General features: G+C 63.9%; 49 protein-coding genes (1 of these 49 running past the window's edge). 25 read left to right on the forward strand and 24 right to left on the reverse strand.

What is annotated here, in order from left to right; genetic code table 11:
* Window positions 1-185: 185 nt before the first annotated feature.
* Window positions 186-428, reverse strand: a complete 243-nt coding sequence (locus tag NKJ91_RS21975; RefSeq protein ID WP_352457251.1) for a hypothetical protein — start codon at window positions 426-428, stop codon at window positions 186-188.
* Window positions 429-661: 233 nt separating this feature from the next.
* Between NKJ91_RS21975 and NKJ91_RS21980 the strand changes: the two genes are divergently transcribed.
* Window positions 662-1,216, forward strand: coding sequence for a DUF4142 domain-containing protein (locus tag NKJ91_RS21980; RefSeq protein WP_352457252.1), 555 nt, complete (start codon window positions 662-664; stop codon window positions 1,214-1,216).
* Between the two features lie 246 nt (window positions 1,217-1,462).
* Window positions 1,463-1,705, forward strand: coding sequence for a polymerase (locus NKJ91_RS21985; RefSeq protein WP_352457253.1), 243 nt, complete (start codon window positions 1,463-1,465; stop codon window positions 1,703-1,705).
* A 105-nt stretch (window positions 1,706-1,810) separates the two neighbouring features.
* Here the strand turns inward: NKJ91_RS21985 and NKJ91_RS21990 are convergent, their stop codons facing one another.
* Entirely contained in the window at window positions 1,811-2,527 is a 717-nt protein-coding gene (locus NKJ91_RS21990) for a DUF1236 domain-containing protein (protein ID WP_352457289.1), read from the reverse strand.
* Window positions 2,528-2,731: 204 nt separating this feature from the next.
* Here NKJ91_RS21990 and NKJ91_RS21995 point away from each other — a divergent pair, with 204 nt between their 5' ends.
* The 4 genes from NKJ91_RS21995 (at window position 2,732) to NKJ91_RS22010 (ending at window position 6,059) form a co-directional block, all read left to right on the forward strand.
* On the forward strand, window positions 2,732-3,031 hold the full coding sequence (locus NKJ91_RS21995) for a DUF1236 domain-containing protein (protein ID WP_023677114.1): 300 nt from the start codon (window positions 2,732-2,734) through the stop codon (window positions 3,029-3,031).
* Between the two features lie 343 nt (window positions 3,032-3,374).
* Window positions 3,375-4,223, forward strand: coding sequence for a MetQ/NlpA family lipoprotein (locus tag NKJ91_RS22000; RefSeq protein ID WP_352457254.1), 849 nt, complete (start codon window positions 3,375-3,377; stop codon window positions 4,221-4,223).
* 101 nt (window positions 4,224-4,324) lie between these two features.
* Window positions 4,325-5,422, forward strand: coding sequence for a methionine ABC transporter ATP-binding protein (locus NKJ91_RS22005; protein WP_502903625.1), 1,098 nt, complete (start codon window positions 4,325-4,327; stop codon window positions 5,420-5,422).
* Window positions 5,403-6,059, forward strand: a complete 657-nt coding sequence (locus tag NKJ91_RS22010) for a methionine ABC transporter permease (RefSeq protein WP_352457255.1) — start codon at window positions 5,403-5,405, stop codon at window positions 6,057-6,059. The genes NKJ91_RS22005 and NKJ91_RS22010 overlap by 20 nt, the downstream gene beginning before the upstream one ends.
* Before the next feature lie 27 nt (window positions 6,060-6,086).
* Here the strand turns inward: NKJ91_RS22010 and NKJ91_RS22015 are convergent, their stop codons facing one another.
* Genes NKJ91_RS22015 through NKJ91_RS22025 form a run of 3 tightly spaced genes read right to left on the reverse strand, consistent with a single transcriptional unit; the run spans window position 6,087 to window position 10,606 of the window.
* Window positions 6,087-6,833 (reverse strand): hypothetical protein, encoded by a 747-nt coding sequence (locus NKJ91_RS22015; RefSeq protein ID WP_352457256.1) that lies wholly within the window; start codon window positions 6,831-6,833, stop codon window positions 6,087-6,089.
* Window positions 6,805-8,520 (reverse strand): hydantoinase B/oxoprolinase family protein, encoded by a 1,716-nt coding sequence (locus NKJ91_RS22020; protein ID WP_352457257.1) that lies wholly within the window; start codon window positions 8,518-8,520, stop codon window positions 6,805-6,807. Before NKJ91_RS22020 ends, NKJ91_RS22015 begins: the two co-directional genes overlap by 29 nt.
* A gap of 1 nt (window position 8,521) precedes the next feature.
* Window positions 8,522-10,606 (reverse strand): hydantoinase/oxoprolinase family protein, encoded by a 2,085-nt coding sequence (locus tag NKJ91_RS22025; RefSeq protein WP_352457258.1) that lies wholly within the window; start codon window positions 10,604-10,606, stop codon window positions 8,522-8,524.
* A 218-nt stretch (window positions 10,607-10,824) separates the two neighbouring features.
* Here NKJ91_RS22025 and NKJ91_RS22030 point away from each other — a divergent pair, with 218 nt between their 5' ends.
* From NKJ91_RS22030 to NKJ91_RS22050, 5 genes are all read left to right on the forward strand, one after another.
* Complete coding sequence (locus NKJ91_RS22030; protein ID WP_352457259.1) at window positions 10,825-11,652, forward strand: ferredoxin--NADP reductase; 828 nt, start codon at window positions 10,825-10,827, stop codon at window positions 11,650-11,652.
* 162 nt (window positions 11,653-11,814) lie between these two features.
* Entirely contained in the window at window positions 11,815-12,864 is a 1,050-nt protein-coding gene (gene deoC, locus NKJ91_RS22035; protein WP_352457260.1) for a deoxyribose-phosphate aldolase, read from the forward strand.
* A 13-nt stretch (window positions 12,865-12,877) separates the two neighbouring features.
* Entirely contained in the window at window positions 12,878-15,250 is a 2,373-nt protein-coding gene (locus tag NKJ91_RS22040) for an aldehyde dehydrogenase family protein (protein ID WP_352457261.1), read from the forward strand.
* 178 nt (window positions 15,251-15,428) lie between these two features.
* Entirely contained in the window at window positions 15,429-16,160 is a 732-nt protein-coding gene (locus tag NKJ91_RS22045) for an SDR family oxidoreductase (RefSeq protein ID WP_254815741.1), read from the forward strand.
* Between the two features lie 166 nt (window positions 16,161-16,326).
* The gene (locus NKJ91_RS22050; RefSeq protein WP_352449600.1) at window positions 16,327-17,172 is read left to right on the forward strand and encodes a fumarylacetoacetate hydrolase family protein; all 846 of its coding nucleotides are present in this window, start codon (window positions 16,327-16,329) and stop codon (window positions 17,170-17,172) included.
* Window positions 17,173-17,381: 209 nt separating this feature from the next.
* Here NKJ91_RS22050 and NKJ91_RS22055 read toward each other — a convergent pair whose 3' ends face one another.
* From NKJ91_RS22055 to NKJ91_RS22085, 7 genes are all read right to left on the reverse strand, one after another.
* Window positions 17,382-18,380 carry an ABC transporter ATP-binding protein gene (locus tag NKJ91_RS22055; RefSeq protein WP_352449601.1) on the reverse strand — a complete coding sequence of 333 codons (999 nt, stop codon included), beginning with the start codon at window positions 18,378-18,380 and terminating at the stop codon, window positions 17,382-17,384.
* Window positions 18,381-18,395: 15 nt separating this feature from the next.
* A complete protein-coding gene (locus NKJ91_RS22060; RefSeq protein ID WP_352449602.1) occupies window positions 18,396-19,451 on the reverse strand; it encodes a Gfo/Idh/MocA family protein in 1,056 nt (351 codons plus the stop codon).
* Between the two features lies 1 nt (window position 19,452).
* Complete coding sequence (locus NKJ91_RS22065; RefSeq protein ID WP_352449603.1) at window positions 19,453-19,920, reverse strand: DUF4304 domain-containing protein; 468 nt, start codon at window positions 19,918-19,920, stop codon at window positions 19,453-19,455.
* On the reverse strand, window positions 19,917-20,756 hold the full coding sequence (locus tag NKJ91_RS22070; RefSeq protein ID WP_352449604.1) for a carbohydrate ABC transporter permease: 840 nt from the start codon (window positions 20,754-20,756) through the stop codon (window positions 19,917-19,919). The genes NKJ91_RS22065 and NKJ91_RS22070 overlap by 4 nt, the downstream gene beginning before the upstream one ends.
* 8 nt (window positions 20,757-20,764) lie before the next feature.
* A complete protein-coding gene (locus NKJ91_RS22075) occupies window positions 20,765-21,688 on the reverse strand; it encodes a carbohydrate ABC transporter permease (protein WP_352457262.1) in 924 nt (307 codons plus the stop codon).
* A 240-nt stretch (window positions 21,689-21,928) separates the two neighbouring features.
* A complete protein-coding gene (locus tag NKJ91_RS22080; protein ID WP_352449606.1) occupies window positions 21,929-23,188 on the reverse strand; it encodes an ABC transporter substrate-binding protein in 1,260 nt (419 codons plus the stop codon).
* Between the two features lie 2 nt (window positions 23,189-23,190).
* Window positions 23,191-24,150 carry an N-acetylmuramic acid 6-phosphate etherase gene (locus NKJ91_RS22085; protein WP_352449607.1) on the reverse strand — a complete coding sequence of 320 codons (960 nt, stop codon included), beginning with the start codon at window positions 24,148-24,150 and terminating at the stop codon, window positions 23,191-23,193.
* Window positions 24,151-24,349: 199 nt separating this feature from the next.
* Between NKJ91_RS22085 and NKJ91_RS22090 the strand changes: the two genes are divergently transcribed.
* The 4 genes from NKJ91_RS22090 to nagA are packed head-to-tail and all read left to right on the forward strand — an operon-like array spanning window position 24,350 to window position 28,207.
* Complete coding sequence (locus NKJ91_RS22090; RefSeq protein WP_352457263.1) at window positions 24,350-25,231, forward strand: glucosamine kinase nucleotide-binding domain-containing protein; 882 nt, start codon at window positions 24,350-24,352, stop codon at window positions 25,229-25,231.
* Window positions 25,228-26,010, forward strand: coding sequence for a GntR family transcriptional regulator (locus NKJ91_RS22095; protein WP_023679844.1), 783 nt, complete (start codon window positions 25,228-25,230; stop codon window positions 26,008-26,010). Before NKJ91_RS22090 ends, NKJ91_RS22095 begins: the two co-directional genes overlap by 4 nt.
* The gene (locus tag NKJ91_RS22100) at window positions 26,007-27,038 is read left to right on the forward strand and encodes an SIS domain-containing protein (protein ID WP_352457264.1); all 1,032 of its coding nucleotides are present in this window, start codon (window positions 26,007-26,009) and stop codon (window positions 27,036-27,038) included. The genes NKJ91_RS22095 and NKJ91_RS22100 overlap by 4 nt, the downstream gene beginning before the upstream one ends.
* Window positions 27,035-28,207, forward strand: coding sequence for an N-acetylglucosamine-6-phosphate deacetylase (nagA, locus tag NKJ91_RS22105; protein WP_352457265.1), 1,173 nt, complete (start codon window positions 27,035-27,037; stop codon window positions 28,205-28,207). The genes NKJ91_RS22100 and nagA overlap by 4 nt, the downstream gene beginning before the upstream one ends.
* 2 nt (window positions 28,208-28,209) lie before the next feature.
* Here the strand turns inward: nagA and NKJ91_RS22110 are convergent, their stop codons facing one another.
* The 4 genes from NKJ91_RS22110 to NKJ91_RS22125 all read right to left on the reverse strand — a co-directional run bounded on the left by NKJ91_RS22110 (window position 28,210) and on the right by NKJ91_RS22125 (window position 36,313).
* A complete protein-coding gene (locus NKJ91_RS22110; RefSeq protein ID WP_352449612.1) occupies window positions 28,210-29,733 on the reverse strand; it encodes a malonate--CoA ligase in 1,524 nt (507 codons plus the stop codon).
* Between the two features lie 40 nt (window positions 29,734-29,773).
* Entirely contained in the window at window positions 29,774-30,451 is a 678-nt protein-coding gene (gene rpe, locus NKJ91_RS22115) for a ribulose-phosphate 3-epimerase (RefSeq protein ID WP_352449613.1), read from the reverse strand.
* Window positions 30,452-30,672: 221 nt separating this feature from the next.
* Window positions 30,673-34,341, reverse strand: a complete 3,669-nt coding sequence (locus NKJ91_RS22120; protein ID WP_352457266.1) for a DUF7929 domain-containing protein — start codon at window positions 34,339-34,341, stop codon at window positions 30,673-30,675.
* A gap of 10 nt (window positions 34,342-34,351) precedes the next feature.
* Window positions 34,352-36,313, reverse strand: coding sequence for a hypothetical protein (locus NKJ91_RS22125; RefSeq protein WP_352457267.1), 1,962 nt, complete (start codon window positions 36,311-36,313; stop codon window positions 34,352-34,354).
* A 570-nt stretch (window positions 36,314-36,883) separates the two neighbouring features.
* On the opposite strand from NKJ91_RS22125, the gene dnaK reads away from it, so the two are divergent.
* From dnaK to NKJ91_RS22155, 6 genes are all read left to right on the forward strand, one after another.
* Window positions 36,884-38,800, forward strand: a complete 1,917-nt coding sequence (gene dnaK / locus NKJ91_RS22130; protein WP_023679851.1) for a molecular chaperone DnaK — start codon at window positions 36,884-36,886, stop codon at window positions 38,798-38,800.
* Between the two features lie 213 nt (window positions 38,801-39,013).
* Complete coding sequence (dnaJ, locus tag NKJ91_RS22135) at window positions 39,014-40,144, forward strand: molecular chaperone DnaJ (protein WP_023679852.1); 1,131 nt, start codon at window positions 39,014-39,016, stop codon at window positions 40,142-40,144.
* A gap of 117 nt (window positions 40,145-40,261) precedes the next feature.
* Window positions 40,262-40,867 carry a phospholipid N-methyltransferase PmtA gene (gene pmtA, locus NKJ91_RS22140; RefSeq protein ID WP_023679853.1) on the forward strand — a complete coding sequence of 202 codons (606 nt, stop codon included), beginning with the start codon at window positions 40,262-40,264 and terminating at the stop codon, window positions 40,865-40,867.
* A gap of 60 nt (window positions 40,868-40,927) precedes the next feature.
* Window positions 40,928-41,524, forward strand: coding sequence for an NADPH-dependent FMN reductase (locus NKJ91_RS22145; protein WP_352457268.1), 597 nt, complete (start codon window positions 40,928-40,930; stop codon window positions 41,522-41,524).
* Entirely contained in the window at window positions 41,521-42,234 is a 714-nt protein-coding gene (gene pyrF, locus NKJ91_RS22150; RefSeq protein ID WP_352457269.1) for an orotidine-5'-phosphate decarboxylase, read from the forward strand. Before NKJ91_RS22145 ends, pyrF begins: the two co-directional genes overlap by 4 nt.
* Window positions 42,235-42,403: 169 nt before the next feature.
* A complete protein-coding gene (locus NKJ91_RS22155) occupies window positions 42,404-42,691 on the forward strand; it encodes a DUF1330 domain-containing protein (RefSeq protein ID WP_023679856.1) in 288 nt (95 codons plus the stop codon).
* On the opposite strand, the gene NKJ91_RS22160 is transcribed toward NKJ91_RS22155, so the two are convergent.
* The 6 genes from NKJ91_RS22160 to NKJ91_RS22185 all read right to left on the reverse strand — a co-directional run bounded on the left by NKJ91_RS22160 (window position 42,688) and on the right by NKJ91_RS22185 (window position 49,125).
* Entirely contained in the window at window positions 42,688-43,746 is a 1,059-nt protein-coding gene (locus NKJ91_RS22160) for a D-alanine--D-alanine ligase family protein (RefSeq protein WP_352457270.1), read from the reverse strand. The genes NKJ91_RS22155 and NKJ91_RS22160 overlap by 4 nt on opposite strands.
* Window positions 43,747-43,957: 211 nt before the next feature.
* Window positions 43,958-44,839 carry an SMP-30/gluconolactonase/LRE family protein gene (locus tag NKJ91_RS22165; protein ID WP_352457271.1) on the reverse strand — a complete coding sequence of 294 codons (882 nt, stop codon included), beginning with the start codon at window positions 44,837-44,839 and terminating at the stop codon, window positions 43,958-43,960.
* Window positions 44,839-45,477: a 2-dehydro-3-deoxy-6-phosphogalactonate aldolase gene (locus tag NKJ91_RS22170; protein ID WP_352457273.1), complete on the reverse strand. Its 639-nt coding sequence runs from the start codon at window positions 45,475-45,477 to the stop codon at window positions 44,839-44,841. The genes NKJ91_RS22165 and NKJ91_RS22170 overlap by 1 nt, the downstream gene beginning before the upstream one ends.
* Complete coding sequence (locus NKJ91_RS22175; protein WP_352457274.1) at window positions 45,474-46,427, reverse strand: 2-dehydro-3-deoxygalactonokinase; 954 nt, start codon at window positions 46,425-46,427, stop codon at window positions 45,474-45,476. Before NKJ91_RS22175 ends, NKJ91_RS22170 begins: the two co-directional genes overlap by 4 nt.
* A complete protein-coding gene (locus NKJ91_RS22180; RefSeq protein WP_352457275.1) occupies window positions 46,424-47,191 on the reverse strand; it encodes an SDR family NAD(P)-dependent oxidoreductase in 768 nt (255 codons plus the stop codon). Before NKJ91_RS22180 ends, NKJ91_RS22175 begins: the two co-directional genes overlap by 4 nt.
* 131 nt (window positions 47,192-47,322) lie before the next feature.
* The gene (locus NKJ91_RS22185) at window positions 47,323-49,125 is read right to left on the reverse strand and encodes a GtrA family protein (RefSeq protein WP_352457276.1); all 1,803 of its coding nucleotides are present in this window, start codon (window positions 49,123-49,125) and stop codon (window positions 47,323-47,325) included.
* A 129-nt stretch (window positions 49,126-49,254) separates the two neighbouring features.
* On the opposite strand from NKJ91_RS22185, the gene NKJ91_RS22190 reads away from it, so the two are divergent.
* The 4 genes from NKJ91_RS22190 to NKJ91_RS22205 all read left to right on the forward strand — a co-directional run bounded on the left by NKJ91_RS22190 (window position 49,255) and on the right by NKJ91_RS22205 (window position 53,498).
* Window positions 49,255-50,262 carry a glycosyltransferase gene (locus NKJ91_RS22190; RefSeq protein ID WP_352457277.1) on the forward strand — a complete coding sequence of 336 codons (1,008 nt, stop codon included), beginning with the start codon at window positions 49,255-49,257 and terminating at the stop codon, window positions 50,260-50,262.
* Between the two features lie 8 nt (window positions 50,263-50,270).
* Window positions 50,271-50,645 (forward strand): GtrA family protein, encoded by a 375-nt coding sequence (locus tag NKJ91_RS22195; protein ID WP_352449625.1) that lies wholly within the window; start codon window positions 50,271-50,273, stop codon window positions 50,643-50,645.
* Window positions 50,646-50,861: 216 nt separating this feature from the next.
* The gene (gshB, locus tag NKJ91_RS22200; RefSeq protein WP_352457278.1) at window positions 50,862-51,803 is read left to right on the forward strand and encodes a glutathione synthase; all 942 of its coding nucleotides are present in this window, start codon (window positions 50,862-50,864) and stop codon (window positions 51,801-51,803) included.
* A gap of 162 nt (window positions 51,804-51,965) precedes the next feature.
* Window positions 51,966-53,498: a YifB family Mg chelatase-like AAA ATPase gene (locus NKJ91_RS22205; RefSeq protein ID WP_352457291.1), complete on the forward strand. Its 1,533-nt coding sequence runs from the start codon at window positions 51,966-51,968 to the stop codon at window positions 53,496-53,498.
* Window positions 53,499-53,872: 374 nt separating this feature from the next.
* Here NKJ91_RS22205 and NKJ91_RS22210 read toward each other — a convergent pair whose 3' ends face one another.
* Window positions 53,873-56,044 (reverse strand): malate synthase G, encoded by a 2,172-nt coding sequence (locus tag NKJ91_RS22210; RefSeq protein ID WP_352457279.1) that lies wholly within the window; start codon window positions 56,042-56,044, stop codon window positions 53,873-53,875.
* A 267-nt stretch (window positions 56,045-56,311) separates the two neighbouring features.
* Window positions 56,312-57,671, reverse strand: partial view of a hydantoinase/oxoprolinase N-terminal domain-containing protein gene (locus NKJ91_RS22215; RefSeq protein WP_352457280.1) — the 3' portion only. The gene runs 668 nt beyond the window's last position; the window shows 1,360 of its 2,028 coding nt (coding positions 669-2,028); its start codon lies off the right edge, out of view; the stop codon is at window positions 56,312-56,314.

A 57,671-nucleotide genomic window follows, 5' to 3' on the forward strand; every position in this document is an offset into this window, starting at 1 on the left:
ACCGATCCGACCCTCGCCGCTGAGGGGGGGCGGCTACCCTCTCTCAGCGTTCCTTTCTGACCCATTCGGCAGCGAAAGTCATAAGACAAGCAATTCCGGGAAAGTGTGAAACGGTTTTCCGTCCGGAATTGCGTCAAAAGGAAGAGATAGAGCGTTTCAGCGTTTCCGTGAAACGATGAACCGCTCTAACCGCCGCGGTGGTCGAAGCTGACCGCGATATCCCGACCGTCCAGCGCCCGAACGATGAAGCCAACCAGCTCCTCGTCGGTTTGCCGGAACCGGGGAAAGCGTTTGCGCAAATCGGCTATGACGACGGTGGTCGAGAGAATGTCGCCGGAATGATAGTCGGCCATGATGGTATGAACGGCAGCGTCGGTGTCAATACCGATTCCTAGCGGCGACTTGATCTGCCCCACGGAAGCCTCCACCCATCTCTCCCAGCCAACGATAGCAAGACTGCCGCAAAGCGAAAGGGCTTGTACGATTCCGTACGATCTCGTGGCTTGCGTTGCACTTTGCAGGACCCAGCCGGCGTCTTTTGTTTTGCGTTTCCAAACCGTTGTTTGGCGTGGCGGCGGCTGTGGCCCCCACGACCAGGCAACCTCGCCGCAGCTTGCGCGTTGAGCCACCGGAGGGATGATATCAGCCTCGGAGAACCCCCATGAAAACCCTTCTATCCATCACTGCGGCAGCGATGATGGCTGGCGCACCTTTGGCTGCTTTTGCCCAATCGGCGACGCTGACGCCTCTAACGACCGACACCATGAGCAAGGTTGACACCGCGACGTTCATCAAGACCGTACCCATCGCCAATACATTCGAAATCGAATCGAGCCGACTTGCGCAGACGCAGGCGACTGCCGACGACGTGAAGGCATTCGCGGCGCAAATGGTCACGGACCACACCAAGGCCGGCGAGGACTTCAAGGCGGCGCTCAGCAAGGGCCAGACGACTTCGGCCACCGCGCCAGCCGGCCCGTCGCTGGACACCAAGTACCAGGCGCTGCTCGACCAACTCAAGGAGGCCAGCGGGGACAGCTTCCAATCGAAATATATCGACATGCAGACCCAGGCGCATAAGGAAGCGGTGGCGCTGTTTTCCGCTTACGCGAATTCCGGCGACGATCCGGCGATGAAGGAGTTTGCCAAGAAGACGCTGCCGGTGCTGCAAATGCACGAACGTCATGTCAAGGACCTCGCTGCCGCGCATCAATGAGAGCGAAGAGTGCCTTTTGCGAGCGAAAGGCCGCCCTACACACGGCCTGTGTGACGCGGCTGTCGTCCGGCCACACGGCCGGGAACAAAGCACCGAGAGTGCCGTTATTTATCCGGCTTGTTCGGGGAGGATCCAATGGAAGGCGGCATTCGTGGGCCTCAAGGATAGTAGCGCCGGCTTTCGGCGCCGTCCTGGTCGCCGCTGTCACAGGCTGAAATCGCTTTCCGAACGGGACAGGCTGCCTTCATGCGCTACGGCGAGATATTTGCAAATGTTACGGCACTCATGTTGCTGGCCTTGATGATTGGCGGCGTCTTTGTCCTGTTTGGAGAGCCGCTGTGGCCGCGGCACTACGCGAGAATGGTGCTGGTTAGGGATATCGATGCCATGACCACCGCGTCAGTCCGAACAAGCTGCGTGCCCAGTCCCTGCCTGCCCGACACCATCGATCACACCGTGCTCACTCCTCGCCCCGAGGACGGACCTTGATTTGCGATTTGCAGACGCTGGAGCCGGGTACGGAAAAGCCCGCCGCCCGAGCTGCGCGGCGGGCCTTTTTGGTGCATCAACCCACGGTAGACCGTCTGGCCCCGACTAGGTCAGGATAATCACAATCTTGTAGGTATTCGGGTCGACGATGACGATCCGGCCGTCGGCGAGCACGAAATACTCATAGCCTTCGTAAGCCGGAACGATCTTGACGATGCGCGCCGGCAGGCGATGCAGCCGGACCTTCTTTCGCGGAACCTCGACACCGACAGAGATGTCGAAATCGACGCTGGAAACCGGTTGGACGTTCGTCTCCTTGATGACCTGCGTGATCTCCGTCTTCTGTTCAACGGTTACATTGTTGATGGAAGCGGTCGAACTCTGGTCTTGCGTCTGCGTCGAGGCATTGCCCTGAGTCTGCTCGGTGGTCGTGGTCCCAGTCTTGCCCTGAGCCTGCTCCTCGGTCTTCATTTTCGTGTTGCCTTGGGCCTGCTCGGTGGTGGTGGTTCCGGCCTTGCCCTGGGCTTGCTGATCGGTCTTCATCTTTGTGTTGCCCTGGGCTTGCTGGTCAGTCGTGGCGCCGGCCTTGCCTTTGGCTTGCTCATCGGTCTTCAGCTTCTTGTTGCCTTGCGCCTGTTGATCAGTTGCAGCGCCGGCCTTGCCCTGAGCCTGCTCGCCCATTTTGGCGCCGTTCTGGCAATTGGCAGTGCCGGCTGCACAATTGGCGCCGGACTGGTCGTCGGTCGACTGCTGCGTCTGGGCAAGTGCAGCTCCGCAGCTGACGCTGATTGCTAGCATGCTGGTGATCAGAACGCCCTTCATGAGAGATCTCCTTGGAAAATGCGTCCCTTCACCGCGTAAAACCGCGGCTAAAAAACTTTGTTCCAAACTAATGGAGCGAAACGGCAAGCGATCCGAGTGGCGGAACAAGCTCCACCTGATGACGTTACCGGCCTATAGCGACCCCGCTGCGAACAGCATGACGCGGCGCAGCGCAGAGGTGGCTCACGACGAAAGGAGACGATCATGAGAATGCATCTTTCGGCAGCCGCGGCTGGGTTCTTGCTGCTTGCGGGTATTGGCGCCGCTGCCGCTCAGGACGTGGTCATCGAACCGCAGCAGGAGACGATCGTACGCGAGTATGTGAAAAAGCAGCCTCTGGCGTCCGTCCAGCTTCCCGGCGTGGAGCTCAATGTCGGCTCGACCCTGCCCGATACCGTCGAGCTTCATGAGGTTCCCGACGTCAAATACCGCTATGTCGTCGTCGACAATCGGACCGTCTTGGTCGATCCTGGCACGCGCAGGATTGTAAAGGTCATCGAGTGAGCAAGCGCGTCGCTTTGAAGGGACATGCGGCGCGTCCAGCATTGTCGAGATCCCACACTGCTGCCCGTGTTGGGCATTCGGACGCAGAAAGGCCCGCCGCTTCGAAGCACGGCGGGCCTCAGCGGAGACGACGTCCGGACAATTTCTGAACCAGCATTGGCTTAGAACGCATGATCCCAGCACGCCCTGTGCTCGCCAGGCCCGAAACTTTGAGAGAATATTCCTGGCTTCGCATTTCGCGGGAAATACGGTGCTTTGATCCGACGGTCAGCATTCCCGATGATGCCAGCAAGGCTTGGCACTCCGCCTGGCCGCAACGACTTCAGAACCGACGGGATAGATCATGTCTGGGAACACCAACACTTTGCTCTCATTTCTCTCCGCAAGTATAAACCGGCGCGCCGGTCTGGCTGTACTTTTCGCGTCGGCGGTTGGGATTGTCGGCCTTGCTGCGCCGTCGTTCGCCGAAGACAAGACGGCGGTCAAGGTCGGCATCATGAGCGGCGAGGACGAGGACGTCTGGCGCGTCGTCACCGCCCAGGCGGCGGAGAGGGGGCTGACGATCGAGACCGTGGTGTTCAACGACTACACCCAGCCGAATGAAGCACTCGAGCGTGGCGAAATCGACGCCAACGCCTTCCAGCACAAGCCCTATCTCGACAACCAGATCAAGACGCAGGGCTATCACATCGTCCCGGTCGGCTATACCGGGGTCTGGCCGATCGGCCTCTATTCCAAGAAGTACACGAAGATTGCCGACCTGCCCGAAGGCGCCGTCATTGGCGTGCCGAACGACCCGTCCAATGAGGGCCGCGCACTGCGCGTTCTGCAGAGCGAAGGTCTGATCAAGCTCAGGGAAGGCACCGGCATTCTGGCGACGACCACCGACATCGCCGAAAACCCGAAGCACTTGGTCATCAAGGAGCTGGACGCAGGCATCGTCGGGCGCTCGGTGGAAGACCTCGACGGGGCCGTGGTCAACACGGATTGGGCGCTTAAAAGCGGCCTCACACCGGAGAACCGCATCGCCCAGGAGGCGGTGGCCGACAATCCCTACCGCAACTTCATCGCGGTCAAGGCCGGCAATGAAAACCAGCCCTGGGTAAAGACATTGGTCGCCTCCTACCAGAACGAAAAGGTGAAGGCCGAATTCGACCGAGTCTACAAGGGAACCGGCATCAGCGCCTATTGATGCCGAGCTCGACTTGGCGCTGAAGCCCGGCATGATAAAGCGGTCCGCGCTCCAACGCGGACCGCGATCGCGTTTTGCGGGACACCAATACAGGAACTTTCATGAACCAGCATTTCGCCTCGGTCACCGAAGTCATGCATCCCGCCGGCAGCCGTTCCGCCGGACCGAACGACGTCGTGCGCCTCATCGAGCTGAAGCGCCGCTTCGGCGCGACAGCGGCACTGGACGGCGTATCGCTCAGCGTGCGCCAGGGCGAGATCCTCGGCATCATCGGCCGGAGCGGCGCCGGCAAGTCGACGCTGATACGCTGCCTGAACGGCCTGGAGCGGCCGGATACAGGACAGGTCTTCATCGAAGGCCGCGACATCAGCCGGCTCGGCGAGCGCGAATTGCAACCGCTGCGCCGGCGCATCGGCATGATCTTCCAGCATTTCAACCTGCTGTCTGCCAAGACGGTCAAAGACAATGTAGCGCTGCCGCTCAAGATCGAAGGCCGGCCCAAGGCCGAACGCCTGGCGCGCGCTGCCGAGCTGCTCGAGCTCGTCGGCCTGTCGGAGAAGGCGAAAGCCTATCCGGCGTCGCTGTCGGGCGGGCAGAAGCAGCGCGTCGGCATTGCCCGGGCGCTTGCGGCGCGCCCGGCGCTGCTGCTGTCCGACGAAGCGACCTCGGCATTGGACCCGGAGACGACGCGCTCCATCCTCGCCTTGCTCAGAGATATCAACCGGCAGCTCGGCTTGACCATCCTGCTCATCACCCATGAGATGGAGGTGATCCGTTCGATCGCCGATCGTGTCGCGGTGATCGACGCTGGGCGGATCGTCGAGCAAGGGCCGGTGTGGTCGGTGTTTGCCGATCCGAAGTCGGCTATCACACAAAGCCTGCTCGGCGGCATCCGGCCGCAATTGCCGGCGGAGATCGCAAGCCGGCTAACGCAGAACGCCGGCCTGGAGGCGATCCTCAGGATCGACGTGGCGGGTGAGGCCGCCCGAAGCCCGCTTTTGTCCGATCTTGCCTCGGCAGTTCCCGGCTCGTTCCGCCTCGTGCATGGCGGCATCGATCACGTCCAGCAGCAGCCCGTCGGGACACTGTTCGTGGCGGTCGCCGGCAGCAATGAAGCTCACCTGGCAGAGGTGATCGCGTTCTTGAAAGCCCGCCAAGCGCGGGTGGAGGTGCTTGGCCATGTCGCCGGTTCTGTTTGAGCTTCTCGTCCGTTCGATCTGGGAAACGATCCTGATGACGGCCGCCTCCGGCCTCATCTCGCTGGTTTTCGGGCTGCCGCTCGGCCTGGCGCTGGTCGCCACCGACCGCGGCGGTATCGCCGAAAACCTGTGGGTGAACCGCGCGCTCGGAGCGGTCATCAACGGCTTCCGCTCGGTGCCTTTCATCATCCTGCTGGTTGCGCTGATCCCGGTGACGCGGCTGATCGTCGGCACCTCGATCGGCATCTGGGCAGCGATTGTGCCGCTGTCGATCGCGGCGACGCCCTACTATGCGCGGATCGCCGAAGTGTCGCTGCGCGAGGTCGACCACGGGCTGATCGAGGCAGCACGCGCCATGGGCGGCAACCGCTGGACGATCATTCGCGAGGTGCTGGTGCCGGAAGCGCTGCCCGGCATCGTCGCCGGTTTCACGGTGACGCTGGTGACGCTTATCGGCGCCTCGGCCATGGCTGGCGCCATCGGCGCCGGCGGGCTCGGCGACCTCGCCATCCGCTACGGCTACCAGCGCTTCGAGACGTCCGTCATGATCGCCGTTGTCATTGTGCTGATCATCCTGGTCTGCGGCATCCAGTGGGCCGGCGACCGGCTGGTCGCGAGGCTGGACCACAGAGCGTGACCGGCGAAACGCGGCCAATCAATGCCTTTAATTTCCGGGAAAGTTCAGATTGTTCTCGATGGTCTCGCTCGCCCAAGCGAGCTTTTCGCGATCGTCGGGGCGCAAGGGAGCCTCGACCGCGACGGTGAACAAGTGCCAGGCGAGACTGTCGGATAGAAGCCATGTGGTGACCTGTTCGCTGAAGATCACGTGCCCCTTATCGAGTGTCTTGATGTTGCCGGTAATCAAGTCCGCACAGTGCAACATGGCCTCGGGGTAAGGGCTATCACGCCATGCCGCTAATGCAGCTGCTACATCCATTCCGGCAAGCACTATGCCCTCCAGCCAGGGAACCGCGTTCCCTTCATCGGGATGATGCATGGTCATCGCTTTTCGCCAGGCAACCTGAAACAGCACCTCGACAGCCTGCTGTTCTTCCAACGGCCAATCGCGCCAGGAGGTCCTTTCGAGCTTTGCGGCAATCACGTTGGCGTCGAACCCCATCGAAGGTTCGCCTTGGATGGCAAGTTCAAGCACTCTCGGCAGAAAGTGCCGGTAGTCATCGACGTCGCCGACCGTCCATATGGCCGATCCGGCATAGGCGCCGAGGTTTTCACCACTGAGCTCCCGAAGCGGACCACTGGATACTCCCCGAAAGATCGATTCCAAATCCTTGTACGGCGAGCCATGCAGGTGGCGGGGCGATGGATAAGACGCGAAAGCGGCATAGACGCGTTCGACTGCGTGGGCCAGTTCAGACGAGAGATCAGCCTCCAGGGGATTTGGGTTGCTCATCCGCTACGACTCCGAACAGGTCTCTGGCTTGCTCTGCGGTATAGTAGCCGAGCTTGACATCCCGAGCGACCAATTGCGGATCGCGCTGCAACGGATCGCCGTAGCCGCCGCCGCCAGGCGTGCTAACGCGCACGCGGTCGCCTGTCTTCAGCGCGATGTCCTGCTCCTTGGACAGATGCGGCGGCACATGTTCCTTGCCGTCGCGGAACACGGTGACCGTGTTGACCGCGCCGTCCTTGCCGCCGAGCGCGCCTTGCGGGCCGAAGCGGCCGTGATCCATGACGAAAGAGGCGCGGGCGTCGCCGCGCAGGATCTCGACCTCATAGGCGAGCCCAAACCCGCCGCGGTGCTTGCCGGCGCCGCCCGAGCCTTCGCGTAAGGCATAATGCCGGTAGAGCACCGGGAAGGCCTGCTCCATGATCTCGACCGGCGGCGACTTGGAAATGCCGATAGTCGAGCAGCCATTGGTCAGGCCATCGTGACCGGCATTGCCGCCATAGCCACCGCCGGAGATCTGGTACATGACATAATCGCGGCCGCGCGCCGGGTCGTTGCCGCCGAGCGCGAAATTGCCGCTGGAGCCGGCGGGAGCCGCCGTCACCTTGTCCGGCAGCGCCTGCACCATCGCCGCGAACACCGCCTCGGCGATGCGCTGCGAAACCTCGGCCGCGCAGCCCGATACCGGCCGCGGATATTTGGCGTCGAGGAAGGTGCCTTCCGGCCGCTTGACGATCAGCGGCTCGAAGGCGCCGGCGCTGATCGGCACATCGGGGAAAATGTGCCGCATGGCGAGATAGACCGAGGACAAGGTCGTCGCCAGCACGCTGTTCATCGGCCCGGCGCAGGGCTTTGACGAACCGGAGAAGTCGAAGCTGAGCGTGTCGCCCTGTTTTTCGACCGCCAGCGCGATAGTCAGCGGCTCGTTGACCACGCCGTCGGAATCAACAAAAGCCTGCGACCGGTAAATGCCGTCGGGAATGGCTGATATGTTCGCGCGCATCTGTTCGGCGGCGCGGCGGCGCAGTTCGGCGATCGCATCGACGACCGTTTCATCTCCGTAACGATCCAGGATTCCGTTCAGTCGGTCTTGACCGATCAGCAGTGCCGCCGCCTGCGCGCGGATGTCGCCGATGCGCTGGTCGGCAACCCTGATGTTCGAGCAGATGATGGCGTAGATCTCAGGGTCGAGCACGCCCTTCTTGAATAATTTCACCGGCGGCAGTCGCAAGCCTTCCTGCTCGACCGCTGTTGCCGAGGCGGAAAAGCCGCCCGGCACCGAACCGCCAATGTCGGGCCAGTGGCCGGTGTTCGAAAGCCAGCAGAATATCCTGCCGTCGCGGTAGACCGGCATGGCGAAGCGCACATCCATGAGATGGGTGCCGCCGAGATAGGGATCATTGACGATGTAGATATCGCCTGGCTCGGGCGGCAGGCACCGTCCGTCGGCGATCATCTCGATCACGGTTTTGGTCGAATACTGCATGACGCCGACGAACACCGGCAGGCCCTGGCTGCCTTGCGCGATCAGCGAACCATCGAGCGCCGAATAGATGCCATCCGAACGGTCATTGGCCTCGGCGATGACAGGCGAGAACGCGGCGCGCGAAAACGTCAGGTCCATTTCGTCGCAGACTTGCTGTAGCGCCGCCTGGATGACCGAAAGGGTGATGGCGTCGAGTTCTTCCATCTCAGGCCTCGCCGATATCGATGATGATGTTGCCGTCGGCATCCGATCGCGCCCGGTCGCCGGGCTCCAGCACAGTCGTCGCGTCCATCTGTTCGAGGATCGCCGGACCTTCGATTGTTGCGTCGAGCGGCAACTTCTCTCTGCTGTAGACCGGCGTGTCGTACCAGCGCCCGCCATACCAGACAGGCCGGATCTCGCGCCGCGCCTCTTCGAGCGTTTTGGCGCGCCCAGCCGGGTCGATCAGCCGGGACAGATCGATTGCCGGCCGCACGCCGGTGACCGAGGTGTTGAGGTTGACCAGATTGGCGCGGATTTCCGGCAACTGGACCTTGAAGCGGGCGAAATAGGCCTTCTCGAACAGGTGCTGCAGTCCCTCGCGTGTCACCGCAGACGACGGCAGCGGCACGTTGATGATATGCGTCTGGCCGACGAACTGCATGTCGGCGGAATGCGTGACGCGGATCATTTCCGGCTTCACCGCCTCCTTGCCGATCAGCTCCTCGCCTTCGTTTCGGTGCCGTTCCAATGTCTCATGGAGTTGGGTTTCATCGAGACTGGGCACCGACTGGTTGACCGTGTTGACGAAATCATGGCGCAGATCGGCGACGACGCAGCCGAGAGCATTGGTGATGCCCGGCCGCGCCGGCACCAGCACTTTCGGCAGGCCTAGTTCGCGCGCCAATGCCGTCGCATGCAGCGGCCCGGCGCCGCCGAAGGCGAACAGCGCGAAATCGCGCGGGTCGTGGCCGCGCGACACCGAGACCATGCGGATGGCGCCGGCCATCTTCACGTTGCCGAGCCGCAGCACTGCACCCGCCGCCTCGACGCCGGACAAGCCTGTGGCGCGGCCGATCCTGTCCTCGAATATGCCGGTGACCCGTTCGACGGTGACCGGGTTTTCCACCGCGAGCAGCTTCTTCGGCGCCAGCCTGCCGAGCACCAGATTGGCGTCGGTGATGGTCGGCTCCAAGCCGCCGCGTCCGTAGCATATCGGGCCGGGATTGGCGCCGGCGCTTTCCGGGCCGATCTGGATCAGGCCTGCCGCATCGACGTGGGCGATCGAGCCGCCGCCGGCGCCGACCGTATGCACCGCCACCATCGGCACGTGGATCGGCATCGCATATTCGATCTCGATCTCGTTCGACACTGCCGGCTCGGCGTTGCGGATCAGCGCCACGTCGGTCGAGGTGCCGCCCATGTCGTAGGTGACCAGGTTTTCGAAGCCGGCGCGTTTGCCGGTATAGGCGGCAGCAATGACGCCGGAAGCGGGGCCGGACATGACGGTCTTGGCCGACTCACGTGTGACAAAGCGGGCCGAGATCATGCCGCCATTGCCGTTCATGATCAGGAAGTCGCGGGCGTAGCCTTTTGACGCCAGCTCCTTGCGCAGCCGCTCGACATAGCGTTCGAGGATCGGTTGCACCGAAGCGTTGACCGAAGCGGTCACCCCGCGCTCGAATTCGCGCGCTTCCGAAAGCAGGGCGTGGCCTGTCGTGATGTAGCCGTTCGGCCAAAGCTCGGCCGCGATCTCCGCGGCGCGCCGCTCATGCGCCGGGTTGGCGTAGGAATGCAGGAAATGGATAACGAGGGATTCGCAGCCGGCTTCGATCAGTTGTGAAATCGCTGCCCGCATCTCGGCCTCGTCGAGCGGTATGTGCACCGCGCCCGAGGCCTCGACCCGCTCCGACACTTCGAGCCGCAGATTGCGCGGAATGATCGGCACGAACGTGCCTGTCATGCCATAGGCTTGCGGCCGTGTCCGCCGGCCAAGCTCGATGACATCACGAAAGCCGCGCGTGGTGATCATGCCGGTTTTGGCCAGCCGGCGCTCCAGCACCGCGTTGGTGGTGGTCGTCGTGCCGTGCACGATGAGATCGATGCCGTCGACGGGAAAGCCGGTGGCACCAAGAGCTGCAACGACGCCGAAAGCCTGGTTGTCGACCGTCGTCGGGGTCTTGGCGATATGCACCCGGCCGCCGTCACGGCCGTCGATCAGAAGCAGGTCGGTAAAGGTGCCGCCGACATCGATGCCGGCGACGACGCTGCCCGTCGAATCCAGAGCTTGCGCCGAAAAATTCTGTTCCATTGTCGAAACCCGAAATGCCCGAACTGCCTACATGCCTCAGTTTGGAAAGCTGTTTTACGGCGGCGTCTTGACGCAAATATCGTTTGTATACTAATAAATTCCGGACACAAGAGCTTACCGCTTCGGAGTGTGCAAACGGCACGCTGGAACCTGACCGGTTCGGGCGCGCAGATGGAGATTTGGCGCCGGCGCTGAGCCGGCCCAGAAGGTTAGGTTTGATGAACACCACATCCGCGTTCAACACTGCCGGCGCCCGGCCGCTGCAGTTCCCGATACCGGCCAATGTCTATGCCGAAACCGTGGTCTCGGTGAAGCATTATACCGACCGGCTGTTTTCGTTCCGCATCACCCGGCCGCAGTCGCTGCGCTTCCGCTCCGGCGAATTCGTCATGATCGGCCTGCCCAATGCCGAGAAGCCAGTGTTCCGCGCCTATTCGATCGCCAGCCCGTCTTGGGACGACGAACTCGAATTCTTCTCGATCAAGGTGCTGGACGGCCCGCTTACCTCGGAGCTGCAGAAAATCGAGATCGGCGATACCGTCATCATGCGGCAGAAGTCGACCGGCACGCTGGTGGTCGACGCGCTGACGCCGGCCAAGCGCCTGTTCATGATCTCGACCGGCACCGGCATTGCTCCATTCGCCAGCCTGCTGCGCGATCCCGACACCTATGAGAAGTTCGAGCAGGTGGTCCTGACCCATACCTGCCGCGACAATGCCGAGCTCACCTACGGCAAGGAGCTGGTGGCCGCACTGGAGAACGATCCGCTGATCGGCGAACTGACCGGCGGCCGCGTCACGCTGTATAATTCGACGACGCGCGAGACCTCCGTGCGCATGGGCCGCATCACCGCGCTGATCGGCTCGGGCAAATTCTACACCGATCTCGGCATCGACAGGCTCAATCCCGAGACCGACCGCATCATGATCTGCGGCTCGATGCATATGCTCAAGGACGTCAAGGAACTGGCCGAAAGCCTCGGCTTCCAGGAAGGCTCGCTGCACCATCCGGCAAGCTTCGTCGTCGAGCGCGCCTTCGTCGGCTGAGACGCGCAGTTCAGCGTCCACTGGTTCGAGACCCTGATTTTGATCATGCGGTCAAAAATCGGCTGCCTTGACTGTCTTTTTCCGTTATGACCGCTTGAAGGACTCGTGAAGCGCTGCTTCACGGTCTATCTTCGGCATAAGTCGCTGAACAAGGGGCAGGAGATGAGCAGCACAATCCGCGAAACCGATCTCGGCACGTCCAAGATCACGCCGCTGCCGGCGCGCGCCGCCGCCAATGCGCCGATGCCGCAAGCCCATGGCATTGCTCGCAATCCCGGCATGAGGCTCGATCTCGGCTTCATGGAATCGATGCGCGGCGTCAACCGCTCGGCGCTGGAACGCCGCGTCGCCAGCCTGACCAAAAGACGCTCGATCAAGGCCGATAACCAGGCGGCCTGGCTGCTGCGCGCGGTCGCCTGCATGGACCTGACGACGCTGAACTCGAACGACACGGAAGAGCGCGTGCGCAGGCTCTGTGCCAAGGCAGTCAACCCGTTCCGCCGCGACGTCGTCGAGGGGCTGGGCATTACTGGTGAAAAGATCCGCCCGGCGGCGGTCTGCGTCTATCATCCCTTCGTCGCCACCGCCGTAGAAGCGCTGCGCGGCAGCGGCGTCCATGTCGCCGCCGTTTCGACCGCCTTCCCGCATGGCCTTGCACCGCTTTCTACGCGCCTGCAAGAGATCGAAGCATCGGTCCGCGACGGCGCCGACGAGATAGACGTCGTCATCCCGCGCGGCCTGGTATTCGGGGCGAAATGGCAGGAGCTCTATAACGAGATTGTCTCGATGCGCGCCGCTTGCGGCGAGGCCCATCTGAAGGTGATCCTCGGCACCGGCGACCTCGCGACGCTGCGCAACGTCATGCTCGCCTCGATGGTGGCGATGATGGCGGGTGCAGATTTCATCAAGACCTCGACCGGCAAGGAAAGCGTCAACGCGACGCTGCCGGTCGGCCTTGCCATGGTACGCGCCATCCGCGCCTATTTCGAGGAAACCGGCTATCTCATCGGCTTCAAGCCGGCCGGTGGCATTTCCACGGCAAAAGCCTCGCTCGACTGGCTGGTGCTGATGAAAGAAGAACTGGGCCGGCCGTGGCTGGAGCCGGAGCTGTTCCGCTTCGGAGCATCGAGCCTTTTGACCGACATCGAGCGCCAGCTCGAGCATCATCTGACCGGCCACTACTCGGCCAATCATCGCCACGCGATGGCGTGATTCGGAGCGCGCCATGAACATTCTCGAACGCTATCACGCCATGGAATATGGCCCGGCGCCGGAGGCGCGCAACGAGGCGGATGCGTGGCTTGCCGCGCGGGATTTCGGCAAAGCGCTGTTTATCGGCGGCGACTGGAAGGCAGCCAGCGGAGGCAAAACCTTCGACACCAGCGATCCGTCCTCGAGAAAGCTGCTGGCCAAGGTGTCGGATGCCGGTGCCGCCGATATCGACGCGGCGGTTTCGGCCGCCACAAAAGCGCTGCCGAAATGGAGCGCCAGCACCGGTTATCAACGCGCCAAAGTGCTCTACGCGATCGGCCGCGCCATGCAGCGCCACCAACGGCTGTTCGCGGTGTTGGAATCGATCGACAACGGCAAGCCGATCCGCGAAAGCCGCGACATCGACGTGCCGCTGGCCATCCGCCATTTCATCCATCATGCCGGCTGGGCGCAGGCGCTGGACAGGGATTTTCCAGGCCATAAGGGGGTCGGCGTCGTCGGCCAGATCATCCCGTGGAACTTCCCGCTCTTGATGCTGGCCTGGAAGATCGCGCCGGCGCTCGCCGCCGGCTGCACCGTGGTGCTCAAACCCGCGGAATTCACGCCGCTCACCGCCATCCTGTTCGCCGAGATCTGTGAACGATCAGGCGTGCCGAAGGGCGTCGTCAACATCGTCCAGGGCGGGCCGGAAGCGGGTGGGGCAATCGTCAATCATCCCGGCATCCAGAAGATTGCCTTCACCGGTTCGTCCGAGGTCGGCAAGATCATCCGCAAAGCCACCGCCGGTTCGGGCAAGAAACTGTCGCTGGAGCTTGGCGGCAAGTCGGCATTCGTCGTTTTCGAGGATGCCGACCTCGACAGCGCCGTCGAGGGTCTGGTCGACGGTATCTGGTTCAACCAAGGCCAGGTGTGCTGTGCCGGCTCGCGCCTTCTGGTGCAGGAAGGCATCGCCGATGCCTTCATCGCCAAGGTCAAGACGCGGATGAGCCGGCTGCGCGTCGGCAGCCCGCTCGACAAGAACACCGATATCGGCCCGCTGGTCGACTTGACTCAGCTCGATCGCGTCAAGGGCCTGATCGCCGAGGGCGCCAAGCAGGGCGCGATCTGCTGGCAGCCGGACTCGGCGCTGCCCTCCTCGGGCTATTACCATCTGCCAACGCTGGCGACAGGTGTTTCGCCGGCTAACATTCTGGCACAGGAAGAGGTGTTCGGGCCGGTGCTCGCCACCATGACCTTTCGCAACACCGAGGAAGCGGTCGAGCTCGCCAACAACACGCGCTATGGCCTGGCTGCTTCGGTGTGGAGCGAGAACATCAATCTTGCCCTGCACGTCGCGCCGCAATTGAAGGCCGGCGTCGTCTGGGTCAACGGCACCAATATGTTCGACGCCTCCTGCGGCTTCGGCGGCTACCGCGAGAGCGGCTTTGGCCGCGAAGGCGGGCGCGAGGGCATGTTCGAATATCTCTCGGCAAAACTGCCGCTCGGCCCGATCATCAAACCGGCAACGTCTTCGGCGCAACCTGTCGAGCAGGCCGAAGGCGATGCCATCGACCGCACGGCAAAGCTGTTCATCGGCGGCAAGCAGGTCCGGCCGGACGGCAATTATTCCTTCGCCGTCGCCACCGCCAAGGGCAAGCTTGCCAGCGAGGTCGGTCTCGGCAACCGCAAGGATATCCGCGACGCCGTCGCGGCCGCGCGCGCCTGCAAGGCCTGGCCGGAGGCGACCGCCCACAACCGCAGCCAAGTGCTCTACTACCTGGGCGAAAATCTGTCCGGCCGCGCCGACGAGTTTGCCGCCCGTTTGACCCAGCTCACCGGCGCGACCGCCAAGGCGGCGCGTGACGAGGTCGAGCTGTCGATCGAGCGCCTGTTCCTCTATGCCGGCTTGGCCGACAAATTCGAGGGCCGCGTCCACCAGCCGCCGGCCCGCGCCGTCACGCTGGCACTGCACGAACCGGTCGGGGTCGTCGGTATCGTCGCGTCGGACAACGCGCCTCTGCTTGGCCTGATCTCGCTGGTGGCGCCGGCGCTTGCCATGGGCAACACCGTAGTCGCAGTGCCATCCGAAAAATACCCGCTGCTTGCCACCGACCTCTACCAGGTCATCGAATATTCCGACGTTCCGGCAGGCGCCATCAATATCGTCACCGGCCGTAGCGCCGAGCTTGCCGGCGTATTGGCCAAGCATGACGATGTCGACGGGCTCTGGGTGTTCGCCGACGCCGAGACTTGCGCCAAGGCCGAGGCCGAGTCCATCGGCAATCTCAAACGCGTCTGGACCGGCAACGGCCACAGCCTCGACTGGCCCTCGAACGAAGCAGCCGGCGATGCCTTGCTGCGCCGTGCGATCGAGGTCAAGAACGTCTGGGTGCCCTACGGCGACTGAGTGTCCCGGAGGGACGTCCGGGCTTGACGGGCCAACAAATGTTCTTTACCGAGAAAAAACATTTGGTTGGCAGGGCGAATATCGAAACAGGCGGGATGGTACTGCCCGGCTGGCACATTGCGCCCCGGCCTTGTGCCGGTAAAAAGCCGAACGATCACAGACGGGCGAGGAGAGAAGCATGGCGGATCTGACAGGCAAGATCGTTGTCGTCACGGCGGCGGCGCAAGGCATCGGCCGGGCAAGTGCGCTGGCTTTCGCCAAGGCCGGCGCGGTCGTCCATGCCACCGACATCAACGAGGTGGTGCTCGCCGACCTCGGCAAGACGCCCGGTATCAAGACCCGCAAGCTCGACGTGCTGAACGACGAGGCGGTGAACGCCGCTTTTGCCGAGATCGGCGCCGTGGACGTGCTGTTCAATTGCGCCGGCTTCGTCCATTCCGGCTCGATCCTCGAGATGAAGGACGGCGATCTCGACTTTGCCTATGATCTCAATGTCCGCTCGATGATCCGCACCATCCGCGCCGTGCTGCCCGGCATGCTGGAGCGCGGCGACGGCTCGATCATCAACATGGCATCGCTGGCCAGTTCGACCAAGGGCGTGCCGAACCGCTTCGTATATGGCCTAACCAAGGCAGCCGTCATCGGCCTGACCAAGTCGGTCGCCGCCGACTATGTCGGCAAGGGCATACGCTGCAATGCGATCTGTCCGGGCACGGTCGAAAGCCCGTCGCTGCAGGACCGCATGCATGCGCAGGGCGACTACGAAGCAGCTCGCGCCGCCTTCATCGCCCGCCAGCCGATGGGCCGGCTCGGCACGCCCGAGGAAATCGCCGATCTCGCCGTCTATCTGGCCGGCGCCACCTATACGTCGGGGCAAGCTTATAATATCGACGGTGGCTGGTCGATCTAAGAGGCCATTTGAAAACCCTACTCCGCCGGGCGCCTGACGCGGCTTTCTGCGCTTCCGGTGCTCACGTACTTTAAGTACGCTCCGCTCCGGTTCTCGAAACCCACGCCATTCGCCGCAGCGGAGCGAGTTTGCAAACGGCCTCTGGTCGCAACTGGGAGAAAACTGCATGAAACTGCTGCGCTATGGCGAGGCGGGGAGCGAACGCCCCGGCCTGCTCGATGCCGATGGAACGATCCGCGACCTCTCCGCCCATGTCACCGACATTGCCGGCAAGGCACTTGACCCGGCATCGCTCGAGACATTGTCGAAGCTCGACACGAAGACGCTGCCGGCGGTTTCCGGCAAGCCGCGGATCGGCGCCTGCGTCGCCGGCACCGGCAAATTCATCTGCATCGGTCTCAACTATTCCGACCACGCCGCCGAAACCGGCGCCACCGTGCCGCCGGAGCCGATCATCTTCATGAAGGCAAGCTCGGCTATTGTCGGGCCGAACGACGACGTGCTGATCCCGCGCGGCTCGGTGAAGACCGACTGGGAGGTCGAGCTCGGCGTGGTGATCGGCAAGACTGCAAAGTATGTCACCGAGGCCGAGGCGCTGGATTATGTCGCCGGCTATTGCGTCGCGCACGACGTCTCCGAGCGCGCCTTCCAGGCCGAGCGCCAGGGCCAGTGGACCAAGGGCAAGTCCTGCGACACGTTCGGGCCGATCGGCCCGTGGCTGGTGACCAAGGACGAGGTCAAGGACCCGCAGAACATCCCGATGTGGCTGACGGTCAACGGCAAGACGATGCAGAACGGCTCGACCAAGACCATGGTCTTCGGCGTCGCTTATCTCGTCTCCTATCTCAGCCAGTTCATGTCGCTGCACCCGGGCGACATCATCTCGACCGGCACGCCGCCCGGCGTCGGCCTCGGCATGAAGCCGCCGGTCTTCCTGAAGCCCGGCGACGTGGTCGAGCTCGGTATCGAGGGGCTGGGCATCCAGAAGCAGACGTTCAAGGCGGATGCGTAGGCGCTCTTCCTTCTCCCCTTGTGGGAGAAGGTGGATCGGCGCGCAGCGCCGAGACGGATGAGGGGTGCTGGAAGAAACGCGACGAGAAAACATCGAAGGATTTCCGTCGCTTACGCCTTCAGCGTAGCGATCGTCCAACACCCCTCATCCGACCGAGCTTCGCTCGGCCACCTTCTCCCACAAGGGGAGAAGGGGAGTCGGCGCCTGCGCTACTTCAGCACCTTCCCATCGGCTCCAAACCGGTATGTCTTTGCCGGATCCGGCGTCGCATAGAGCGTGGCACCAGGTTCGGCGTTATAGACGCCGAAGATGCGCACTGTGATCAAGCCGGCCTTCTCGCAGTCGAGATAGAGGTTGGTGTCGGCGCCAAGGTGCTCGGCATGGACGACCGTGCCTTTCCAGGCGCCGGATCTGGGATCGACCGTCAAATGTTCGGGACGGACGCCGATGGTCTTTGCCGTTTCGCCAAGCCTGGCGCCGTCGACGAAATTCATCTTCGGTGAGCCGATGAAGCCGGCGACGAATTCATTTGCCGGCGAATTGTAAAGCTCCATCGGTCCGCCGATCTGCTCGATCTTTCCCGCGTTCAGCACGACGATCTTGTCGGCCAGCGTCATCGCCTCGACCTGGTCGTGGGTGACATAGATCATCGTGGCCTTCAGCCGGCGATGCAATTGCGCGATCTCCAGCCTGGTGTTGACGCGCAGCGCGGCATCGAGGTTGGACAGGGGCTCGTCGAACAGAAAAAGCTTGGGCTCGCGCACCACGGCGCGGCCGATGGCGACGCGCTGGCGCTGACCGCCGGAAAGCTCGGCCGGCCGCCTCGAGAGGTAGGGCTCCAGCGACAGCATCGACGAGGCGATGCCGATGCGGCGGTCGATCTCGGCCGCCGGCGTGCCCGCCTGCTTGAGGCCGAGGCCCATGTTGTTCTTCACCGTCAGATGCGGATAGAGCGCATAGGTCTGGAACACCATGGCGATACCGCGCTTGGCCGGCGGCGTTGCGGAGACGTCCGCACCGTCGATCACCACGCGGCCCGAGGTCGAGTCCTCCAGCCCGGCAATGACCCTGAGCAGCGTCGACTTCCCGCAGCCAGATGGACCGACGAAGACGACGAACTCGCCATCCGTCACCTCGAGGTTGATGCCCTTCAGCACCTCGACCGGCCCGAAGGCCTTTTTCACGTTCTCGATGTTCAGCGAGCCCACGGCGTCGTCCCTGTTCTAGAGTTTCACGGCGAGGCCGCTGCGCACGCTCTCGTCTGCGGCAAGGCAGACGGCGAGCGACTTCACCGCGTCGTCCATGTGACGGGTCAAGTCCAGATCCTCGCGGACCGCCTTCAGCACAAACGCCTGTTCCAGGTCGCAAAGGTCCTGATGGCCGGGCTCGCCTTGCATCGACAGCATCTCGTCCGGTTTGGCGAATTTGCCGTCGGCTCCGGTCGCCGCGCTGTGCAGGCGGATGGTCGAGGTCTTGGTGTGGGTGTCGATGTCGTCGGACCTGACACCCTCCTTCATGACGATCGACACGCAGCCATTGGGCGAGATCACGTCTTTCACGAAGAAAGCCGTCTCCGAAATCATCGGCCCCCAGCCGGCCTCGTACCAGCCGACCGAACCGTCGTCGAACAGCACCTGCAGATGACCGTAATTGTACATCGACGGCGCGATCTCGTCGCTCAGCCTCAGTCCCATGCCGCGCACCTCGACTGGTCTGGCGTCGGTGATCTGCAGCATCACGTCGAGATAATGCACGCCGCAGTCGACGATCGGCGACGTCGTCTGCATCAGCTGCTTGTGCGTCTCCCAGGTATGTCCGGAGGATTGCTGGTTGAGGTTCATGCGGAACACGTAAGGGCCGCCGAGCTTCCGCGCCTCGGCAATCAGCCTGATCCAGGACGGATGGTGGCGCAGGATATAGCCGATCACCAGTTTTTTGCCGTTGGCCTTGGCGGCGGCGACGACGCGCTCTGCATCTGCGACGGTGGTTGCCAGCGGCTTTTCGAGGAAGACGTGGCAGCCGGCCTCGAACGCCTTGACGGCATAGTCAGCATGGCTGTCGGAATAGGTGGCGATGCAGGCGACATCGGGCTTTTCGTCGCGTAGCGCCTCGTCGAAGGAACGCCGGATGGCGTAGGTCGAAAGCCCTTCCGGCAGCGGCACATCGGAGCGGTTGACCAGCGCGGCGATCTGGAATCCCGGATTGGTGTGATACGCCAACGCATGGCTGCGCCCCATATTGCCGAGGCCGGCGATGACAACGCGAAGGGGTTGGTCCATTTCAGTTTGCCTTTAGTAGAGCGCGGGCTTTCAGGTCCATCCTAATACTCGATCCATACTCACTGGCGATCTGCAGAGCAGCCTTTTCGCTTTCACAACGTGCCAGAAGTCCGAACCCGTATGTATCGACTCCCTCTTTGATCAGAGAAGACCTCCGGTCGTCCGGCAACGGACGGTCCAGATCCAGCGCCTCGGTGAATGCCTTGGATTGCTCGCTAACCATCAGGGAGTTGACACGCCAGATGATATGACAGTTGTATTCCTTCGGTCGACGCTCGATCCCGAACCGAGTCAGCCAGACAGCTGCATTGAGATAGAACTGCGGTCCCCAGGCAGACTTCTGAAGGTTAAGCAGACAGACCGTTTCCGGCCATTCGCGATAATAGTTTGTGTTGCGAACGCCGCGGAATCTGTGGCGGGTTGCCGACTCGGTGAGGCCTCGAATGATCGCGTCCCGACCCTCACTCACTTGACGGCCCCCGAAGTGATGCCGCGGATCAGCTGCCGCGAGAAGATGACGTAGAGGATCAGCACCGGCATGATCGCCAGCGACAGTGCCGCCAGGATGGCGTTCCAGTTGGTGACGAACTGGCCGAGGAACAATTGCGCGCCGAGCGTCACTGTCTTGGTCTCCTCCGACGGCGCCAGGATCAGCGGGAACCACAGATCGTTCCAGATCGGGATCATGGTGAAGACCGCGACCGTCGCCATCGATGGGCGCACCAGCGGCAGCACCAGCCGGAAAAAGATGGTGTATTCGGACAGGCCGTCGATCCTGCCCGCATTCTTCAGATCGTCCGAGACCTGCTTCATGAATTCCGACAGGATGAAGACGGCAAGCGGCAGGCCCTGCGCCGTGTAGACCAGGATCAGCGCCGTCAGCGTGTTGACCAGCCCGCTCGCCACCATCAATTGCAGGATGGCGACGGTGGCAAGGCGGATCGGGATCATGATGCCGAGCGCCAGATAGAGCCCCATCAGCGAATTGCCGCGGAAGCGGTATTCCGACAGCGAGAAAGCCGCCATGGCGCCGAACAAAAGCACGAAGAACAGCGAGGCGACGGTGACGACAAGGCTGTTCTGGAAATAGTGGATGAAATCGCCCTGGCCGATCACCGTCGTGTAGCCGATCAGGTCGAAGGTACCTGGCGTCGGCGGCGTCAGCGGCGCGCCGAAAATCCCTGCGCGTGATTTGAACGAATTCATGATCACGAGGATGACCGGAAACAGCGCGATTGCGGTGTAGGTCAGAAGGATCGCATGCGCGCCGATGGTGCGGGGCAGCGAGCGGGTTGCCGTGCTCATGTGGCGCCTCAGAACTGGTAGCGACGCAGGCGCGTCTGCACGAGGAACAGGTAGACGCAGACGCCGCCCAGGATGATCAGGAACATCATCGTGGCGATCGCCGCGCCCATGTTGGGATCGCCGACCTGCAGCTGGAAACCGAAGAAGGCGCGGTAGAGGAAGGTGCCGAAAATATCGGTTGAATAGTTCGGCCCGGCCAGCGCCCCTTGCGCGGTGTAGATCAGGTCGAAAGCGTTGAAATTGCCGACGAAGGTCAGGATCGAGATGATGCCGATCGACGGCAGGATGAGCGGCAGCTTGATCTTCCAGAACTGCGCCATCCCGGTGATGCCGTCGCATTCGGCTGCTTCGATCACCTCTTCGGGAATGGACAGCAGTGCCGCATAGATCAGCATCATCGGGATGCCGACGAACTGCCAGACCGAGATCAGGCTGAGCGCGGTCAGCGCATATTGCGCCTTGCCGAGCCAGGGCGTGAACAGGCTTTTCAGGCCGACCAGGTCCATCATATGCGGCGCCACGCCCCATAGCGGCGACAGAATCAGCTTCCAGGCGAAGCCGACAATGACGAAGGACAGGATCGTCGGCACGAAGATCGCCGTGCGGTAGAAGGCGGAAAACCGCAGCCTAGGGCTGGACAGAAGTGCGGCCAAAAGGACGCCGATCGGGTTCTGCACCAGCATGTGGATGATGAAGAACCAGACATTGTTCCTGAGCGCGTTCCAGAAATTGACCGACCAGTTGGGATCACCGAACAGCATGCGGAAATTTTCCAGTCCGACGAAGACCTGCGACTGATTGATGTTGCGGAACAGCGACAGCTGCAGCGTGCCGGCCAGCGGCAGGATCATGATCGCCGTATAGACCAGCACTGCCGGCGCCAGGAAAACGCCGATATGCCAACGGAACGGTCTTTTCGGTGCTGCGGCCATGCGTTCGGTCCCCGCCGATCAGGTCTTGCTATTGCCGTCAAAGGGCGCGGCGCCTCCCTCCCCCTCGAGGGGAGGGTGCCTCGCAAAGCGAGGCGGGTGGGGTCGGCAGAGGCAGCGCGCCATCGTCGTTCGACCGTGCTTTCCAGCAGCGATCAAGCCGCAGCCTGCCTCGACCGACCCCCTCTGTCGCCTTCGGCGACATCTCCCCCTCGAGGGGGGAGACAACGCTTCGCCGCGCTCTTACTTCGCCGGCTTGTACCAGCTATCGAGGCCGTCCTGCAGCTTCTTGGCGGCAGCTTCCGGCGTGTCGGTGCCGTTGATGACGTTGGCCGATTCAACCCACGTCTCGTTTTCAAGGTTCGGCGTGCCGCGCGACAGGATCTGGTAGGTCGAGCGGATCGTCGACTTGCACTTGCCGCGCCAGGAGACGAATTCCTGGGCCAGCGGGTCTTCCATCTTCACCGGGGTGTTGTTCAGGCTGAAGAAGCCCGGCAGCGCGTTGGCGTAGATGGTGGCAAAATCAGGCGAGGCCACCCAGGACAGGAAGGTCTTGGCCGCATCCGCGTTCTTCGAGGCAGCATTGAGGCCCATGCCGATGTCGGTGTGGTCGGAGATGTAGCAGGTGTCGCCGGCCTTCTGCACCGGCGGCGGGAAGGCGCCCATCTTGAACTGCGCCTGCGTGTTGAAAAGGCCGATCTCCCACGAACCGGCCGGGTAGATGGCGGCGCGGCCGAGCGTGAACAGGTTCTGGCTGTCCGGATAGGTCTGCGCCTCGAAGCCGTCGCCGAGATAGTCCTTCCACTTGGCCAGTTCCTTGAAGGGCTCGACCCACTGCGGATCGGTCAGCTTCTGCTCGCCCTTGATCAGCGCCAGGCGGCCTTCCTCGCCCTTCCAGTAGTTCGGGCCGATGTTCTGGTAGCCCATGGTCGCCGCTTCCCAGAGGTCCTTGGTGCCCATCGCCATCGGGATGTAGGTGCCGTCGGCCTTGATCTTGTCGAGCGCGGCGAAGAATTCGTCGCGCGTCTCCGGCACCTTGATGCCGAGCTTGTCGAAGGCGTCCTTGTTGTAGATGAAGCCATGGATGACGGAGGCCATCGGCACGCAGAAACTCGACTTGCCGTCGTCGGTCTGCCAGGCGGCCTTGGCGACGTCGGAGAAGTTCTCCATGCCGGGCAGGGTCGAGATGTCGGCGAGGTTGCCCTTCTTGAAGAGCTCCAGCGACTTGTCGAACGGGCGGCAGGTGATCAGGTCGCCGGCCGAGCCGGCGGCGAGCTTGGCGCCGAGGGCGGCGTCATATTCGGTTGGCGCCGACGGCGCGAACACCACCTTGATGCCCGGGTTCTTGGCTTCGAAGGCCGGGATCAGCTTGTCCTTCCAGATGGCAAGGTCGTCGCCGCGCCAGCTTTCGATGTTGAGCGTTACGTCGTCGGCATAAGCCACCCCGGCGGAGCCGAGAATGCTGGTGCCGAGAAGAAGTGCCGTCAGTAGCTTCGTTGTCATGCTCAGTCTCCCTGTTGACCTTTTTCAGGTTCGGTTTTGATGAGAACAGAGGCATTGCGCCCCTTGCTCCCCTCGATCGCGGAAAGGGCCGGCCGCAGCTTGTGGCCGGTCCCTTCCAATATCTTCTCGGCTGCATCGGCGCTGGCGGCGCCGGCGGCGAGCAGAATAGCGGTCTTGACGACGCCGCCGCTCCTTTCGAGCAGGCGTGCCGCCTCGTCCTTGTCGCGCCCGCTGACGGCGGCGACGATGCGTGCGGCGCGGTCGCGCAGCTTGATGTTGTCGGCCATGAGGTTGACCATGTAGCCGTCAAGGACATGGCCGAGATGGATGGCGGCGAGCGTCGACAGCATGTTGAGCGCGATCTTCTGGGCGGTGCCTGCGCCCATGCGCGTTGAGCCGGCAATCAGCTCCGGTGGCGTTTCGAGCAGGATGGCGATGTCGGCCAGCCGCAACAGCGGCGCATCCCTGTTGTTGGCGATGGCAATGGTCGCCGCACCGCGGCGCCTGGCGTCCTCGATCGCCCTGACTGCATAAGGTGTCGAGCCGCTGGCCGAGACGGCGATCAGGCAGTCGCCCTTGCCGATGCGGGCGGCGGCAACTGCTGCCGAAGCTTCCTCGGTGTCGTCCTCCGGCCCGCCGGCCAGTGTCTTGAAGGCCTCGTCGCCGCCGGCGATCAGGATGGCGATGCGGTCGCGTTGGATGCCGAAAGTGCCCGGCAGCTCAAGCGCATCGGCCAGTGCCATCAGGCCCGAACTGCCGGCAGCCGCATAGGCGAGCTTGCCGCCGCTTTTCAGTCTGCTTGCGATGATTTCGGCTGCCGCGGCAATAGCGGGAATGGCGCCGTGCACGGCCTTGGCGGCCTCGATCTGTGCGTTGGCCAAAGAGGAAAGGATGGCTTCCGGGGCCTGGATATCCAGTCCCTCGGCATTCTGGTGAAGCGCTTCGGTGCGCGTTTCGGCCATCCGCTTTCCTCCAATCGAGAAAACCATACCAAAAAAATACCACTTGTCCACACGCATTAATGAAATCCTTGCGGCGGTGCAGGCTTGCGAACGAAATTGGCTGATTTTCCAACAAACTACGTCTTAACTTTTTTGAAACGGAAATTAATCCTTGGCTATTGGTATTTTATTGGTATTATCCGCCCGGAGGAGAAATCGCGTGAAATTCGTGCTCGGCATCGATGGCGGCGGCACCAGCTGCAGGGCGGCCCTTGCAACGGCCGACGGCAGCGTCCTCGGCCGCGCCAAAAGCGGTGCCGCCAACATCCGAACGGATCTCACCGGCGCCAGGACGAACATCGTCGACGCAGCGCAGCAGGCCTTTGTCGCCGCGGGCAGGGATCCCGCACTGATCCCGCAAACTCCGGCCGTTCTCGGTCTTGCCGGCGCCAATGTCGGCACCTACCGGCAGCAGCTCGAAGCGATCCTGCCGTTTCGCATCAGCCGTGTCGAGACCGACGCCGAGATCGCGCTGGAAGGCGCGGTTGGCTCCGGCGACGGCGCCATGGCCATACTCGGCACCGGCACCGCCTATATGGCACGCAAACAAGGCAAGTCGCGCGCCATCGGCGGCTGGGGGTTCCAGGTCGGCGACCAGGGCAGCGGCGCCCGTATCGGCCGCGACCTGCTCGAGCAGACGCTGCTCGCCTATGACGGCATCCGCGAAGGCTCGCCACTGACGCAGGCCATGCTCACCATCTTCCGCAACAATCCCGAGGATGTGGTCGAGTTCACCACCAACGCCAAGCCCGGCGATTTCGGCGGCTTCGCGCCCAAGGTGTTCGAACATGCCGAAAAAGGCGACGCCGTCGCTATCTGGATCCTCGACAAGGCGGTCGCCGATGTCGAGGCAGCGCTTGGCGTGCTCGACCTCGGCGGCGACGATCCGCTCTGCCTGCTCGGCGGGCTGGCGCCGCTTTATGCGCCGCGCCTGTCGGCCCGCTACCGGGCGCTGCTGAAACCGCCGCTCGATGACGCGCTGGGCGGCGCGGTGCAGATGGCGGTTCGGATTTTCGCAAACACGGCGGAGGCAGCTCGATGAGTGAGGCCGCCGACCAGATATTCGCGGCGCTGAAACAATCGTCGCAGAGTGGCGCGCCGCTCTATCTGCAGCTCAGGAAGAGCATCGAGGATGCGGTCAAACGCGGGCTGATCGGACCTGGCGATGCGCTGCCTTCCGAGCGCGACATCGCTAGCAAGGCCGACATTTCGCGCGTCACCGTGCGCAAGGCGGTGCAGGACCTGGTCAAGGGCGGCATCCTCGTCCAGCGCCATGGTTCCGGTACCTTCGTTGCGCCACGTATGGAGCGCGTCGAGCAGTCGCTGTCGATGCTGACCTCGTTTACCGAAGACATGGCGCGGCGCGGCATGGCGGTGCGTTCGGCTTGGCTCGACCGCGGCCTCTATCCGCCGTCGCCCGACGAGATGATGGTGCTCGGCCTGGCGTCGAACGAATTGGTGGCGCGCGTGGCGCGCCTTCGTATCGCCAACGACACGCCGCTGGCGATCGAGCGCGCCTCGCTATCGACAAGCGTGCTGCCCGATCCGGCGGCGATTGGTTCGTCGCTCTACGCCGCGTTGGAAAAGACCGGCAACAGGCCGGTGCGGGCGGTGCAGCGCATTTCCGCCACCAATCTCGGCGATGGCGACGCACATCTGCTGGAAGTACCGCCGGGCATTGCCGGCCTGCACATCGAGCGTATCTCCTATCTGGCGAGCGGCAAGGTGATCGAGTTTACCCGCTCCATCTACAGGGGCGACGCCTATGATTTTGTCGCCGAACTCCGGCTGAGCGGGCCGGGCGAAGAGGGCCGGCCATGACCGCGACAACGACCCATATGCGGCGCGAGATCGAGGAGATCCCGGAGGCCACCGCCCGCCTGCTCGATGGCTCGGCCGCGGTGCTGACGGAAGCTGGACGCGGCATTCGCGAGCGCGATCCGAATTTCGTCGTCACCGTGGCGCGCGGCTCGTCCGACCATGCCGCAACCTTCATGAAATATGCCGTGGAGCTGACCGCCGGGCTGGCGGTTGCATCGGTCGGCCCGTCGATCGCCTCGATCTATGGCGCCAAGCTGAAGCTGGGCGGCTCGGCCTGCCTGGCGATCTCGCAGTCCGGCAAGAGCCCGGACATCGTTGCAATGGCGCAAGCGGCGAGGACCGGCGGTTCGCTGACCGTCGCCATCACCAACACCGCCGATTCGCCGCTGGCGCGGGCTTCGGACTACGCAATCGACATCCTGGCCGGACCGGAGCGCAGCGTCGCGGCGACGAAGACCTTCGTCAATTCAGCCGTCGCAGGACTCGCCTTGATGGCGCATTGCACCGGCGACGAGAAACTCCTGGTGGCGCTCGCGCGCTTGCCGGAGCATTTTCGCAAGGCGATCGCCTGCGACTGGATGGCGCTGGCTGGGGCACTCGAGACGCCGAAATCGCTGTTCATTCTCGGCCGCGGCCCGTCGGCGGCGATCGCCAACGAGGCGGCGCTGAAATTCAAGGAAACCTGCGCCATGCATGCGGAAGCCTATAGTGCCGCCGAGGTCATGCACGGCCCGCTGGCGCTGGTCGGTCCCGCTTTCCCGGTGCTGGCTCTGGCTGCTCGCGATGCGTCCGAGCCATCGGTGGCCGATGCCGCCGACAGCCTGGCCGGCAAGGGCGCTGCCGTCTTTGTGACGTCGAACAAGGCAAAGAGCGCTCAGCGCCTGCCGCATGTCGCAACCGGTCATCCGCTGACCGACCCGCTGACGCTGATCGTGTCGTTCTATGGTTTCGTCGAGGCTTTTGCCCGCCATCGCGGCCTCGACCCCGACACGCCGCCCAATCTGCGCAAGGTAACGGAAACCCTATGAGCGACCGTTTTGCCCTGACTGGCGCCCGGATTTTCGATGGCGACGACTGGCACGACAATGCGGCGCTTGTCGTGCGCGACGGCCTCGTCGAGGCCATTGTTGCCGCCGGCGCCATTCCATCCAATGTTGCGCGTATCGAGACCGGCGGCGGCATATTGGCGCCTGGCTTCGTCGATCTGCAGGTCAATGGCGGCGGCGGCGTCATGCTCAACGACCATCCCGACGTCGCCTCGATCGAGACCATCTGCCGGGCGCACGCACCCTTCGGCACGGCGGCGCTGTTGCCGACGCTGATCACCGACACGTCCGAGATCACCGCCGCGGCGGTTGCGGCCGGAGCCGAGGCGGCACGGAGGAAGGTGCCGGGTTTCCTGGGCCTGCACCTCGAAGGGCCGCATCTGTCGATCGCCCGCAAGGGCGCACATGACCCGGCTTTGATCCGGCCGATGCTAGACTCCGACCAGACGATGCTGATCGCCGCACGGAAAAACCTGCCCGTGCTGCTGACGACGGTGGCGCCCGAATCCGTCGAGCCCAGCCAGGTGTCGGCGCTTAGCAAGGCCGGCATTGTCGTCAGCATCGGCCATTCCGATATCGGCTATGCCACGGCTCGCGCCTTTGCCGAGGCCGGCGCAACGGTGGTCACCCATCTGTTCAATGCGATGAGCCAGATCGGCAATCGCGAGCCAGGGCTAGCGGGCGCCGCAATCGATACCGGCGCATTCTATGCCGGGATCATCGCCGACGGTATCCATGTCGATTCGGCCACCATGGCCATCGCCTTGCGCGCCAAGCAGGGGCCGGGCAAGATCCTGCTCGTTACCGATGCCATGGCGACGATCGGCACCGACATGACCTCGTTCACGCTGAACGGCCGCACCATCCACCGCAAGGATGGCAGGCTGACACTTGCCGACGGCACGCTGGCGGGCGCGGATCTCGACATGATTTCCGCGGTGCGCTTCATGCACCGCGTCGTCGGCCTCGACCTCGACGAAGCCTTGCGCATGGCCTCCCTCTATCCGGCGCAGGCGGTCGGCCAGTCGCACCGGTTCGGGCGCTTCGCCAACGGTACCGCGGCCAACATCGTTTCGCTGTCGGACGATCTGGACATTAAAAGCGTCTGGATCGATGGTGCCAAGGTTTTTGCAGGCAGCCCTGCTCGTTAGGGTTAGCCGGCTTTGGACGTATAGAGGTCCTTGTAGGCTTCGCGCAGCAGGTTCTTCTGCACCTTGCCCATCGTGTTGCGCGGCAGTTCGTCGACGAAGATCACCCGTTTCGGATGCTTGTACCTGGCGAGGCGCCCGGCGATGGCCTCGACGATCCCTGCGGCGCTGATGGTCGAGCCCGGCGCCCTCACCACGACAGCGGTGACGCCTTCGCCGAAATCCGGATGGGCAACGCCGATGACAGCGCTTTCGGCGACGCCAGGCAGCGCGTCGATCTCGCTCTCGACTTCCTTTGGATAGATATTGTAGCCGCCGGAAATGATCAGGTCCTTGCCGCGGCCGACGATGTGGACATAGCCGTCGGCATCGATCAGCCCGAGATCGCCGGTGATGAAGAAACCGTCGTCACGGAACTCCGCTTTGGTCTTTTCCGGCATGCGCCAGTAGCCGCAAAAGACATTGGGACCCCTCACCTCGATCATGCCGACATCGCCCTTGGCAAGTGTTTCGCCGCTCTCGGGGTCGGTGATGCGCAGGGAAACGCCGGTCACGGGAAACCCGACCGTGCCGGCACGCCGCTCGCCATCATAAGGGTTCGACGTGTTCATGTTGGTCTCGGTCATGCCGTAGCGCTCGAGGATGGCGTGGCCGGTGCGCTCTCGCCAGGCTCTGTGCGTCTCGGCCAACAGCGGCGCCGAGCCGGAAATGAACAGGCGGATGTTTTTCGCCGCTTGCCGGTTCAAACCGTCCTGCTGCAGCAGGCGGACGTAGAATGTCGGCACGCCCATCAGCACGGTGGCGCGCGGCAGCAGCGAGACGATGCGGGCCGGGTCGAATTTGGTTTCGAACAGCATCGAGGCACCGGCCATCAGGACGACATTGGTGGCGACGAAAAGGCCATGCGTGTGGAAAACCGGCAGCGCGTGAATCAGCACGTCTGCGGCAGTGAAGCGCCAGAGGTCGACCAGCACCCGCGCATTCGAGGCGAGGTTTTCGTGGCTGAGCATGGCGCCTTTCGAACGGCCGGTGGTGCCGGAGGTGTAGAGGATCGCAGCAAGGTCGTCCGGTCCGCGCGCCACGTCGTGGAAGTCCACGGCCGCCTCAGAGGCCCGATCGGTCAACGAACCCTCGCCCTTGCTGCCGAGTGTCGCGACCGCAGCGCCCGAGTCCTGCGCCAAAGCGCCGATCTCGGTCACTCGCGCCGGGTCGCAGACGATCAGTCGCGGCTCGGCATCCCTGAAGAAATACTCGAGCTCGGTCAGCGTATAGGCGGTGTTGAGCGGCAGGAAGATCGCGCCGGCACGCAGACAGGCGAGATAGAGGAAAATGGCCTCCGGGCTCTTCTCGACCTGAACGGCGACGCGGTCGCCGGCTTCGACGCCCAGCTGCGACAGCACATGTGCCAGTTGAGCGGAGCGCGCCAGCATTTCGCCATAGCTGATCGAGCGCCCGTCCTCTGCCTCCATCAAAAGGCGTCCGGGCGTGGGCATCCGGGCACGGAAAGCATCGAACAGATGGTTGCTCAAAAGTCCCCCCGAGCGGCTGTCTCCGGCCGAACGGCGGCGGTCAGCCGGCCGCCTTGTCCGCCGCTGCCCTGATTGCCTCGATGTTTGCCCGATAGGCTGCGACGCTGCCGCCCTTGAAAATGGCCGCACCGGCGACCAGCACGCTGGCGCCGGCGGCGGTGACCAGGGGCGCAGTTTCCGGCGAAATGCCGCCGTCGATCTCGATCCGGATCGGCCTGTCACCGATCAGCGCCTTCACCCGCTTCACCTTGTCTACGATCGCCGGAATGAAGGCCTGGCCGCCGAAGCCCGGATTGACCGTCATGATCAGGATAAGATCGAGCCGATCGAGCACGTATTCGATCATCGTCTCCGGTGTCGCGGGGTTGAGCGACACGCCGGCCTTCTTGCCAAGGTTTTTGATCGTCTGCAGCGAGCGGTCGAGATGCGGCCCGGCTTCGGCGTGCACCGTGATGCCGTCGCAGCCGGCCTCGGCGAAGGCGGCCAGATAGGGGTCGGCGGGGGCGATCATCAGATGGCAGTCGAAGAAGGCCTTGGTGCGGTTGCGGATCGCCTTGATCACCGGCGGCCCGAAGGTGATGTTGGGGACGAAATGCCCGTCCATGACGTCGAGATGGATCCAGTCGGCGCCGGCGGCCGCCACCGCCTCGACCTCGTCGCCGAGCTTCGAGAAATCGGAAGCCAGCACCGATGGCGCGATCAGGGTTTTTTTGCTCATGACGCGGTCTTCCCGAACGCCTCGGTTTACGGACCCTCTGTATCGCCTGCCTAGACCATGAGTCGAGTCCGGAAAGTGGAAGCCGGTTTGTCCTTCCGCTGATGCCACGGCTTCAGGTTTTCGCTGCTCTTTCATCTGCCAGCCAAAGAAAAACCCCGCCGGATCGCTCCGGCGGGGTTTTCTTGATCGAATGATCACCCGTTTGAAGTTCGCGCGCGATCCTATTGCTCGAGCTGCGGCTTGCGCCTTGGCAGCTGCTGAAGAACATCTGGATTCAGCAGCAGGCTCGGTTTGCGGATCGGCTGGCACTGGCCATTAATCGGCCGCGCGCCCGGTGCGCACTCCAGCCGCGGTTTGCGGCAGGCGCCGTCGCGCAGCTCTGTCCCACGCGGGCAGACGCAAACGCCACGCTTGTTGTGGATCTGACCGGGTATCGGGCACTCCACCACAACAGGCTTCTTGCGCCTGCAGGCATTGCCTTGCACTTCCGTACCCCGCGGGCAGACGCAATCGCCGTTGGCGTCGTGGATCTGCCCGCGGATGGTGCACTGCTCCGGCTTCGGCTGGATTGGCCGGCAGGCATTGCCCCTGACTTCCGTACCCCGCGGGCAGACGCAATCGCCACCGGCGTCGTGGATCTGACCGCGGATGGTGCACTGCTCCGGCTTCGGCTGGATTGGCCGGCAGGCACTACCCCTGACTTCCGTGCCCCGCGGGCAGACGCAATCGCCGGCAGCGTCGTGGATCTGGCCACGGATGGTGCACTGCTCGGGCTTCGGCTCTTTCCCCACGCAAGCGCCGTTCTCCAGTTCGGTTCCGTGCGGGCAGACGCAGCGTCCGTCTTCGGTACGGATCTGGCCTTTGAGCAGAACGCAAGGTTTTGGCTTCGGCACGATGACCGTGCCGCCGCCGGACGAGCATTGGCCGTTGCGGAAGGTCGTGCCGGGCGGGCAGACGCAGTTGCCGGCGTCGTTCATGACGAAGCCTGCCGAGCATTCCTTCTTCACCTCATTCCTGATGGTGAAGGGATGACAGGCATAGGCCTTGCCGTGATCGCCCTGCACGTTGGCCGCGCCGCGGGACAACACGTCGCCGCCGCCTTGCACCGGCGTGTCGGGAGAGAGCACGCCGACGCAGTTCTGACCATTGACAGTGCCCTGCAGATTTGCCAGGCGACCGTCGTCGGGAAGCACCACGGTCACGTTGTGAACGTGGCTTTCCCCGGCGCCGAGCGTCAGTTGAGCGATGCAGGACACAGGCAAGATTGCCGGCTCCGGCGAGCAGCCGAAGGGCGGATCGATCGAGGTGATCGCAACGCCCTCCAGCCGGCCGAGGCCTTCGACGCCGATCGCATCGCCGATGCGAACCGGGCCGGAGAAGGCGCTCGCGCCATCGTTCGTGATGGTGATCTCGAACGAGCAGGGCTGGCCGGGCTTGCACTCGGCATCACCGGTCTTCTCGACGCGGATGGTCGAGGCCCCGCCGCCCTTGGCGCAGGCCTGACCGATCGGATAGACGATGTCGTCTCCCGGAGCCGGGCCGTAGGAGCCGCGTGCGCAGTTCTCGAATTCGCCGTTCGCGGCAACCGTCACGTCGAAATGGCGGCTGGTTCCAGGCGTCATGACGGCGCGGGGAATCTGGCAGGACAGTGTGTTGGCCGGAACCGGTCCGCAAGTCCATTCCGCGCCGTCTGGGGTGACGGTCTGGATCTGGACCGGCGCTCCGCTGGCTATCAGCGTCGCGGCATCGTTGACCCGTACCGGACCGGTCGGGGCAGTGGTGCCGAGGCTGATGACGGTAATGCGGCAGGAAACGACCGCAGCACCGGCCAGCGAACCATTGCACACCTTGGTGATGCGCAGGGCCGGCTGGCCGCCATTCGGATGATGGATGCGTTCCTTGGCGCACGCCCTGTTGTTGGTGATGTCGTTCTCACCGGGAATAGCCTTCACCTCGGCGCAGTTCTCGACACGGTCGGGCCGGTAGTTGGCCAGCATCACCGCCCTGACGAAGATCGGCGTCGAGGCGCCAGGCAACAGCACGATGCCGGCATTGTCGCAGCGGAACTTGCCGGGACCGTTCGGTCCGCATGTCCATGGCGGCGTCGGGCCGAAGGTCGAGGATGCCGGCGCGCCGCCCGGATAGGTATCGACGACCGTCAGCGGCCCATTATAGGGGACGCTGCCATTGTTGATTATGTCGACCACGAAGGTGCAGACGCCATCGGCCGAACAGAATTCGGTGCGGGCGCGCTTCTTCAGGATCAGGTCGACCTTCTTCTCCACCGGCGGCCGGCAGTCGCGGTCACGATCGCCACGCCGGCAGACCGGGATCGAAGCACAGCCGCGATCGTCTTGCTGGCTGCCGAAAAGCGGCTTGCCGCTGGCATAATTGTAAGTGGCGCAGTTGCGCAAGACGCTGCCTCGCCAGCCTGCGGCCGGCTTGAAGCCGAGCTTGAGGTCGACAGAGGCACCCGGATTGAGCGTGGTCACCGGATGAGTGCAAATCATCGGGGTGGTTCCAGGCGCGCAGACCCAAGGCGGGTTCGGCCCTGAATCGAGGGTGGAGCCGGCCGGCAGGGTGACTTCGTCGAGCACGATCTTGCCGTGGTAGGGTGCATCGCCGACATTGGTGACCCTGATGGTGAAGTCGCAGCCGCCGCCGATCGTGCAACGTTGCACGTCGGCGCGCTTTTCGACTTTCAGATCCGGTTCCTTGTCCTTCGGCGGGCAGCGCTGATCACGCGGGATGACGATATCGATGGTCTGCGTGCAGCACAGGCCCCAGCCCTCCCTCGGGCCGGCATAGGTTTCGATACCGGTGACGATGATGTGGATGACGTCGCCGGGTGAAGCGCCGACGATCTTCCAATTGAGCACACCGCCGCCGGCCGGCACCAATTGCGTGTCGGGAATGATGGTGATGCCGGGTGTCGTCGTCGAAAGCTGCACCCATTTGCCAGCCATCTCTGGGCCGACCGGCATGTGGTAGATGAAGGCGCCGCCGCCGGGCACGCAATCGACCGTGCCGCGCTCCACCTTGAAGCATTCCTTGCCGGGAGGTGGAGGCGGCGGGTTGCACCTGGTGACGTCGATCTTGATCGACGTCTTTGCACCCGTGAGATAATTGCCGTCGTCCGGCTTGCCCGGGTCCTGCGACGGGATTTCGATGCCGGCGCCGCGTTCGCGGCTCACCTTGACCACGCCCTGGTTGTGAACGATCGTCGGCGACGGAAACGCCGCATGGTCGATCTTGGCGGTGATCTGGAACGTGATGACGCGCTCGTTCGCAGCGCCGATGCCGTCGAGATCGCTGGCGGAAATCCGGAAATCGGACACCGTCGCGGTATCGTCCGGGCCAGCCGAACTGCTGATCACAGCACCGGGCAGCGGTCCGCCGGACGCATCGGTGCCGTCGCCGGTCACATGCACGCCGACGATGCGCAGGCCGTGCGGGAGCTGGTCCCTGAAATCGAGCCTGACCTTTTTCAGCACGGCGGCGAGGCCGGGGCTGGCAAGACCCTGCGGATTGCCGCGCAAGCCAAAGCTCAGCGAGTATACGACATAGTCGCAGCCTCTCTGGGTGCCTTTCTTGGTGAACAAGGGCACGATCCGGCCCGGCTCCGGATTGACGGTGCGAGGATTGTCGAAATCGAGCCTGGTATCGGGAATGACAGTGACCGCATCGGCAGGCTTGGTCTTGGCCGGAGCAAGGTCTTCAGCGAAGCCTTGCAGCGGACTCAGCATGGCGACCGCGATACCGGCCGCCATCAGCCAGCGCACGCCGCGCCTGGCGAGTGACAGGGGTTTCATGATGGTCTCCATGACGAATGATTGTTTGCCGGTTGATTGGCTGCTTGTCGCAGGCGGGAAAAATGCGAGATTGCTCATCTTCCCCTCCTCACGGTTCGCAGCTGACGGCTGGGGTTCTGAGCGGCAAGGTCATCTTGCAGCAAGGGTAGTAGCCACCCTTGTCGGTATCGGACTGCCTGTAGAAGCAGAGCCCGACATCGACCGTATCGCCAGGGTAATGGCCGGTGATGCCGATCGTGTATGGCGCGCCGGGCGCATGCGACAGAGGTGAAGTCACCCCAACGCCAGGGGTCCTGGACAGAGCCCTGATCGAATCGCCGCCAAAGCCGGCATGGTCATGGAGATAGAGATCGGCCTCGAGGCCGGAGGGCGTGCAGAAATACCTGACATCCTCGACATCGAGGCAAGGAGGCAGATTGCCGGGGGGCGGAAAGTCCGGCGGATAGAACGGTGGCAGATAGCCGCCAGGCACCTGCTCGTAATAGCCGGCACGGCCTTCGCAGGGGCGCCAGACCTCGACGTCGCCGACATGGCCTTCGACTTCCGGGTCTTCGAAATAATTGTCGAAGTCGACGAACCACGAGCCGAAAGGCGGCATGTTGGCCGGCTTGGCCAGTGCCGTCGGCGTGATTTGCACGCCGTGCACGGCGAGCGGCCCGCCGGCTGCGAGTTGTTCGGCAAGCTCCGGGTTGTCGCGTAACTTGTCGCCGGTATCGACCAGCGTGTCGGTGCAGACGCCGGTATCGAGATTGCCTTCGGCATCGTAGCCATATTGCAGGTCGAGGCCGCCGGCCGACTGTCGGTTGTCTTGCGGGAAGCCGACCGCATATTCCTGCGGCACTTCCACCCAGGCCGATTCCGTCGCCGGATCGTCCGGATTTTCGCGCCAATAGCGGATGACCTCACCCTTGCCGGAATCGGCGAACTGGCTGTAGTCGTAGCGGTTCTCCACCGGGCCGCGCTGGGCCAGGTACATGAAGCCCTCGTTGTCGAAGGCGATGTCGGTGACCGCGTAATCCTTGTCGGCCTTGACCGTCAGTTCCCAGCGCGGGTCGCCGGCGAAACTGCCGTCGCCGGCAACGCCCACCGACCAGATCTCCGCCTTATCACCGACCGAATAATAGAGCCGGCTGCCACGATAGGCGACCGACCAGACGCGGCGCTCGTCCTGCGTGTAGCCCCAGCTGTCGGGGTCCTCGCTGTCGAAGGCAGCACCCTGGATGTCAATCACCGAGCCGTCGTCGGCAAGGGCGGCAAGCCCGTGCGCCGGGCGGCCGGCTATACCGTGGTCGAACGCGTCGAGCAGCGCGCCATTGGCGTCGATGCGGTGGATGAGGCCGGTGTCGAGATCGCTGGCGAAGAACTGGCGGTGGATATTGTCGAAAGTGACGTCGCCGATGCCGGGACCGCTATTGGCGTCGATATCGGCGAATTTCGAGACGGCGCCGGTGATGCCGTCGATTTTCCAGATCGTTCCGGGGCCGCCGCCGTTTTCGGTGCCGAACTGGCCGTCCATGAAGACCGCGTCAGCCGTGCCGCGGCGCTGCCGCTCCGGCCGGCCGTCGGCGTCGCCGTCTGGCGTGACTATGCGGATGCCGTGCAGCGACGTGGCGCCGGCATAGAGGTTTGGAATGGCCGATGGAACGCCGTCGCGCACGCCGTCGTCGTAGGTGATGCCGAACACCTGGCCGATTTGCCCGGCCGTGACCTCGAACGGTGGCGGGGTGAAGACCAATTGGCCAGACGCCGGCCCGCCCAGCCTTGAGACGTCGAAGATGCGCAAGGTCGCGCGCGCCGTGTCGATGAAGGTTTCGTCGACGGGATCGACGCCCGGCGGCAGGCCTTCCTCGAAATTGGGAATGATGGTGCCGGAGAATCCGGTCATTGCCATCGAGCCGGGATAGATGATCCGGGTTTCCTGAGCCTGGGCCGAGCCACCGAGCCAGAGCCCAGCGGCGAGCGCCAAGATCGACAATCCGCTGGTAGCCTGGATGGCGCGGCGCAAACGGCCGGCACGAGAGCGCACGAACGCGCCGTGGTCGCAAGACATGGATCTCCCCCCACAGGTCATGGGAGAAACTTCCGGTCCCGGCGCGCAAATCAGGGCAAGGCGCGGCGTTCCGGCACGTTCATCCCTGATCGAATTGTCTGCTTTCCTCAACGTCACGATACGCCTGCGTCCGCGCAGGGTCAACGGAACCAGCGAAAAGCCCAGCGCATCGACCCGGTCCCGAAGGCGATAGTCGCGCTGAGCTCCTGCTGTTCCCGGAGACCATGGAGCCTCTGGATCTGTGATCATGGGGCTTTCCTTTCCGGGGCCGCACCACGCGGCACCTAAGCGTCAGTCGCGAGGTGAGGCGGAAAGGTTCATGGGCCGGGCCGGGCCGGGCTGGATCACGGCCGGAAAATACGGGCGTGCCGGTCCCGAATCCGATCAACCGCGATGAATGGTGAACGCCTTGCGCAGAATGCTTGCGCGCCACGCAGCCTGTTCTTATATACGCGCCAAGCCGTCCAGCGCCGAATGCCGGTTGCCGGAGCGGAATTTCTTGTGAACAGGGGCTTTCGTCGGAACGCCTGTACGGGTCCTGAGAGCCTGCTTAGCGGAGAGATTAGAGAAATGGCAAAAGTAATCGGTATCGATCTGGGAACAACCAACTCCTGTGTGGCCATCATGGACGGCAAGGAATCCAAGGTCATCGAGAATGCGGAAGGCGCGCGCACGACTCCTTCCATCGTCGCCATCAACAGCGACGGCGAGCGCCTTGTCGGCCAGCCGGCCAAGCGCCAGGCGGTCACCAATCCTGAGAACACCATTTTCGCGGTCAAGCGCCTGATCGGCCGCCGCTACGACGATCCGGTGACGGAGAAGGACAAGAAGCTTGTCCCCTACAAGATCGTCAAGGGCGACAATGGCGACGCCTGGGTCGAGGCCGGCGGCAAGAAGCAGTCGCCTAGCCAGATCTCGGCGATGATCCTGCAGAAGATGAAGGAAACGGCGGAGGCCTATCTCGGCGAGAAGGTCGAGAAGGCGGTCATCACCGTTCCGGCCTATTTCAATGACGCCCAGCGCCAGGCGACCAAGGATGCCGGCAAGATCGCCGGCCTCGAAGTGCTGCGCATCATCAACGAGCCAACGGCGGCAGCGCTTGCCTATGGACTGGACAAGAAGGAAGGCAAGACGATTGCCGTCTATGACCTTGGCGGCGGCACGTTCGATATTTCGGTGCTCGAAATCGGCGACGGCGTGTTCGAGGTGAAGTCGACCAATGGCGACACCTTCCTCGGCGGCGAGGATTTCGACATGCGTCTGGTCGAATATCTGGCGGCCGAGTTCAAGAAGGAACAGGGCATCGACCTGCGGAACGACAAGCTCGCCCTTCAGCGCCTCAAGGAAGCGGCTGAAAAGGCCAAGATCGAGCTGTCGTCCACCACGCAGACCGAGATCAACCTGCCCTTCATCACCGCCGATGCCACCGGCCCCAAGCACCTGACGCTGAAGCTGACGCGGGCGAAGTTCGAGAGCCTGGTCGAGGATCTCGTCCAGCGCACGATCGATCCTTGCAAGGCGGCGCTCAAGGATGCCGGCCTGAAGGCCGGCGAAATCGACGAAGTCGTCCTGGTCGGCGGCATGACCCGTATGCCCAAGATCCAGGAGATCGTGAAGCAGTTCTTCGGCAAGGAGCCGCACAAGGGCGTCAACCCGGATGAGGTCGTCGCGTTGGGCGCCGCTATCCAGGCCGGCGTGCTGCAGGGCGACGTCAAGGACGTGCTGCTGCTCGACGTGACGCCGTTGTCGCTCGGCATCGAGACGCTGGGCGGCGTGTTCACGCGGCTGATCGAACGCAACACGACGATTCCGACAAAGAAGAGCCAGGTGTTCTCCACGGCCGAGGATTCGCAGTCGGCGGTGACCATCCGCGTCTTCCAGGGCGAGCGTGAAATGGCCGCCGACAACAAGGCGCTCGGCCAGTTCGATCTGGTCGGCATCCCACCTGCGCCGCGCGGCGTGCCGCAGATCGAGGTCACCTTCGACATCGACGCCAACGGCATCGTCAACGTCTCGGCCAAGGACAAGGGCACCGGCAAGGAGCACCAGATCCGCATCCAGGCGTCCGGCGGCCTTTCGGACGCCGACATCGAGAAGATGGTCAAGGACGCCGAGGCCAATGCCGAAGCCGACAAGAAGCGGCGCGCGCTGGTCGAGGCCCGCAACCAGGCCGAGGCGCTGGTGCATTCCTCGGAGAAATCTCTGAAGGAATACGGCGAGAAGGTTTCCGAGGCCGACCGCACGGCGATCGCCGATGCGATCGCGGCGCTGAAGACCGCTGCCGAAGGCGACGATGTGACCGAGATCGAGGCCAAGACGCAGACGCTCGCCGAAGTCTCGATGAAGCTCGGCCAGGCCATGTACGAGGCTTCGCAGAAGGAAGCCGCCGAAGCCGACGCCAAGGCTGATGCCGCCAAGGACAGTGACGTCGTCGATGCCGACTTCGAGGAAATCGACGAAGACGACGAGAAGAAGAAGTCGGCCTGAACCGCCTGACGGTACAGGTAAGGGAAAAAGCCCGGCGCACAGCCGGGCTTTTTTGCAACCCTTTGCCGGAAAAACGCTGAGCTGCCCGAAAAAATGCGGACAAAGCCTCGTAGACACTGGCATCGCGGCTCCATCACACCTAAATCGGAACAGCGTGCCGGCAAACGACGCAACGATGCTTCAAGACGTTGACTATCCGGACTGCGGGAAAACATGAAAGCTGATTTTTACGAAACGCTAGGCGTGCAAAAGGGCGCCGACGAGAAGGAGCTCAAGAGCGCTTTTCGCAAGCTCGCCATGCAGTTCCATCCCGACCGCAACCCAGGCGACCATGCCTGCGAGCACAAGTTCAAGGAAATCAACGAAGCCTACGAGACACTGAAGGACCCGCAGAAGCGCGCCGCCTATGATCGCTTCGGCCACGCCGCCTTCGAGCACGGCGGTATGAATGGCGGGGCGCAAGGCTTTGGCGCCGGCGGCTTCGCCGACATTTTCGAAGACATTTTCGGCGACATGATGGGCGGGCGCCAGCGCCGCTCGTCCGGCGGACGCGAGCGCGGCGCCGACCTGCGCTACAATATGGAAATTACGCTGGAAGAGGCATTTTCCGGCAAGACCGCGCAGATTCGGGTGCCAGCCTCGATTTCCTGCTCGGAATGCTCGGGCAGCGGCGCCAAGCCTGGCACCCAGCCCGTCACCTGCTCGATGTGCAACGGCCACGGCAAGGTGCGCGCCACGCAAGGCTTCTTCTCGATCGAGCGCACCTGCCCGCAATGCCAGGGGCGCGGCCAGACCATCAAGGATCCGTGCCCGAAATGCGCCGGCCAAGGCCGTGTCACCGAGGAGCGCTCGCTGTCGGTAAACATCCCTGCCGGCATCGAGGATGGCACCCGCATCCGGCTGGCCAATGAGGGCGAGGCTGGCCTGCGCGGCGGCCCGTCGGGCGATCTCTACATCTTCCTCGCGGTCAAGCCGCACGAATTCTTCCAGCGCGACGGGGCCGATCTTTATTGCAAGGTGCCGATCTCGATGACGACAGCAGCGCTTGGCGGCTCGTTCGAGGTGACGACACTGGACGGTACCCAGACGAAGGTGAAGGTGCCGGAAGGCACCCAGAACGGTCGCCAGTTCCGCCTCAAGGGCAAGGGCATGCCTGTGCTGCGCCAGCCCAATATCGGCGACCTCTACATCCAGACCGTGGTTGAGACGCCGCAGAACCTTTCGCGCCGTCAACGCGAATTGCTGGAGGAATTCGAGCAGCTTTCCTCAAAGGACAATTCGCCTCAGTCGAGCGGATTTTTCGCCCGCATGAAAGACTTTTTCGAAACGTTCGGCGAGCACTGAAGCTGATCCCTGGAAAACGCTTCCCGAGCGTCATCAACACCTTATCCGGGGATTCGACTTGTCTTGCACCTCGTAACTGTTAAGTAGCATGCGAGGGAGCGTTGAGGAGGACTTTCGATGACGCGTAGTCCCGGACTGCGAAAGACGCTGGCGGAAAAGTTCGACGACGAGCTGAAGTTCTTCAAGGGCTGGATCGATAAGCCGAAGGCGGTCGGTTCGATCGTCCCGACCAGTTCCATCACCGCAGGCAAGATGGCCTCGATCGTCGATCCGACATCCGGCCTGCCGGTGCTCGAGGTCGGACCCGGTACAGGCGTCATCACACGCGCCATCCTCGCCCAGGGCATAAAGCCTGAGAATCTCTACGCGGTCGAATATTCCACTGATTTCGTGCGCCATCTGCGCCAGCTTTATCCAGGCGTCAACGTCATCGAGGGCGACGCCTTCAATCTCGACGCGACGCTTGGCGACAAGCGCGACCTGATCTTCGATTCCGTGATATCGGGCGTGCCGCTGCTCAATTTCCCCGTCGCCCAGCGCATCGCCTATGTCGAGAGCCTGCTCGACCGCATCCCGGCGGGCCGGCCGATCGTGCAGCTGACTTACGGGCCGCTGTCGCCGATCCCGCCGGGCCGCGGCGACTATACGGTCGAGCATTTCCATTTCGTCATCCGCAACATTCCGCCGACGCAGCTTTGGATCTACCGACGCGGGGCCGCATGAATTGAAACGTTGGGTTTGAATAGCACTTGTCTTATACCCATCGGGTGACAAGGCAGACCCATGGCTGTGATCCCGAAAATTCTCGTCGTCGCCGGTTCGGTGCGCAGCGGCGCCTATAGCGGCAGGACCGCCGACGTGGCACAGAAGGAACTTGCCATGCAGGGCGCCGAGGTGACCCGCATCTCGCTCGCCGACTATCCGCTGCCGATCCTCGACCAGGATTTGGAAAAGGACGAAGGCATTCCCGAAAACGCCGTCAAGCTCGGCCGGATGATCGCCGCCCATGACGGGCTGCTGATCGCGACGCCCGAATATAACGGCTCCATTCCACCGTTGCTCAAGAACAGCATCGACTGGGTGAGCCAGCTGCGCAAGGATGGCGGCCGGACGTTCAGGCCACTTGCCGGCAAGGTCGCCGGCCTCTGCTCGTCTTCCAACGGACCCTTCGGCGGGATACGCTGCATCAACCATCTGCGCGCCGTTCTGGTACGCTGCCGGATGGAGGTGGTGACACCGGAATGCTCGGTGCCGGAGGGCGGCTACGCCTTCGACGACGAGGGCAAGTTCAGGGACGAGAGACTACGCCAATCGATGGAGCACCTATGCCGAACGCTGATCGAAACCTCGCGCATGCTGTCGACGCGGATCGAGGCATGATCCCGGACGCCGCGCATGCCGACACGATGCAGGAAAGGCTGATCGTCGGCCTCGACCTGCCGACGCTGAAGGAAGCCGAGAAAGCGGTGCGCGAGCTCGACGGGATCGTCTCCTTCTACAAGATCGGTTACCAGCTCGCCTTTGCCGGCGGGCTCGACTTCGCCCGCGAGCTGGCCAGCGGCGGCACCAGGATCTTTCTCGACATGAAGCTGCTCGACATCGACAACACGGTGGCCAAGGGGGTCGAAAACATCGCCAGGATGGGCATGAGCATGCTGACCATCCATGCCTATCCGAAGACGATGAAGGCGGCGGTCGAGGCTGCCAGGGGCAGCGACCTTTGCCTGCTCGGGGTCACCGTGCTGACCTCGATGGACGAGCAGGACGTGATCGACGCCGGCTATGAATATGATCCGCATACACTGGTGCTGAGGCGCTCCGAGCAGGCGCTGCATGCCGGCATGGGCGGCATCGTCTGCTCGGCCGAGGAAGCTGAGGCGGTGCGCCGCATCGTCGGCCCCGACCTGGCGGTTGTGACGCCGGGAATCCGGCCGAAGGGCAGCGACCATGGCGACCAGAAACGCGTGGTGACGCCGGCGCAGGCGATCCGCAACGGCTCCAGCCACCTCGTCGTCGGCCGGCCGATCGTCGGTGCGGCCGACAGGCGGGCGGCAGCGGAAGCGATCCTCGATGAAATGCGCTCGGCCTGAGGACCAATTCCGAAACTTGCTCCGGCGGCCGTCTGACGGCGTTTTCTCCGCTTCCGGTGCTCACGTACTTTAAGTGCGCTCCGCTCCGGTTCTCGAAAACACCCCCAGCCATCTCACCGGAGCGACTTTCAAAATCGGTCCGCGCACGGCCAAAACCAGGAGAAATACCATGCCCAAGGGATACTGGATCGCTCGCGTCGACGTGCGCGATGCGGAAGGCTACAAGGACTATGTCGCAGCTGCCAAACCGGCCTTCGACCGCTTCGGCGCCAAGTTCCTGGCGCGCGGCGGCGCGCATGAGAAAGCCGAGGGGCCGGGCCGCGACCGCAACGTGATCATCGAGTTTCCGTCGCTTGCGGCGGCGCATGACTGCTACCACTCGCCCGAATACCAGCGCGCCGTCGCGATCCGCCAGAAGGTGGCCGAGGGCGAAATCGTGCTGGTCGAGGGGATTTAGGCGAGAAGCCGGTTCGCCGCTGCCTCCGCCATCGCATCGGCGAGGCTCAAGCCCCATTGCTGGCGACAGTAATCGCGGAAATCGAAGCAGGGCAGGCCGGGGCAGACCTCGAACTCGATGAGGTGGACGCTGTCGTCGGCTTCGACCCGGAAATCGATGGAAAACACATCCCGCAGGCCAAGCCCGACCATCAGGCGTTCGGCGATGCGACGGATTCTTGCATCGGCTTCAGGCTGGCTGCCGGCGACCGGCAGCAGCACCGGCTCAGTATATTTTCCCGCAGCTTTCGCCGCTGCGCCGGTATCGCCGTAAAGCGCCAGGCTGTCCTGCATGGTCTGGAAATCGCCGCCCGAATCGACAAAGGCGATGCCCAGCGCCTCGACGCCGGTATCCAGCCTCAATCCGAGAAAACTGGCGCGCGCGTTGCGGCCGGCGACATAGGGCTGGACGATGACATCGTCGCGATAGGCAGCGAAGACGCGCCGGCTAAGCTTCAGCGCGTGGCCGAGATCGTGGCAGTGCGAATCCGGCCAGATGCCGATCTTGGCGCCGAGCCGGTTCGGCTTGACGAACCAGCCGGCGGGCGAGGCCGGTGGCGCGACCAGCCAGGCGCCGTCACGGGCAAGGCCCGCCTGCGGCACCGGCAGGCCAAGCGCGCCGAGCACGGCGCCGGACCGGAACTTGTCCTGACAGAGCGCGAACAGCGCATCGTCGGCGCCGATCGCCTTCAGGCCATTCAGCCGTGCCAGAGCCGGTGCAGCGCCGCCGCGGAAATAGGCGACGCCGTCGGTCAGCGTCCAGACTAGCGTGGTCTTCTGATCCTCGCCGGCGAGAGCGCTTGCGTCGTCGTCGAGCGTCACCGGCGCAAACGACAGGCCGCGCTTCTGGCAAGCGGCGGCAAGTGCGTCGAATTCAGCAGCGAAGTCGGTCGATTGCGCCAGATAGGAAGCGATTTCGGCGGCACGCTCCGGCACGTGGTTATCGGCGACCAGCCGATCGAAGCAGGCCTTTTCCGGCTCAAAGACAAGGATCAGCTTCGGCTTGCGGCTTGACATGATCGAACGATTTCCCGGCAGCACGATTGCCTAAAGCAATTCCAGGAAAAGTGTGAAACGGTTTCCGTCCGGAATTGCGTCAAAACAAAGAGATAGAGCGGTTCAGCGTTCCCGCGAAACGATGAACCGTTCTAGCATCGCACGGCGAATGCATTCGGCTTTCGCGGAACCGACGTCAGCCGGACGCCTGCACGACAGTGCTAGATATGGTCTAGCCAATCAGCACGCGTGGCTCGAAGCGACCATTGACTGGAATGTCGAGCATGAATGTCATGCCGGCTTGCGGGTCGAGCAGGCGCTGCTTCTCGCTCTTGCCCGACCAGGCGGAGGTGACCGCCAGCCGGTCGGCGTTCCTGCCGACGAAAGCTGGACAGGACGGTTGCGTCGCCGGCATCGCCACCGAACGGACAAGCTTGCCGTCGGGTCCATAGGCTTCGACGACGCTGCCGCCCCAGCAGGCGTTCCACAATATGCCGTCACGGTCGAGCACCGAACCATCGATATAGCCCTTGGCCGAACGGTGGTCGACGAAGACCTTCGGTTCGCCAACCGGCAGGCCGGTCGCCGGATCGCAGCCGACGCGCATCAACAGTCCGGTGCTGGTGTCGGTGTAATAGGCGATCGTCCCATCCTCGGAAAAGCAGATCGAATTGGGCACCGTGACGTCGGCATAGAGCCGGCGCAGCTCGCCCTTGAAGAACCAGTAGATCGAACCGGCACCCTTCTCCTCGCCCTTGCCCATTGTGCCGACCCAGAGCGCGCCGCAAGGGTGAACGCGTGAATCGTTCGAGCGGGTGACCGCATTGTCGGCCTCGATCGGCGTGTGCAACGTCAGCTTGCCGGTCGCGACGTCGCGGACATGCAGGCCGGTCTCGGTGGCGATCAACTGGCGCCGGTCGTCGACGATGGCGACGGCGCTGGCCATCTGACCGAGTTCGTGGATCTTGACCGCACCGCCCGACAGGAGCTTTTCCAGGAGCTGGCCGTTGACGATGTCGAACCAGTAGAGCGTGTCGGTGGCAGGGTCATAGCTTGGTCCCTCGCCGAGTTGGCAGGCATGGTCGGAAAAAACCGAAACAATGGTCTCGCTCATCATGCCGCTCCAAACGCCGCGTCCCAGGCCTGAACTGCGGCTTTCGCTCGCGCCGCCACTTCGTCGACGCTCATCCCCGGCTTGAAGAGGCTGGAGCCAAGACCGAAGACGCTGACGCCGGCCGCTTTGTAGCCGGCGAAATCCTTATCTGAAACGCCGCCGACCGCGCCGACCAGCACACTGGCCGGCAGCACCGCGCGCATCGCCGAAATGCCTGCCGCGCCAAGCACGCTCGCCGGGAAGAATTTCAACGCCGAGGCGCCGAGCCGGATTGCTTGAAATGCCTCGGTCGGCGTGAACACGCCGGGCATCGTCACCATGCCGTAGTGCATGGCACGGCCCATGACCTCGACATCGATATTGGGGCTGACCAGCAGCCGCCCGCCGGCCTTGTGCAGGCCGTCGACATCGGCGGCGCTGAGCACCGTGCCGGCACCGACCAAGGCTGTTGGAGGAAGCGCTCCGACAATGCTGGCGATGGAGGCGTAAGGATCGGGCGAGTTGAGCGGCACCTCGATCGCTTCGATACCGGCGCTGAAGATCGCCTGGCCGATCGCCACCGCCTCGCTTGGCTTGAGGCCACGCAGGATGGCGACCAGACCCCGCTCGAGCTTTGGAAAAGGTGCGGTCTCTGTCATGCGGCAACTCCATTTCCGGCGATCATGCCATTTTCGCGCGCGGCTTCGGCAAGACCGGCACGCACCGCCTCGTCGGCGTCGACCACCCTGACCGCGAGCCCGGCAAGGCCGAGCGCGTCGGCATAGAGCTTGCCGAGTGCGCCCGACGCGATCAGCACGACGGGCACGGCACTTGCCCCATAACGGCGATTCGCCGAAGCGATCTCGCCGCCGATCAGCAGGCCGGACAGGCAGGCGGCGGCATCCTCGGGCTTCAGACCCTGCAGCAGGCTGGCGGCGCGGATCGAGAACAGTCTTGAAACGATGTCACCGCCTTCGGCCAACGCCTTCAGGCACCACTCCCGGAAAAATGGATTTTCGGCGGCAACCGGCTTCGGCGGCTCGCCCAGCGAATGGCGCAGGATCGAGTGCGCGGCCAGCACCGAAAACAGCTCGCCGGTCGGCCAGGTGCCGAAACCGGCAACAGAGCCGTCCTCGACCAGCACCCATTTCGAATGGGTGCCAGGCATGCAGACGAGATGGCGTCCCTTTGCCGGCAAACCGGCGCCGGCAAGCTGCGTCTCCTCGCCGCGCATGACATCCGGGGCGTCGGCCAGACGCTGGGCAAGGCCAGGCACGATGCGGATGTCGCGGCGCTGGCCGGGGATGCGGGCAGCGCCGGCGAGAATAGCGCCGATCGGCGCCGGCACGCTGACATAGGGCGCCTCCAGCCAGCCCTGGCGCGAACCGGCCATGCCGCAAATGATGACCGGCAGCGCCTCGGCTGCGCCCAGTGCAGCCAGATACCCTTCGAGAATGGACGAAAATCCTTTAGCGTGGGCGGTGATCAGCCCGTCATCGCCGCGCCGCTCGGCGAGAACCTTGCCGGCGCCGTCGAGCAGCCAGACCCTCATACGGGTGGTGCCCCAGTCGACGGCCGCGACGGAAGCTGCCTTGCTCGGTGAACTCACAGGAACCCCCCGTCGACGATCAGCATCTGCGCGGTCAGCATGCGTGAGGCATCCGACGCCAGGAACAGCACGGTTCCGACAATGTCTTCCGGCTGCATGATCTCTTTGATGCACTGCTTGGCGACGTGAGCGGCAAGCGCTTCTTCGGTGACCCAGAGCTTTCTCTGCCGCTCGGTGATCACCCAGCCGGGCGCGATCGCGTTGACGCGGATTCCGTCGATGCCGAGCTTGCCGGCAAGACCCTTGGTAAGGCCGACGATACCGGCCTTGGCGGCGGTATAGGCCGGCATATCGGGATGGTTGATGAGAAACGAGGTCGAGGTGAAGTTGATGATCGATCCGCCGCCGGCCCGCTTCATGCCCGGCGCCACCGCCTGTGCGCTGAAGAAATGCGGGCGCAGGTTGATGGCATGATTGTTGTCCCAGAACTCCACCGTGACGTCTTCCACGGCATGACGGTCATCCTGCGCGGCATTGTTGACCAGCACGGTCACGTCGCCATGCGCCTCGGCGGCTTTGGCCGCCGATAGCCGCAACGCCTCGATGTCGCGTATGTCGGTCTTGAGATAAAGCGGCCGCCGGCCCAGCTCCTTCTCTAACCGATCGGCCAGCGCCACACTCGGACGGTCCGCGATATCGATGAAGGCGACCTTTGCCCCCTGGCGGATAAATCCCTCGGTCAAGGCGGCGCCAATGCCGGAGCCGCCGCCGGTGATGAGCACCGAAGCGCCTTCGAGGTCGGCAAAGCGCGCCGATGGCATCATGAATTCTCTCCCGGTCCAATAATCGCAGTCGGCCGGCGCGCATCCTATCCAGCCGTGTCGGGTGGGCAAGGGCGAAAGAGTGGATTGTCAGGACTTATGTCCGACAAAAGGCCGCACGGGCCGCCGATCGATCAGCTGCCCAGCCGGACGCGGTACAATTCGACGGCGGCTCCGCTGGTCCCGGCAACCGGCTCAAGCCATTCCGGCACGCTGCCGCGCATCAGCCCGGCAAGAAAGCCTGCCGGCGCCTCGGCTGCGAGGAGCTTGCTTTCGGCGCTGCCGGGGCACAGCGCGACGAGGCCGACGTGATGATCCGCCAGGATGGTCCTGGCATCGGCATCGGACCCAAGGAAGGCATCGAGCGCCAGCAGGTTGCCGGCGACGTTGCGATGATAGGGCCCGGCGAAGACGTGATGTCCGGAATAGGCCAGGATCGGCGATCCAAGATTGGAAATTGCCAGTACGGTGGTGCCTGGCAGGCGGCCAAGCGCCGCAAAGGAGGCCATGCGCTGGCAAGCGACATCGGCGCCGTCGCCATTATCCGCCGTGGTGTTGCTGTCGTCGAAGGCGACCGAGGTCGCCGCGGCAGCCCCAGTCCAGACCGCATTCACCGAAACCAGCCAGACGGCAGCCATGCGCAGCGCCACACCGCGCGACGCGCTGGCCTCTGCCCGTTGACGCCATTTGGCAATCCAGGCGGCAAGCGGGATGACAGCGAAGGCGATCGAGAATGTCGAACCGCGCACCTGCCAGGCGCTGACGATGAAGGCCACGGCAAGCAGCGCGCCGACAAGGCTGTCCTGCCGCCGCCAGCCGCCACGGCCAAGGCGAAGCGCCATCAGCACGAGCGCGATGAGCGGCGTGGCATAGCGCGCCACCACCCCGGCCGGATCTTCAGCGAGCAGCTTGAACAGCGATTGCGCCTCGTCGATGTGATCAAGCCATAGCTCCTTGAGGCGCGGATCGAGGTTGGCATAGGGCGCTGCCAGGCATTGTGGGAACAACAAGACGACGACAGCGCCCAATAGCAGGGCAAGCAGGCCAAGTGAGGCGATGCGCCATTGGCGCGTGCGGCAGGCGGGCTCGACCGACGCTATCGCCGCAAGGCCGGTTCCGGCAATCGCCGCGACGACGAACTGCACGGTCGAGAAGGCGTCGCATTGCGCCTGACCCCAGGCGGACCACGGAATGGTGACGACAAAGACGAGGGCGGAGACGCCGGCAAAGCCGAGGCCGAAATCCCTGGCGATCAGCCTCTCGCCATTGGCGCCGAGAGCAAACAGCATGGCAACGGAGGCGCCGATGGTGGCCACATAAGGCGCGGTCTCCATGCCGACGGCCAGCATCAATCCGGCGCACAGGCCGGAGAGCAATGCCGCCGGCCTGCGCGTTGGCGCTTCAAGCAACAGGCTCAGGCTGGCCATGCTCAGCATCAGCTGGACATTGTGGTGATCGAGCGCGCCAGGCGAAAAAATGCCGAGGAAATACAGTGCGGCAGCGCCGATCACGACAGCGGGCAGCACGGCGCTGTCACCGGCAAAGCTGCGTACGGCGCGAGCGGTGAAAAACACGGTCAGGCAAAAGAGCAGCGCCGGCCACAGCACTTGCGCAACATTCTCGGCAAAGGCCGCGCTGCCGGTCAGGGCCGATACGGCCATGATGATGGCCGCGATCGGCGCATCGACCAGCCGCGACCAATGCATGACGAAACCGCCTTCCAGGCCCATCCTGTACTGGTGGAGATCGAACCACCTTTGGCCGGCCAGCATGTCGCGAACTTCGACGAGGCGCAGCAGATTGTCGTTGTCGCCGCCGGCATTGGTCAGTGCCGGGAAGCCGACAAAGGCATTGACGGCAAGCGCCAGCACCGTGGCAAGCAGCGCCAGCGCGATATCGGACCTCCAAATGGAGGCGCCATCGTCGGCTGTGCTCATATCGGGACCTTTGGAAGGAATACGGGGCGGTTTAAACCTAGCCTTAACAGCTTCAATAAATAGTAAAGCCGCCCGAGCGAGGCCGGCGCTTGAGCGGTCAGGGGCCTCACAGGGCATCCGGAGACGAAAATGCCACAAGAAGTGCGCCATGAGCCGAGCATCGCCGTGCTCCTGCCTTGCTACAATGAAGAGCTGACGATCGGCGAAGTGGTGCGGCGCTTTCGCGAAACGCTGCCTGCCGCCGCGATCTATGTCTACGACAACAATTCGCGCGACCTGACGGCGCTCCGAGCCCGCGCCGCCGGCGCCATCGTGGTGCGCGAGCCGCGCCAGGGCAAAGGCAATGTCGTGCGCCGCATGTTCGCCGACATCGAGGCCGACATCTACCTGATGGCCGACGGCGATGGCACCTATGCGCCGGAGGACGCGCCGCAACTGATCAACACGCTGCTGACCGAGCGCTCCGACATGGTGGTGGGCACCAGGCGCGGCGTCGCCGACGACGCCGGCAGGACAGGCCACGCCTTCGGCAACCGCATCTTCAACAGCCTCTACAAACGTTTGTTCGGCTCGGACTTTACCGATATCTTCTCGGGTTACCGCGCCTTCACCAGGCGCTTCGTCAAGAGTTTTCCCGCCGTTTCCGGCGGTTTCGAGATCGAGACCGAAATGTCGGTGCACGCCTCGCAGCTCAAATTGCCGGTCAGCGAGATCGGGCTCGACTATGGCCGCCGGCCGGAAGGCTCCTCGTCGAAGCTGTCGACCTTTCGCGACGGCGCGAAGATCCTGTGGATGTTCGCCATGCTGATGAAGGAGACGCAGCCGCTGCGTTTCTTCGGCGCTTTTTCGGTGTTCTTCCTGGCATCAAGCCTGTTTCTGATGGCGCCGGTGCTGATCGAGTTCGCCGAAACCGGGCTTGTGCCGCGCATGCCGACGTGGGTGCTGTCGGTCGGGCTGCTGCTGCTGTCGATGCTGGCGGCGGTGACCGGGGTAATCCTCGATTCGGTGTCGCGCGGCCGGGCCGAGCAGAAGCGCATCTTCTATCTGTCGATGCCTTCCGGCCGCGTCGAACGCGAACGCGCAAGTGCGCTCGCGACTTTGAAGACCGGACCGCGCAAGACCCCGCGGGCGGCTTAGAGCCCTAAATGGGACGCCTCGCCCGCTTCATTGTCGCCGGCGGCATCGGCTTCGTCGCCGACGCGGCGGCGCTTTGGCTGGTGTTGGCGATAGCGCCGCTTGGCCCCTTCGCGGCTCGCATCATCTCGATCGGTTTTGCCCTGTCCGTCACCTGGCTGATCAACCGCCATCTGACCTTCTCGCCTTCCAGCCGCGGCGTCGCGCAAGAGGGCGCCCGCTATGGCGGCGTCGGCATTGCCACCAGCGTCGTCAATTATCTCGTCTATTGCGCCATGCTGTTCGCACTGCCGATGGTGTCGCCGCTCATAGCCCTTGCGGTCGCCTCGCTGGTCGCCATGGCACTGTCCTTCCTCGGCTATTCCAAGCTGGTCTTCGACCGCTGAGAACTATCGCGTCGAGGTCTGCGCCAAGCGAAGCGCAGCCTCATCGTGACCTTGGCCGATTGGCAGAAGCCGCCGATTTCCTTATATCGCTGTCGTCGATGCATCGGCCCGAAAATCGGAATCGATTTTCGGAAAGCACGATGCGTGGATTCAAAAAATGTTGGAGCGTACTTTGTGCGTCCAAGTGGATCACTCCAAGTGCGCCGGAGAGCTGCCATGCCCCTGAAAGTCGCCGTCCAGATGGACCACATCTCCACCGTGTCGGTAGCCGGCGACACGTCGTTTGCGCTGTCGCTGGAGGCGCAGCGGCGCGGCCACCAGTTGTTCCACTACACGCCCGACCGGCTGTCGCTGCGCGACGGCAAGGTGTTTGCCCGTATCGAGGCGATGCAGGTTCGCGACGAGAGGGGCAACCATTATTCGCTGGGCGATGAAATCCGCACCGATCTTTCGGAGATGGACGTCATCCTTTTGCGGCAGGATCCACCCTTCGACATGAACTACATCACCACCACGCATATCCTCGAGCGCATCCATCCGAAGACCCTGGTGGTCAACGACCCTGCCTGGGTGCGCAACAGCCCGGAAAAGATCTTCGTCACTGAATTTCCCGACCTGATGCCGGACACGCTGATCACCAAGGACCCGCTCGAGGTCGCAGCCTTCCGCAAGGAGTTCGGCGATATCATCGTCAAACCGCTCTACGGCAATGGCGGGGCCGGCATCTTCCACCTGCACGAGGCCGACCGCAACCTCGCCTCGCTGCTCGAAATGTTCGGCCAGTTGTTCCGCGAACCCTACATCGTGCAGCGCTACCTCAAGGAGGTGCGGGCTGGCGACAAGCGCATTATCCTGATTGACGGCGAGCCTGTCGGCGCGATCAACCGCGTGCCGGCCGAGCATGATTCGCGCTCCAACATGCATGTCGGCGGCCGCGCCGAAAAGACCGAATTGACGGAACGCGAACGCGAGATCTGCGCCCGCATCGGCCCCTCGCTGAAAGAGCGCGGCTTCATCCTCGTCGGCATCGACGTCATCGGCGACTACATGACTGAGATCAACGTGACCTCACCGACCGGCATACGCGAAGTGCAGCGCTTCGGCGGCGCCGACATCGCCAGCCTGTTCTGGGATGCCGTGGAGGAGAAGCGCAACTAGCCTCGCTTCGCGAGCGGCCGCGTTCCGGACCATTGCAGCCGTGGCGCTCAGCTGTTCCCCAAATGTTCTTGCCTTCGCCGGAAATCTGTGGTTGTCTCCGGTGACGCCGTTCGCGGCATGATCGCAAAGGCTTGGGGCAAAGCCTGCATCCGGGGTGAAGACATGGTGGCGCGGGTTCGCACGGTTGCTTTCCAGGGCATCGAGGCCGTGCCGGTCGACGTGCAGGTGATGATCGCGCCGGGCAAGGTCAACATGCACATCGTCGGCCTTGCCGACAAGGCTGTAGCCGAAAGCCGCGAGCGGGTGCAGGCTGCACTTCATGCATCCGGCCTGTCGATGCCGTCGAAGAAGGTCACCGTCAATCTGGCACCCGCCGACCTGCCCAAGGAAGGCAGCCATTACGATCTGCCGATCGCCCTCGGTCTGATGGCGGCGCTCGGCGCCATTCCGGGCGACATGCTGGCCGGCTATGTCGTGCTTGGCGAATTGTCGCTCGACGGCACCATCGCCGCGGTGGCCGGCGCGCTGCCGGCGGCGATCGGCGCCAATGCCGAAGGCAAGGGCCTGATCTGCCCGTTCGCCTGCGGGCCGGAAGCGGCCTGGGCCGGCAAGGATTTCGACATATTGGCGCCGCGCAGCCTGATCGCCATCGCCAATCATTTTCGCGGCACGCAGGTTCTGTCACGGCCGGAAGCCGGCATCCACGCCGCGGCGCGCGACCTGCCCGACCTGGCCGACATCAAGGGCCAGGAGACCGCCAAGCGGGCGCTGGAGGTGGCGGCAGCCGGCGGCCACAATCTTCTGATGGTCGGGCCGCCGGGATCGGGAAAGTCGATGCTGGCGCAGCGGCTGCCGTCGATCCTGCCGCCGCTGGCGCCCAGGGAATTGCTCGAAGTCTCGATGATCGCCTCGGTGGCCGGAGAACTCGGCGAAGGAAAGCTCACAGACCGGCGGCCGTTCCGCGCGCCGCATCATTCGGCCTCGATGGCGGCGATGGTCGGCGGCGGGTTGCGCGTGCGGCCGGGCGAGGCCTCGCTCGCCCATCACGGCGTGCTGTTCCTCGACGAGTTCCCCGAATTCTCGCCGCAGGCGCTCGATGCGTTGCGCCAGCCGCTCGAGACCGGCGACTGCATGATCGCCCGGGCCAATCATCGCGTCACCTACCCGGCGCGTATCCAGCTGGTCGCGGCGATGAACCCGTGCCGCTGCGGCATGGCCGGCGAGCCTGGCTATCGCTGCCTGCGCGGCGACCGCTGCCGCACCGACTACCAGGCGCGCATTTCCGGCCCGCTGCTCGATCGCATCGATCTCAGGATCGAGGTGCCGGCGGTCTCGGCCAGCGATTTGATCCGGCCGGACCGGGCGGAGAAGAGCGCAGCCGTGGCACTACGCGTGGCGCGGGCGCGGACGATCCAGCGAGAGCGCTTCGAGCGGCTCGGCGCGACCTCCGCCACCACCAACGCGCATTGCTCGCCGTCAGTCATCGAGGAGATTGCCATTCCCGATGCCGCCGGCCTGTCGCTGCTCAGGGACGCCAGCGAAAAGCTTGGCTTTTCCGCGCGGGCCTATCACCGCGTCTTGAAGGTGGCGCGGACACTGGCCGATCTCGAGGCCAGCGAGACGGTCGGCCGCATCCATCTGGCCGAAGCGATTTCCTACCGCATGAGCTCGGAACGGATGGCACAAGCGGCGTGACGTTCCCCTCCCCCTTGAGGGGAGGGTGGCCGCGAAGCGGCCGGGTGGGGTCGCCGGTGAGACGCTCGGCCTGTCGCATTTCGAAACCGACCGAGGTGCGGAGCGTTGCGATGCTCCTCCTAGAGCAACGGACATTCAGATGGGATCATTCTGCCGGTGCACGACATCGGGCTCGCCACCTTTCGCGTGGTTTGTCTCGCCATCCCGGAAAGAGAATTGATTCCATCTGGGCGTCCGTTGCTCTAGGGCGCACCGTCAGAATTGGGTTGGCGCACTGCATTGGCGACCCCACCCGGCCCTTCGGGCCACCCTCCCCTCAAGGGGGAGGGGGACGCCGGCGCTTACCCTTGGCCTGCGTGCATCGTGCTTTCGGTTCAGCCGTTATCCCGCGCCTTCAGCTCCAGCCGCCGTGCGTGCAGCACCGGCTCGGTGTAGCCGTTGGGCTGGATGCGGCCTTTGAAGACCAGGTCGCAGGCGGCGAGGAAGGCGATGGACTTGTCGAAATCCGGCGCCATCGGCCGGTAGAGCGGATCGCCTTGGTTCTGGCGGTCGACGATCGCCGCCATGCGTTTCATCGTCTCCATGACCTGCTCGGGCGTGCAGACGCCGTGATGCAGCCAGTTGGCGATGTGCTGCGAGGAGATGCGCAGCGTGGCGCGGTCCTCCATCAGGCCGACGTCGTTTATATCTGGCACTTTCGAACAGCCGACGCCCTGGTCGATCCAGCGCACGACATAGCCCAGAATGCCTTGCGCGTTGTTGTCGAGTTCCTTCTGGATGTCCGCCTGAGACCAGTTCGGCCGGACAGCGACGGGCACCGACAGGATGTCGTCGAGTTTTGCCTTGGGCCGGCTCTTCAGTGCCGCCTGCACGGCATGGACGTCGACCTTGTGGTAGTGCGTGGCGTGCAGGGTTGCCGCCGTCGGCGACGGCACCCAGGCGGTGTTGGCGCCGGCCTTGGGATGCGCGATTTTCTCGGCCAGCATCGCCGCCATCAGGTCGGGCATCGCCCACATGCCCTTGCCTATCTGGGCGTGGCCGGCCAACCCACATTCCAGCCCGATGTCGACGTTCCAGGCTTCGTAGGCGGCAATCCAGGCGGCCTGCTTCATGTCGCCCTTGCGGATCATCGGGCCGGCTTCCATCGAGGTGTGGATCTCGTCGCCGGTGCGATCGAGGAAGCCGGTGTTGATGAAGACGACGCGTTCTTTCGCGGCGCGGATCGCCTCCTTGAGGTTGACGGTGGTGCGCCGCTCCTCGTCCATGATGCCCATCTTGAGGGTGTTTTTGGGCACGCCGAGCAGCGCCTCGACACGGTCGAAAATCTCGACGGCGAAGGCAACTTCGTCGGGCCCGTGCATCTTGGGCTTTACGATGTACATCGAGCCGGCGCGAGAATTGGTGCGGCGCCCGTTCACGCCGATGTCATGCAGCGCGATCAGCGCCGTCAGCGCCGCATCCATGATGCCTTCCGGCACCTCGTTGCCGTCGCGGTCCGATATCGCCGGATTGGTCATAAGGTGGCCGACATTCCTGACCAGCATCAGCGAGCGGCCGGGCAAGGTCAGCGTGCCGCCATCCGGCGCGGTGTAAGTACGGTCGGGGTTGAGCCTTCGGACAAAGCTCTTGCCGGCCTTGGTGATCTCTTCCGCCAAGTCGCCCTTCATCAGGCCGAGCCAGTTGCGGTAGACCAGCACCTTGTCCTGCGCATCCACCGCGGCGACCGAATCCTCGCAGTCCTGGATGGTGGTCAGCGCCGATTCCAGCACGACATCGGCAATGCCGGCCGGATCGGTGCGGCCGATCTGGTTGTTGTGGTCGACAACGATTTCGATGTGCAGGCCGTTCTTGGTGAGCAGCACGGCTTCGGGGTCGGCGGCATCGCCGCGATAGCCGGCAAACTGTCTGAGGTCGGCAAGCGTGGTGGCGCCGGCACCCTCGCCGAGCCGCAACATGCCGTTGGCGACCGAAAGCCCGTTGACGCCGGCCCATTTGCCTGTGGTGAGCGGCACCGCCTCGTCGAAGAAGCTTTTCACCCAGGCGACGACCTTGGCACCGCGCGCCGGATTGAATTTGTTGCCTCGCTCGGCGCCGGCCGTCTCCGGGATAGCGTCGGTGCCGTAGAGCGCATCGTACAGCGAGCCCCAGCGCGCATTGGCGGCATTCAGCGCATAACGCGCGTTCATCACCGGCACCACCAACTGCGGCCCGGCAACCAAAGCGATTTCCGGGTCGACATTTTCGGTGGTCACGCTGAACGCCGGCCCCTCGGGCAGCAGATAGCCGATCTCGCGGAGGAACGTCTTGTAGGCCTCCATGTCGACGGGCGCGCCATTGTCGCGATACCAGCGGTCGAGCTTGTCCTGCATGGCATCGCGCTTTTCGAGTAGCGCCCGGTTTTTTGGCGAGAGATCATGGACGACGGCCGAAAAACCGTTCCAGAATGCCTCCGCCTCGATGCCGGTGCCCGGCATCGCTTCGTTCACGATGAAATCATGAAGCTCGCGGGCAATCCGCAATCCGGCGATCTCGACGCGATCGGTCATCAGGGCTTCTCCAGACGAAAGGCTAGGCCGGGCCTTTGGCATGTCACAGTGGCAGGGTCAATTCAGCTCAGGGTGAAGGTAGGGCGTTTTCGCTGCCGATCTCCCCCTTGAGGGCCCCTTGTGGGGGAGATGGCCGGCAGGCCAGAGGGGGTCGCCTCGCGTGGAGTGCAACCTCTTCTTTGCACCAAATCGCGTCGCGCTTCATGCGAGGCGACCCCCTCTGTCGCCTTCGGCGACATCTCCCCCTCGAGGGGGGAGATTACGCGCTCACACCGCAATCCTTGGCCGTCCCGACGCCACCGCCACCACATGCGCCTCGATGAACATGCGCTGGCCCTCTACGGTGGAGACGCGGTATTCGCTGGCGATTTCGATCTCGGCGCTGTCGGTGCCGGCGTCCTTAGCCCGCCCGGCGGCAATCGCGCGCACATCCTTCTCCGCTGCGGCGATCGCCGCTGCTTCGTCGTTGAAATCGCGCACGCTTTCACCTGAGGCAACGCGGAACAGCCCTTCCTTGGGCTGGCTGACCCGCGCCTCGGCCGACACCCGGACCTGGCCGACGACGGCGCCGAGCGCGTTGGCGACATCGGTATCCTGCGGCACCACGCATCGATTGCCGACCAGCTCGGCCAGGCCGGCATAGTGCAGCGGCGCCGAGGCGCCGAGGCCGATGACCGGACGGTCGAGGGCGACGCTCAAGCGCGCGATGCCGGGATGCGCGTCGACGGCGCGCTGGACCAGGGCATGGGCGACGGTCGCCGCGCCATCCAGCCCGTCCTCTGCGAAGGCGGTCTCGAGGATGACTTCGGCCGACAGGCGGGTCAGCGCGGTCAGCACCCGTTCCGAGATCGCCTCCGGCGAGGCGGCGATGAACTGGCCGCGGCCGTCGCGCCTGCGCGCGAACAGCTCGGCACCCAGACGCGCCGCGGCCGCATCCCAATTGGCCTGCCTGCCCAGCACATGCGCGGCGTCCGACGGCGTGAAGCCGGCGACATGCACCAGCCCGCGCGACACCAGCCGGTTCAAGGTGGCGTTCTGGGCGTTCGAGGTCAGCAATCGGTCGAGAGCCTGCGGCACGGCACCAATCAGCTCGTAAAGCTTGGCTTCGGCACCGGTCAGTCCGGCCGCCAGCCGCTCCGGCACGCCGGTGCGCACCGCCAGCCGGCCATCCATGCGGCCGGGGTTGGGCGCGCGCAGCTGGCGTTCGAGCTCTGATGTGACTGCTTCGCCATGCATCATGCCGGCCAGCGCCAGCGGCACCAGGCGGCGCGGGCCGAGCAGGATTCTCGGATTGAGCGCGCCGTCCTCCAGCGCCACTTCGGAATCGCCGCCGAGGCCAAAAGTGCGCATGGCGACGGCCTCGACCATGGTGCGGAAACCGCCGACGGTGGCGCCTTCCGGATCGAGCCGCGGCCGGCCCTTGTCGAGCACGGCGACGTCGGTGGTGGTGCCGCCGATATCGGAGACCACGGCATTGTCGAGGCCGGTCATGTGGCGGGCGCCGACAAGGCTGGCGGCGGGGCCGGACAGGATGGTCTCGATCGGCCGCTGGCGGGCAAAGGCGGCCGAGACCAAAGCGCCGTCGCCGCGCACCACCATCAGCGGGGCGGCGATGTTGCGCGCGGCC

The organism is Mesorhizobium sp. M0040, from assembly GCF_040323505.1.
In the GTDB taxonomy this organism is placed as follows: domain Bacteria; phylum Pseudomonadota; class Alphaproteobacteria; order Rhizobiales; family Rhizobiaceae; genus Mesorhizobium.

Coding starts and splice junctions, on each gene's coding strand:
- NKJ91_RS22155 (WP_023679856.1), top strand. CDS start 42,404: ATGCCCAAGGGATACTGGATCGCTCGCGTCGACGTGCGCGATGCGGAA.
- deoC (WP_352457260.1), top strand. CDS start 11,815: ATGAGCAGCACAATCCGCGAAACCGATCTCGGCACGTCCAAGATCACG.
- nagA (WP_352457265.1), top strand. CDS start 27,035: ATGAGCGACCGTTTTGCCCTGACTGGCGCCCGGATTTTCGATGGCGAC.
- NKJ91_RS22010 (WP_352457255.1), top strand. CDS start 5,403: ATGTCGCCGGTTCTGTTTGAGCTTCTCGTCCGTTCGATCTGGGAAACG.
- NKJ91_RS22165 (WP_352457271.1), bottom strand. CDS start 44,839: ATGAGCGAGACCATTGTTTCGGTTTTTTCCGACCATGCCTGCCAACTC.
- NKJ91_RS22125 (WP_352457267.1), bottom strand. CDS start 36,313: ATGTCTTGCGACCACGGCGCGTTCGTGCGCTCTCGTGCCGGCCGTTTG.
- NKJ91_RS22025 (WP_352457258.1), bottom strand. CDS start 10,606: ATGGAACAGAATTTTTCGGCGCAAGCTCTGGATTCGACGGGCAGCGTC.
- NKJ91_RS21990 (WP_352457289.1), bottom strand. CDS start 2,527: ATGAAGGGCGTTCTGATCACCAGCATGCTAGCAATCAGCGTCAGCTGC.
- gshB (WP_352457278.1), top strand. CDS start 50,862: ATGCCCCTGAAAGTCGCCGTCCAGATGGACCACATCTCCACCGTGTCG.
- NKJ91_RS22095 (WP_023679844.1), top strand. CDS start 25,228: ATGAGTGAGGCCGCCGACCAGATATTCGCGGCGCTGAAACAATCGTCG.
- NKJ91_RS22045 (WP_254815741.1), top strand. CDS start 15,429: ATGGCGGATCTGACAGGCAAGATCGTTGTCGTCACGGCGGCGGCGCAA.
- NKJ91_RS22040 (WP_352457261.1), top strand. CDS start 12,878: ATGAACATTCTCGAACGCTATCACGCCATGGAATATGGCCCGGCGCCG.
- NKJ91_RS21980 (WP_352457252.1), top strand. CDS start 662: ATGAAAACCCTTCTATCCATCACTGCGGCAGCGATGATGGCTGGCGCA.
- NKJ91_RS22170 (WP_352457273.1), bottom strand. CDS start 45,477: ATGACAGAGACCGCACCTTTTCCAAAGCTCGAGCGGGGTCTGGTCGCC.
- dnaK (WP_023679851.1), top strand. CDS start 36,884: ATGGCAAAAGTAATCGGTATCGATCTGGGAACAACCAACTCCTGTGTG.
- pyrF (WP_352457269.1), top strand. CDS start 41,521: ATGATCCCGGACGCCGCGCATGCCGACACGATGCAGGAAAGGCTGATC.
- NKJ91_RS22015 (WP_352457256.1), bottom strand. CDS start 6,833: ATGAGCAACCCAAATCCCCTGGAGGCTGATCTCTCGTCTGAACTGGCC.
- NKJ91_RS22075 (WP_352457262.1), bottom strand. CDS start 21,688: ATGGCCGCAGCACCGAAAAGACCGTTCCGTTGGCATATCGGCGTTTTC.
- NKJ91_RS22180 (WP_352457275.1), bottom strand. CDS start 47,191: ATGATGCCATCGGCGCGCTTTGCCGACCTCGAAGGCGCTTCGGTGCTC.
- NKJ91_RS22190 (WP_352457277.1), top strand. CDS start 49,255: ATGCCACAAGAAGTGCGCCATGAGCCGAGCATCGCCGTGCTCCTGCCT.
- NKJ91_RS21995 (WP_023677114.1), top strand. CDS start 2,732: ATGAGAATGCATCTTTCGGCAGCCGCGGCTGGGTTCTTGCTGCTTGCG.
- NKJ91_RS22160 (WP_352457270.1), bottom strand. CDS start 43,746: ATGTCAAGCCGCAAGCCGAAGCTGATCCTTGTCTTTGAGCCGGAAAAG.
- NKJ91_RS22195 (WP_352449625.1), top strand. CDS start 50,271: ATGGGACGCCTCGCCCGCTTCATTGTCGCCGGCGGCATCGGCTTCGTC.
- NKJ91_RS22210 (WP_352457279.1), bottom strand. CDS start 56,044: ATGACCGATCGCGTCGAGATCGCCGGATTGCGGATTGCCCGCGAGCTT.
- NKJ91_RS22020 (WP_352457257.1), bottom strand. CDS start 8,520: ATGGAAGAACTCGACGCCATCACCCTTTCGGTCATCCAGGCGGCGCTA.
- NKJ91_RS22080 (WP_352449606.1), bottom strand. CDS start 23,188: ATGACAACGAAGCTACTGACGGCACTTCTTCTCGGCACCAGCATTCTC.
- NKJ91_RS22085 (WP_352449607.1), bottom strand. CDS start 24,150: ATGGCCGAAACGCGCACCGAAGCGCTTCACCAGAATGCCGAGGGACTG.
- NKJ91_RS22145 (WP_352457268.1), top strand. CDS start 40,928: ATGGCTGTGATCCCGAAAATTCTCGTCGTCGCCGGTTCGGTGCGCAGC.
- dnaJ (WP_023679852.1), top strand. CDS start 39,014: ATGAAAGCTGATTTTTACGAAACGCTAGGCGTGCAAAAGGGCGCCGAC.
- NKJ91_RS22070 (WP_352449604.1), bottom strand. CDS start 20,756: ATGAGCACGGCAACCCGCTCGCTGCCCCGCACCATCGGCGCGCATGCG.
- rpe (WP_352449613.1), bottom strand. CDS start 30,451: ATGAGCAAAAAAACCCTGATCGCGCCATCGGTGCTGGCTTCCGATTTC.
- NKJ91_RS21985 (WP_352457253.1), top strand. CDS start 1,463: ATGCGCTACGGCGAGATATTTGCAAATGTTACGGCACTCATGTTGCTG.
- NKJ91_RS22000 (WP_352457254.1), top strand. CDS start 3,375: ATGTCTGGGAACACCAACACTTTGCTCTCATTTCTCTCCGCAAGTATA.
- NKJ91_RS22100 (WP_352457264.1), top strand. CDS start 26,007: ATGACCGCGACAACGACCCATATGCGGCGCGAGATCGAGGAGATCCCG.
- NKJ91_RS22120 (WP_352457266.1), bottom strand. CDS start 34,341: ATGAGCAATCTCGCATTTTTCCCGCCTGCGACAAGCAGCCAATCAACC.
- NKJ91_RS22205 (WP_352457291.1), top strand. CDS start 51,966: ATGGTGGCGCGGGTTCGCACGGTTGCTTTCCAGGGCATCGAGGCCGTG.
- pmtA (WP_023679853.1), top strand. CDS start 40,262: ATGACGCGTAGTCCCGGACTGCGAAAGACGCTGGCGGAAAAGTTCGAC.
- NKJ91_RS22060 (WP_352449602.1), bottom strand. CDS start 19,451: ATGGACCAACCCCTTCGCGTTGTCATCGCCGGCCTCGGCAATATGGGG.
- NKJ91_RS22030 (WP_352457259.1), top strand. CDS start 10,825: ATGAACACCACATCCGCGTTCAACACTGCCGGCGCCCGGCCGCTGCAG.
- NKJ91_RS22005 (WP_502903625.1), top strand. CDS start 4,325: ATGAACCAGCATTTCGCCTCGGTCACCGAAGTCATGCATCCCGCCGGC.
- NKJ91_RS22050 (WP_352449600.1), top strand. CDS start 16,327: ATGAAACTGCTGCGCTATGGCGAGGCGGGGAGCGAACGCCCCGGCCTG.
- NKJ91_RS22185 (WP_352457276.1), bottom strand. CDS start 49,125: ATGAGCACAGCCGACGATGGCGCCTCCATTTGGAGGTCCGATATCGCG.